Source organism: Agarivorans sp. D1326, from assembly GCF_056958115.1.
The window spans coordinates 1-57,671 of sequence record NZ_JBTWEN010000014.1 but is presented as its reverse complement, the minus strand read 5'-3'; the positions used below and the strand labels follow the sequence as shown (position 1 = coordinate 57,671).

Sequence of the window (57,671 nt, the reverse complement as noted above, 5' to 3'; positions counted from 1 at the left end):
AAATCGGCGTTTTTTGCCGCTTGGGGTTGCCATAGTGCTAAACATGGCTTTAGTTCGGGGAAGTACTTAGCCAACAACTCAACCGCTTGTTCAGGAGATTGTTCAAGTTGTTGAATTTGCGTTGTGTTTAAGTTTTTTACTTGGTCCACTAACGCTTGGTTTTGCCAAGGTAAACTGTGTTGCTGAAAAGGGCTGAACTGCCAATATTGGTGGTAGCCTTGGAGTAATTGGTCGTGCTGGAGAAAAACCGCTTCGAGTGATTGATTAAACATAGCGAAAGATTAAGACAACCCTTGGTAGCGACCACTTTTGTGATTAAGTGCAATTACTATGTTCAAGGCAAATGCACCAGTAATAGACCACAGTAACACACTAAGTGGCACTAAGAAGTAAGAGGCGGTTACTATCACCACATCTAAGCCCATTTGCACATGTCCAGCACGAATCGCAAAACGCTTTTGTAGATACAGAGCTAAGATGTTCACACCGCCCAAACTGCCTTTATGGCGAATTAGAATAAGCATGCCAGTGCCGATTAAAAATCCACCACTCAGTGCCGCATAAATCCTATTGAGTTGGGCGATGTCGATGACTAGATGCATGTAATCGGTAAACACCGACACTAAAAGTACACAAGCTACAGTTCTAAAAGTAAAGGCTGCCCCCATTTTGGCAAAGCCTAGTACAAAAAAGGGTAGGTTTATGAGCAGGAACATTTGCCCAAAAGACAAATTCATAAATTGGCTGGCAAGCAAGGCTAAACCGGCGGTGCCGCCAGTAAGAAGTTGGGTTTCTTTAAAAAAGAACACGCCTAAGGCCACCATGGTAGTGCCAATAAGCAAGGCTAATATATCTTCTAGCCAATTATGCTGTTCCATAAATATCTCTAGTTAATACCGACAAGTGAATAATAGCATCGCTCTTTGATAATTGAGATAAAGAACTGCCTGGGAGATATAAAACAAAAAAAGCCACTATAAATGTCATTTACAGTGGCTTGATATATCGCTTGTTGCCAGGCGGCTTGGTTTACTTAGCTTTTTTCGCGGGCGATTGCGCGGTAACCAATATCGTTACGGTGGAACATGCCATTCCAAGATACTTTTTTCACTAGCGCATAGGCATTTGCTTGGGCTTCGGTAACGTTGTTACCTAGAGCGGTAGCACACAATACGCGGCCGCCGTTAGTTACAATGGTGCCGTCTTTTTCGCTAGTACCTGCATGGAACACTTTAGCGCTATTGGTTTCTTCGCTAAGGCTTGGCAGTGTGATTACGTCACCTTTAGGGTAAGAGCCAGGGTAGCCAGCAGCAGCTAGCACTACGCCCATTGCTGCGCGAGGATCAAACTCAGCAGTTTTAGCATCCAATTTACGGTCAACAGCAGCTAAACACAGTTCAACAATGTCAGACTGCATACGCATCATAATTGGTTGAGTTTCTGGGTCGCCAAAGCGGCAGTTGTATTCGATGATTTTTGGCGAACCGTCAGCCATAATCATCAATCCAGCATATAGGAAGCCTGTGTACTCATTGTCTTCAGCGGCCATGCCTTTAACCGTAGGCATGATCACTTCATCCATTATGCGCTGGTGGATTTCTGGTGTAACCACTGGAGCTGGCGAGTAAGCACCCATGCCGCCAGTGTTTAAGCCGCTATCGCCATCGCCAACACGTTTGTGGTCTTGGCTGGTGGCCATTGCCAATACGTTGCTGCCATCTACCATTACGATAAAGCTAGCTTCCTCGCCGTCTAAGAACTCTTCGATTACCACGCGAGAACCGGCTTCGCCAAAGGCATTATCGGCAAGCATATCTTCAATAGCGGCAATTGCCTCGGCTTCAGTCATAGCTACAATTACGCCTTTACCTGCAGCTAAACCATCGGCTTTAACCACAATGGGGGCGCCTTGCTCTTTTACGTAGGCAATTGCAGGGGCAACCTCAGTAAAGGTTTGGTAGTAACCAGTTGGAATGTCGTGACGGGCTAAAAAGTCTTTAGTGAATGACTTAGAGCCTTCTAGTTGAGCTGCTTTTTCAGTAGGGCCAAAGATTTTAAGGCCTGCGGCTCTAAAGGCATCAACCACACCAATAACCAATGGCGCTTCTGGACCAACAATGGTGAGTTCAACCTGGTTTTGCTGAGCAAAGCTAAGTAAGGCAGCAATGTCTTCTACGCCAATTGCTACGTTTTCTAGCTTAGGCTCTAGTGCAGAACCGGCGTTACCTGGGGCAACAAATACTTTTTCAACTAAAGGAGATTGTGCAGCCTTCCATGCTAGAGCATGTTCGCGGCCACCGCCGCCAATCACAAGTACGTTCATGTTTGTCTATCCAATACTGAGTAAACGGGGCTTGGCTTACCAAGCCGAAATACAAAACAGCCAGCGCGAGGCTGGCTGTGGTTTTTTAGTGGTAGAAGTGGCGCATGCCAGTGAACACCATGGCCATGCCATGTTCATCGGCTGCTGCAATCACTTCGTCATCACGCATTGAGCCACCAGGCTGAATCACACAAGTGATGCCTGCTTCGGCTGCTGCGTCGATACCATCGCGGAATGGGAAGAATGCATCCGATGCCATTACGCTGCCTGCTACTTCTAACTTCTCGTCGGCGGCTTTAATGCCAGCAATTTTAGCGCTGTATACGCGGCTCATTTGGCCAGCGCCTACGCCAATAGTCATGTTGCCTTTTGCGTAAACAATGGCGTTAGACTTAACATACTTGGCTACCTTCCAACAGAATAGTGCATCACGCAACTCTTCTTCGCTAGGCTGGCGCTTGCTCACAACGCTTAGTTCGTCTTGAGTTACCATGCCTTGGTCACGATCTTGAACCAATAAGCCGCCGTTTACACGCTTAAGCTGCAAACCGGTGGTTTTAGTTGACCATTCGCCACACTCTAATAAACGTACGTTTTTCTTAGCAGCAACAATTTGTGCAGCGGCTTCAGAAATTTTAGGGGCAATGATTACTTCTACAAACTGGCGAGACACAATGGCTTCAGCAGTATCGGCATCTAACTCGCGGTTAAAGGCAATAATGCCGCCAAAGGCCGAAGTTGGGTCAGTTTTGTATGCGCGCTCGTAAGCCTCTTGAATATTGCCACCTAGAGCAACACCACAAGGGTTTGCGTGTTTTACAATTACACAGCAAGGCTCGTCGAATTCTTTCACACATTCTAGTGCTGCATCAGTATCGGCAATGTTGTTAAACGACAAGGCTTTACCTTGAAGTTGAGTGGCAGTAGATACTGAAGCTTCCTCAATGTTGTTTTCAACATAAAAAGCTGCCGCTTGGTGGCTGTTTTCGCCATAGCGCATGTCTTGCTTTTTAATGAATTGGCTGTTGAAGGTACGTGGGAACTTGCTGTCTTCGTCGCCTTCTTTGTTGTCGCCGTAGCTAGGTACCATAGTGCCAAAGTAGTTGGCGATCATGCCGTCGTAAGCTGCAGTATGTTCAAAGGCTGCAATGGCTAAATCAAAGCGAGTAGCGTGAGTTAGCGACTTATCGTTGGCTGCCATTTCGGCGAGTACGCGATCGTAGTCTGATGCATTAACCACAATGGTTACGTCTTTGTGGTTTTTAGCCGCACTGCGCACCATAGTTGGGCCGCCGATGTCGATGTTTTCTACTGCATCTTCAAGGCTACAATCTGGGTTGGCTACTGTTGCTGCAAAAGGATAAAGGTTAACAACAACCATATCGATAGCATTAATGCCATGGTTGTTCATAACTTCATCATCGGTACCGCGTCGACCTAAAATGCCACCGTGTACTTTTGGATGTAAAGTTTTAACACGTCCATCCATCATTTCTGGGAAGCCAGTGTAGTTAGATACTTCAATAACTTCGATGCCGTTTTCGGCCAGTAATTTTGCGGTGCCACCAGTAGATAAGATCTCTACACCTTGTTGGGCTAAAGATCGTGAGAATTCGATAATGCCTGTTTTATCTGAAACACTAATCAGTGCACGTCGAATCGGTCGAGCGTTTTCCATTGGGGTTTTATCCTCATTAGCAGTTACATGCGCTAGCGGTACAAGTTGCCCGAAAAATAAACAACTTAGGTTTGAGGCGCGCATTTTACAGCAAAAGTGTGAAGAATGCGCCGTTTTTAACTGAGAAATGTTGGTATGGAGGGCAAATAGAACGAAACAAAAGCTTAAATTGACCGTTACGCCAAGCGCTTAAATAGCGATAGTTGACCACTTGGTAAGCAAAAACTGCGGCTTTAGCTGGAGTATAAGCTTAAGTGACTGTTTTTCACTCTTACCCTTACCAACTAGAGCCATATCAATCTACCTTTGAGCTTGAATCGATGTGTAATGTGGATGAATCAGCTGGTGGCAGCTGAAAACGAAAGGTATTGCGGCCGTTTTGCTTGCTTAAGTAGAGTGCTTTATCGGCCAAATCTATAATCTCTGTTAAACCTATATCGGCACTTTCGGCAATGGATACGCCCACACTGATAGTGATGTGATTTTGCTTTTCTACCAAACTAAACTGGTGTGGAATTTCGGCCTTGTTAATGGCCTTTACTAGTCGCTTGGCCGAGAACTCAGCATAGTCGAAATCACTATTGCTCAAAATCGCAATAAACTCCTCACCACCGTAGCGAGCGATAAGATCGCCCGGGCGTTTACAAATTCCAGTAGCAATTAAGGTTTGAGCCACTTTCTCTAAACATACATCGCCAGCTGGGTGGCCATAATGGTCGTTGTATTGTTTAAAGTGGTCAATGTCGATAAGCATAATAGTAATGGGGTAGCCACCACGCTGGGCGCGTCGCCATTCTTGTTCAAGAAATTCATCGGCACAACGTCGGTTAGGAATGCCAGTAAGGCTGTCGGTAACTGCCAGTTTTTCTAGCTCGCGATAGGCGGTACGTAGTTCCTGTTGCGAGGCTTCTAAATCTGCAGTGCGCTCTTTTACTCGATCTTCCAATACCATTCTTGCTTGGCGCAAGTCTTGTTTGGCGTTGCGTTGGCTAAAGTAGAGTAATAAGAATAAGCTCACCGCTACTAGCAAAGAGCTGATGATACCCAGCAGCACGATGTTGCGGGTTCGATAGTAGATTTGAAAAGCTTCGGCTTTGTCGATTTCGGTGGTTAAACCAAAATCATAAGTGGGTTGCCATGTCCAAGCTCCCACTACTTGTATCCCCCGATAGTCGGGATAGCCCTTAAGGTCGTAACTGGTAATTCCTTGGGTGGCGCTTTGGGCCATCAAGGTGAGGGTTTTACTGTTTTGCTGGTTGGCTGAGTTGGGATCACTGATATGCAAATTGTTGATGGCATCTTGACCTGGTTCCAGCAAGCCTAAGCGGTGCAGCTGCTCATTAAAGCGACTTGCCGAAAGCATTAAGCCATTGCGATCAAAAGCGTAAGTTTCACCTGAATCCCAAATTCGACCCAATTGAGTAATTCGACTGAAGTGGTCACTTTGGTTAACACTCACAATAAGCACCGCTTGTAACTGCTTATCTGCATTAAATACCGGGGCACTAAAGTACATGTTGTTACTGTGTTTAGTTTGTTGCGGCAAGCCGGTAATAAATAAGGTTTCGCCGGTGAGTACTTGCTCCATTTTGTCGGTTTTAAATTCAAACAAGGGGTGAGTTTGGTAGATGTCTCTAGATCTATTGGAATAGAGCACCTGCCCGTTTAAGTCACTTAACCAATAAGCTTTATCTTGATAGGTCTCCATCATCAGCGCAAAGCTTCGCTTAATGCTGGCTTCTGCGTTGGCGCGCATGATTGAGGGGCTGTCTGGCTGACTAATTATGCTAGCAGAGCGCACTACCGACTCTGACTGAGCAGCATTGCTCAATTCCAAAAGCCGGTGCTGAATCCAGATATGGTGGGCTTCCTGGGTAGCTCGCAGTACCGTTTGCAGTGACTCTTTAACCTTTTGTTCTACTTCTTGTTCAATGTTTTCAAGCGCGGTAAAGACAATCGCCAAAATAGCCAAGCTGAATATAGACACCATTGCCACAACGGTTCCGAGCTTTATGTATTTTGTCTTGAACTGAGGTGTAACGGTCTTTCTGTCGGCCATTTGACTAGTTGTTTATGTTTGCTTGATTTTTAACCAGTATGGACGGCTTAGCGAAATGACTCAACTGTATAGAAGAAAATAACTTTTATATCAGCAACTTGCGAAGCTGTTGCTGTGGTTTTTGTTAATTATTTTTGCTGTGATTCAAGTTGCTCTATTTCTTTCCATAGTTCGTCAGCATCGGCGCTTAACATCGAGTAAGTCATAATGTCTCCACGCCGCTGAGCCAGCATTGCAGACTCCAACAATGCATCGTACTTTTGGCGCTTGCGCTTAAGTGGGTTAGGTTTTAGAAAACTAAACATAGACACTCCTTTGTTATTAACAGTAGAACGCTTTAAGGCAGTAAATAGTTCTCAAGTATGCGGGAAAAAGATGACTTTTTTATGAGGACTGGTTATTGCGGTTTAAAATAACCGGTCCTTGTCCTTCCCTGGCGAGTTGGTCATCGGGGTTATAGAGCGGGCAGCTTTTCATGGATAAACAACCACATCCGATGCAGCCAGTGAGGGAATCACGTAAATTCTCCAGCTGTTTGATACGTTGATTTAGTATCTCGCGCCATTGCTGCGAGAGCGCTTCCCAGTCGGTTTTATTAGGGGTACGTTGATTGGGGAGTTTGGCAAAAGCTGCTTTTATCTCTGCCAAACTTATCCCCATTTTTTGAGCAGCCTTAATGACCGATACCCGCCGCAGTACATCGGGATGATAGTGCCGCTGATTACCGTGATTACGCCAACTATTAATTAAACCTTTAGTTTCGTAAAAGTGCAGCGTAGACACCTTAATACCACAGCGTTTAGCCACAAAACCAACAGACAAGGCCTGTTTAGGTCGCTCTTGCATAGCTATTTCCTACAAATTTTAAAGATTAGGTAAAAAATCTCTTTACCTCAACTTAAGTTGAGGTTTTAGGCTGATAAGCACAGTAACAATAAATAGCTTTAATTAGCACTAAAAGCGCAAAGGAGAACACGATGCAATTTGAACATCTGAACTTAGTGGTAAAAGACATGCAGCAAACCTTGGCTTTTTATCAAGCGGCTTTCCCTCATTGGCAAGTGAGAGGAGAGGGTAAGCAAACTTGGTATGGGTTAGAGCGGCATTGGTTACATTTTGGCGATGATGACCAATACCTTACGTTTAACGATCAAGGTTATGGGGAGAATCGGCCGCTTGAAGGGAATCAAATAGGTATGGCGCATTTTGCTTATATTACGGCTGATTTAGACGGTTTAATTACTCGTATGTTAAATGCAGGCTTTCAGATTCACCATGAAGGGGCCCAAAGTAGCCATCGTCGTAATGTGTATTTTCGCGATCCGAATAACTTTGAAGTGGAGTTTGTTGAGTATTCATCAGACTTGCCCGAAGAGCGTAATCGTTACGAGTAGCGCAAGGTCAAAATCACTATCCCCAAAAGCCTGATTTTTATCAGGCTTTTTTGTTTCTTTAATAAAACTCTTGACCCTATACCTAGCTACAGGGTTTATCATAAAAGAAATGGAGGATGGTTATGTACAAGATTGGTGAGCTAGCAAAGCTAAGTGGTTTAACGGTGGAAACCTTGCGCTTTTACGAACGCAAAGGTTTGTTGGTGCCGTCTGCTCGCGGCGAGAACCTCTACCGTATGTACAGCAAGCAAGATTTAGCGCGTTTGAGGTTTATTCAGCGCGCTAAACAAGCCGGTTTATCAATTAAGGATATATTGGAGCTACTCACTCTGCGAGAGCATGCTGAAACCGCCAGCTGTAACGATGTGAGCAATGTTGTAGGGCAAAAACTGGCTAAGGTGCAGCAGCAACTAGCAGAGCTAAAAGCCTTCGAAACAACCCTTAAAACTCTTCACGATGCCTGCTGTGGCGGAGAAGAAAGTGCACGTTCCTGTTCAATACTAAAGGCCTTAGATGATGCTATTGAATAACTTTATAAACCTTTTCTTAAGCGCAGCCCCATGGTTGTTTTTGGGCTTTGTGATTGCAGCTAGCCTTAAGTTAGGCTTACCTAGCCGTTGGCTAGCTAAGCACTTGGGTAACAGTAAAGCCAGCACCACAGTTAAAGCCGCATTGATTGGTGCGCCGCTGCCTTTGTGTTCTTGTGGGGTAATTCCCGCGGCCATGGGATTGCGCCGCGCTGGCGCGTCTAAAAGTGCCACTACCTCATTTTTAATTGCCACCCCAGAAACTGGAGTGGATTCAGTAGCCGTATCTTATGCCCTGCTAGGGCCGGTAATGGCGGTTGTGAGGCCAATAGCGGCAATAGTAAGTGCTATTGTAGCCGGCTTATTGGTTGGCAAAGGCGAGGACGAGTCAGCCAGCACTACCGAGGTTAAAAGCTGTTGTAGTGGCAAAAATAGTTGTGCCAGTGAGGCCAAGCCTTCGCCAGCGCAGAGCAGGACAAAAGTTAATTCTAAACAATGGCTGCAAAGTTTTGTAGAGTTAGTGGAAGATAGCTACCTGTGGCTAGTGTTGGGCTTAGTCTTTGCGGCACTCATTCAAACTTACTTGCCCGAAAGCTTTATGACTCGATGGGGGCAAGGATGGATCACCATGGTGGTAATGGTGTTGGTGGGGATCCCCATGTACATTTGTGCCACTGCTTCAACGCCAATTGCCGCAGGCTTAATTATTGCGGGCATATCTCCAGGAGCTGCCTTGGTGTTTATGTTGGCTGGCCCAGCCACTAACATCGCAACACTAATGTTGGTTCGCCAAGAAATGGGCATGCGAGCATTGGTCGCTTATTTAGTTGGGGTGGTTGTTAGCGCTATGGCATTTGGTTGGGGATTAGACTGGGCAATTGCTCAATGGCAGTGGCAAGTAAATCCGGTAGAGTGGCAAGAGCATCAACTAGTTACTAGCTGGTGGGTCTTGGGTAGTAGTGCTGTGATTGCAGCATTGATGGCTGTTGCGGGGATTAAAGATGCACGGCAGCGCTGGTTTAGCGCTACCGTATAAAACTAAAGACTTAGCTTTTTGGTACGCGCTTAAACATTGCACCGTTGTTTAAGCGTAAGTTCTCACCATCACTCACTAAGGGTTTTTCTAGCGCTTGAACAAATTCCATTTCAATTTTGTTCGCCATGTCGTCACACAACATGCGGGTCATGCCTATTGGTTGGGTAACGTTGAGTTGCTTTCCATCCCACTCTGCCTGGCCAAAAAAGTTATTGCAGCCTGTGGTGCCAGAAATTTTAAAGCCGTTTTCATTTTCTTCTAAGGTAAATGCTGGCAGCTTAATATCTGCAATGTTGTAGAAATCACCCGTCATATACCAACGGCTATCTGCTAAATCCATGCTTGGCTCCGATTGTTTACTGGCACAGCCGGCTAAACCTAGGGTTAAAGTTAAGCCAATAAGTAGCTGTTTATTCATGGTTGTTACCTCAAGTAAGCACAAAAACTATTTCAGGCTATTGTAGAACACAGCGGCCAAGAAAAGTTCGATTATTGATAAATTTAATGTTTTTTTGAGCAGGCGTTTTGATCAACACAAGCAGTAACTATTAGGCTATTTGCTGCTAAGTTCGCTTCAAATGCGAGATGTTTCACACTTATTGCTCAGTTCTCGTCCTATGCTCTGCTCATCAATCATTGGACGACATTAAGTAGGTAAACATGAACCAGCAAGCGAGTGTATTTCATCTTGGCTTAAATCCAGAGATGCTAAAAGGCGCAACTTTAGCCATTATTCCTGGCGACCCGCAGCGTGTAGAACGTATTGCCTCGTTATTAGAAGAACCGGAACTTTTAGCCTCGCAGCGCGAATTTACCTCGTACCTAGGTAAATTGGACGGTACACCCGTTGTAGTATGTTCAACCGGCATTGGCGGGCCATCTACTTCAATTGCCGTTGAAGAGTTGGCTCAATTAGGTATTCGCACCTTCTTGCGGGTAGGTACTACCGGCGCTATCCAGCCACATATTAATGTGGGTGATGTAATTGTAACTACTGCTTCGGTTCGCTTAGATGGCGCCAGCAGCCACTTTGCTCCCATGCAGTTTCCTGCGGTAGCCGATTTTTCTTGTATGCAAGCTTTAAACAGTGCGGCATTAGACGCTAAGGCAACCTGTCATGTGGGTGTAACTGCTTCTAGCGATACCTTTTACCCAGGCCAAGAGCGCTATGACACGGTGTCTGGTCGCGTAGTTAAAGCCTTCCAAGGTTCAATGGAAGAATGGCAAGCCATGGGCGTACTTAACTTTGAAATGGAAAGCGCCACTTTATTTACCATGTGTGCCTCGCAAGGCTTAAAAGCAGGCTGTGTAGCAGGTGTGATTGTGAATAGAACCCAGCAAGAGATCCCAGACGAAAGCTTGATGAAAAACACCGAACATCAAGCAGTAAACATTGTGGTTGAAGCCGCACGTAAGATGCTCGGCTAAACACAAAGTGCCAATACATTTTGTCTGATGTATTGGCAGTCCTTTCCAAATTTGTGCCCAGTAAATCGCTAAGGTCTACTGGGCTTTTTTGTTCGCTTTAACGGAGTTATCGGCAATCGCTGTAAAAATAATAGCATTTAAATCAGCGTCTTAAGGTGTAGAGGTGTAACTCAAGCGCTTGCTTTGATGGGTTTTGATGTTTAGCGTATTGCTCTTCAGCATTTATCTGAAAAATGTAAAGTAAAGATCTTGAAGCGTTCTCAAGCTAGAATAAAAAAAACTTTGTCGGTGGCGTCAACAATTTAATGCTATTTAATTCTTACGCTTTTGTTTTCCTATTTTTACCCATTGTATGCTTAGTGTATTTTTGGATTGGAAACCGAGGGCATCATCGGGTTGCTGTTTCTTGGTTGGTGGGGGCATCTTTATTTTTTTACGGATGGCGGAACCCAGCGTATTTAGGACTCATTATGGGGTCTATGTTGTTCAATTACGCAATAGGGGTGCAGCTTAATCATCGTGCAAGTGGCCATTCGAATAGAAAGCTGATTCTGGTTTTTGGAATAACTTTGAACCTAGCTTTATTGGCTTATTATAAGTATGCCAATTTTTTTGTAGATAACTTCAACCTCGTTATTTCAGGCAATATTCATTTAGAATCGATTGTTCTTCCTTTGGCTATTTCTTTTTTCACTTTTCAGCAAGTCGCCTACCTTATAGATGCTTATCGTGAAGAGACAAGAGAGTATAATTTTCTTCAATACTGCTTATTCGTGACGTTTTTCCCTCAGCTTATAGCAGGCCCTATTGTTCACCACAAAGAAATGATGCCGCAGTTTTTGGATGATAGTTGCTACCAATATAACCCTAAAAAAGTTGCTACCGGATTGTGTTTGTTTATTTTGGGCTTAGCTAAGAAGGTGCTGATTGCAGATGAGTTGTCGGTTTATGTGTCTCAGGTATTTACTGCAGCAGAACAAGGAGTTGTATTAGCCCCTATTGAAGCTTGGTATGGAGCCTTAAGTTATACATTTCAGCTGTATTTTGATTTCTCTGGCTATGCAGATATAGCTATAGGTGTAGCTTTACTGTTTGGTATATCCCTTCCATTTAACTTTAATTCTCCATATAAATCGTTAAACATTATAGAGTTTTGGCGAAGATGGCATATTACTCTTTCTCGTTTCTTACGAGACTATGTTTATATACCTTTGGGAGGTAATCGCTTAGGAAGCTTCAGAAGATACCAAAATTTGCTAATAACTATGTTACTCGGAGGTTTGTGGCACGGGGCTGGTTGGACATTCATTATTTGGGGGGGGATGCACGGTGTGATGTTGGTTGTTAATCATCAGTGGCATCAATTAACTAGGTTTAAAGCAAATTATTATTTACCACGACAGGTGAGTATAGGTATCAGCTGGCTTATTACTTTTACATGTGTAGTGTTTGCATGGGTAGTATTTCGTGCAGAGTCTTTAGAGGTAGCAATGCAGATATGGAAATCTATGCTAGGGTTTAGCCCATTTTATGATAGTAGTGGGAGCTTATTTTACAATGACCTATTCAGAAAGCATTTTTCTGTAACTAAATGGATATTGGGGTTAACTTTTGCTGTATTGGTTTTACCAAATAGCTTGCAGATTGTCGGTTTACTTCCCGGTGCCGATAAAGTTAGATTCCGAGCTAACTTTGTTTGGGCTGTTTTGATTTCAATTCTTGCACTACATGTCATTCTTAATATGAATAACGTTAGTGAGTTCCTGTATTTTCGGTTTTGATTATGGCTAGCTTTCATCGTTTTAATTGTATTGTAATTTTGTCTATTGGTTTTTTCAGTATTGTATTGGTGGCGACTAGTGCATATTTGGAATCACCGACCATAGGCAACTTAACTCGAACTGCCGGATTTAGTGAGAATGATTTTGGATGGAACCAGCCCCAAAATTTTTATCGCGATGCACTTTTTCAAAAAAATAAGAAAAGCTACCAATTCTATAGTGACGTAGTCGTGCTAGGTGATTCATTTTCACAGGACGACCTTAATAACAACTGGGTGAACTACTTTGTTGAAGCTACTGGGCTTACCGCACAAGTGCTACACTTTAATCAGGGTGGAGCCAGTCGACTGCTATCTAGCCCATTGTTTCTGGAAAAACCACCAAAGCTATTTGTTTTTCAAAGTGTAGAAGCAAGCTTATATAAACGTTCCTCACAAAAAGACTGTCAGTTCCCACAGAAAACTTCTCACTCAGAGTTACCAACAATTCAACTAGACAATAATCGCCACTATTCAACTTATTCTGTAGCTAGAGAGGTTAATCACTTTAGCTTAGATTTAGATCAGGCTAGCCATTATCTATTAAAAGCTTTATCCCGAACGATTGGGCTAAACGTTAGTGACACTGTTGCTCTTGAGGTTACACGCCTGGGGCTGTTTTCTAGCCAGGTGCAACACCAGCTGTTGATACATGAAAACGACTTCGACAAGCAATATTTGGAGACTGAAGATCTTGAACTTATGGCCTGTAATTTATTAGCTATTCAGAAAGCTGTTGAGAAAAATGGTAAAACTCGATTTGTGTTAATGATCGCACCCGACAAATTATCAGCTTATTCGAAGGTTCTTGCTGATCAGCAATATGCAAACTTCAGCCTTATTCCCTCATTGGGTAAATACTCTGAGTTATCGATGCTTCGATTGGATAGTTTGATTCAGGACGAAGTTGAACGTGGAACTGTTGATATTTACTTGCCGAATGACACACACTGGGGATCTGAAGGATATAGATTTGCAGCAGAACAGTTAATCGATTATCTAAATTCGAGTGCTAATAGACCTTAACTTAAGGAAGTGAGCTGTCAGGAAAATGAATGATTTAAGCTCAAGCTAGTACATTGTAATAGCTAGAAAAAACAAAAAGCCAAAGTGAGAACACTCACTTTGGCTTTTTAATCAATACCTTATGAACAGGTGTTTAGTTCATGCCGTATTTTTTCAATTTCTTGCGTAAAGTACCGCGGTTGATACCTAACATGATTGAAGCGCGGGTTTGGTTGCCGCGAGTGTATTGCATAACTACGTCAAGCAACGGAGCTTCAACTTCAGATAGTACTAATTCGTACAATTCAGACACATCTTCGCCATTTAACTGTGCGAAGTAGTTGCGCAATGCTTGCTCAACTGAATCGCGTAATGGACGTTCTTTCACTTCAGTGCTAGTTGCACTGCTAGTCATAGTAGAAAGTGTGTTTGTGGTGGTATTTGAATCAAACATACTTGACGCTCTTTTTAATTAATTAATGATCACAACTATTCGAAAAACTGTTCAATCGCGGACGTTTGTACCAGGGCTGATTCAAGCTGGTTAAACTGGCTACGAAACTCATCCGTGTCCGCTAATTGCTTCAAGTACCACCCCACATGTTTGCGAGCGATACGAACCCCTTGGTACTCCCCATAATGTGAATATAGGTTGTCTAAGTGGTGAAGCATTACTTCCTTCACTTCTTCGGCTTTGGGTGCATCTAAATGCTGCCCGGTGCTTAAAAAGTGATTAATTTCTCTGAAAAGCCAAGGGTTACCTTGCGCTCCTCGACCTATCATGATGGCGTCCGCGCCGGTGTAATCCAAAACATGCTTGGCTTGCTCCGGTGTGGTGATATCACCATTTGCCACAATAGGTATCGAAACCTCTTGTTTTACTGCTTTGATGGTGTCGTACTCGGCTAAACCTTTATACATACACGCTCGCGTCCGACCATGTATGGCTAAAGATTGAATACCGGCAGCTTCTGCAAGCTTGGCAATTTGCAAAGCATTGCGATGTTCTGGTGACCACCCAGTGCGAATCTTAAGTGTCACAGGTACATCAACTGCTTGTACAACAGCATCAAGAATTTGTTTAACTAACTCGGGTTGCTGTAATAGCGCCGAACCAGCTAACTTTTTGTTTACCTTTTTAGCGGGGCAACCCATATTGATATCGATGATTTGCGCGCCATTTGCCACATTATGTTGGGCGGCGAGAGCCATCAATTCTGGATCTGAACCTGCTATTTGAACGCTGCGTATGCCACATTCATCTAGGTGAACCATACGGTTTAGTGATTTTTGGCTGTTCCAAACCCGTGGGTTACTGGACACCATCTCCGAAACCGTAAGCCCCGCACCTAAACGCCAACATAAGCGACGAAAGGGTTGATCGGTAATTCCAGCCATAGGCGCTAGTATCACCGGATTGTCCAGCTTGTAACTGCCTATTTGCATGACTGTCGTTCTTCTCAATCTCAGGGCGGCGTAGTTTACGACTTTTTAGGCACGCTGAAAAGGCTATATTTTGAACATTTTTCAAAAAAAAAGCTGGATTTTTAGCTACAGAATATGGCAGCAAACCCTTTAGTAGAGGGTTTGTGCCACATTATTGGTGAACTTAGCGCTTTGTTCCGCTTAATCGACACCATTCTTGATCAAGAACAACCGGATCCATATTGCACTGTGTTTGATAGGCGGCAACTACTTCGTCGCTTTGTTCTTCTAAAATGCCTGATAGGGCAATAGAACCTTGCGGCTTTAAATAGGCTAGGATGATTTCGCTGAGCTCTTTAAGTGGGCCAGCCAATATATTGGCCACCACAATGTCTGCTTGGAAATCTTTAGGCTGGTCTTTAGGTAGGTAGAGTTCGAGCTTGTCGGCCACGCCATTGCGTTCGGCATTGTCGCGGCTAGCTAAAATTGCTTGTGGGTCTATGTCTATCCCAACCACCCGTTTAGCGCCTAACTTAATCGCGGCAATGGCTAAAATGCCGCTGCCACAGCCAAAGTCCACGACGGTTTTGTTGCTAAGGTCGAGTTGATCTAGCCATTTTAAGCAAAGTGCTGTGGTTGGGTGAGTGCCTGTGCCAAAGGCTAGGCCTGGGTCTAGCATTACGTTTACCGCGCTAGGGTCTGGTACGTCTGTCCAGCTAGGGCAAATCCACAAGCGTTCGCCAAACTGCATCGGATGAAAGTCTTTCATCCATTCGCGTTCCCAGTCTTTGTCTTCTAGTTGGTCTAGTTTGTAGTTGCCGTCCTCTAGAATAAGCGCTTCGGTTAAGAAGTTAAGGATAGGCGACATATCGGTAGCTGCATCGTATAGGCCCTGCACATCGGTATCTCCCCATAACGGCGTTTCACCTAACAAGGGCTCAAATACTGGCGTGTCGTGGCGGTCTAAGAATGTCACGGCTTGGCAGCCGGTTTCCATTAAAATGTCTCCAATGGCGTCGGCAGTATCTTTAGTGGCGTTTATTTTTAGCTGGATCCAAGGCATTGTCCGCTCCTCTTCTAGATTAGGCGGCAAGTGTACTGCGTTAGATAAGGCTTATCATCTAAAAATTGAAATCCCTTAAAGCGAAGGGAGCGAAACTAGCATTTGTTGTCTCTACTGGGAGAGCTTGTTTATAAGCCGAGGCCGCTATTTATTGGCTTGAGTAAACAAAAAAGGCTAGGGATAAGCTAGCCTTTTTTAAACAGATTTTTGCTGGTTAATTGGCAGGGCTTAAGCCGCGATTGCGATACTGAGCGCGCTTGTACAATAAAACTAAACCACGACATCCAGCTAAAGCTGCAACAATTAGCGCAGGTGTGTTAAACATAAGGCTTAATACCAGTACGCTGCAGGCAAGGTATAGAAAGGGAATAAATTCGTAAACTGGCTCGGGAATCGCCTTGGTTTTGCGGGCAAATGATTTTTTGTACTTATCGTAACGGCGGTAGTTTGAGCGAAGCACCCAAATAAGCGCGCCCATACAAAATAGCAATGCACCACCAACATGAGCGAGCCAAGGTTCAAGCAATAGCATTGACCCAGTACCAGCAGATAAATATCCGCTTGGCAAAATCTCGTATATGGCACGTGGCAACATAAGCCCTCCCTGTTACATGTAGCAACCTTCCATTAACATAATTAAGCATAGACTCAATTACGAGAGTTAGCCAAATTGTCTGTTTGTATGTTTATTGGTAACTAAGGCTAGTTGCTGGTTTTTACGGCGCTGGGCACTTTTTGCCAAGTATGTCGACGGTAACGATGACGCATGTAAAGTAAGGAGCAGCCTCGGTACAAACACAGTGCTGCAATGGCGTAGGCGGCAATAGATTGCTGTGTAGATGCTAAGGAGAGAGCCAATCCAATAAACAAAAAGGGCATAAACTCGTATAAAGATTCAGGAATGTTGAAGCGTTTACCAGCATGATCCGCTTGGTCTAAACGTCGAAAGTTAGAGCGCATTACCCAAATAAGCGAGCCAAGGCAAAATAGCAGCACACCACCTGCTACTCCTAGGGTAGAGTCTATCCATATTACCGAGCTTGAGCCGGCAGCCAAGTAAAGGCTCGGCAATATTTCATAGATTGGTTTAATAATCATGGCATTGCACTCATTTCTGTTCTAGGTGTTGGCTAAATTATCACTTCCCAAAGCATAACTTTGCTCTAACTAAGATGGTTTAAGTGTAAGACAAATTTTGGAAACTGCAGGCTCAAGCCATCGCCCAGTTAGATATTGCTGTAACAACTTGCTTACATTTGACGTCTCAAAATAAAGTAAACCAATGGGTTTACTTTGGTGTTTGTTGAAAGTAAACTCCTCGGTGTAATTTAAGAGGGCGCCACGTTGAGCACACGAAACAAGGTAATTAGTTTTTGTTTGGGAGGATTAATGAGTACACCATTCGCTTCAGCCTTAGCGGCTGACAACACGGTTTTTACCACCCAAGTTAATAATGGTAAGTACCAAAACGCACAAGCAATGCCAGCTAATGCCTCGGCTTGGGGTATTTTGTGGCGATATGTGAGTGAGCAGCGTGTAGATGCCACGCCAAGTAATGGCATTCCTGTGATGCCTTTGAGCGCTTCTCAGCTTGACGCTTTACCTGCCGATCAAAGCAGTGTTATTCGCTTTGGTCATTCGAGTGTTTACATGCAAGTGGCTGGGCAACGCTGGTTGATTGACCCGGTATTTTCGCAGCGAACATCTCCTTTTAGCTTTATTGGCCCCAAGCGTTTTCATCAACCCCCGCTCGAGCTCAGTGAGTTGGACAGTATTGATGGGGTAATTATTTCCCATGATCACTACGACCATTTAGACAAGCACAGCATCAAGCTGTTAAAAGATAAGGTTGAGCATTTTGTGGTGCCTGAAGGGGTTGATCAACACCTGCTAGATTGGGGAGTGGATAGCCAAAAGATTCAACGCTTACGCTGGTGGCAGTCGGCCAATTTTGGTGATTTAACAGTGACAGCCACGCCAACACAGCATTTCTCTGGTCGTGGCTTATTTGACGCCAACCAAACGCTTTGGGCATCTTATGTGATTGATGCGCCGGAGCAGCGAATATTTTTTAGCGGTGACTCTGGTTACTTCGATGGTTTTAAGCAAATTGGTGAGCGCTATGGCCCCTTTGATTTAACCATGATGGAAACCGGCGCTTATGACAAAGATTGGTCAGCAGTGCATATGACGCCAGAGCAAACCTTGCAAGCCCACTTAGATTTAAAAGGGAAGGCCTTGATGCCGGTGCATAACTCCACCTTTGATTTAGCTTTTCACTCTTGGTATGAACCGCTTGAGCGAATTAGCCAGCTAACTGCGCAAGCTAATATACAACTGGTGACACCTAAAATAGGTGAGGTATTTACTGTTGGGCAAAGCCAAGGTACGGAAGCATGGTGGCGTGTTTTCAAATAACCTGAGCTCGGGATAAGGAAGTGACGATAGCTTTGCAAGTCAGTACCTAATCTAGCTTCATGTTTCTGGCGAGATAGTTTTGCTTAGTTCAATGCGAAGTTGCGCGCCAATAGCTAGCCTATTGCAAGTAGCTTGTTAAATAGTTTCGCCATACAAAAAAGGCCTTAAGTATTCTTAAGGCCTTTTTTAGTTTTAACAGCTCGCGAATTACATACCGAGTTTTTTCTCTAGGTAGTGGATATTTGCACCACCAAACTGGAAGTTCTCGTCTTGCATGATTTTCTCTTGCAGCGGAACGTTGGTTTTGATGCCGTCGATCACCAGCTCAGAAAGGGCGTTCTTCATACGCGCTATGGCAATGTCACGGTTCTCGCCGTAGGTAATTAGTTTACCAATCATCGAGTCATAGTATGGCGGAACTGAGTAACCCGCATATACATGCGAATCCCAACGAATACCCATGCCACCTGGTGGGTGGAAACGGTTAATGCGACCTGGAGATGGGATAAAGGTTTCCGCATCTTCAGCATTAATACGACACTCAATCGCGTGGCCGGTTAACTTCACTTGCTCTTGGCTAAATGACAAAGGTTGTCCAGCAGCAATGCGTAACTGCTCTTTAATTAAGTCGATGCCGGTAACCATTTCAGTTACTGGGTGTTCAACCTGAATACGGGTGTTCATCTCAATGAAGTAGAACTCGCCATTTTCATACAAGAACTCAAAGGTACCTGCGCCGCGGTAGTTAATCTCGATACATGCACGAGTACAGCGTTCACCAATGTTGCGACGCATGTCTTCGGTAATGCCTGGTGCTGGAGCTTCTTCAACCACTTTTTGGTGGCGACGTTGCATTGAGCAGTCACGTTCACCTAGGTGAATAGCGCCACCTTGGCCGTCTGATAATACCTGAACCTCTACGTGGCGAGGATTCTCTAGGTATTTCTCCATATATACGATGTCGTTACCAAAGAATGAGCCAGCCTCGGTACGGGTTAAATCGATAGAGGTATGTAGCTCGTCTTCACTGTAAACAACACGCATACCACGACCACCACCGCCGCCAGCAGCTTTAATGATAATCGGGTAACCAATGCGTTTGGCAATGGCCGCATTTTGTTTTTCATCGCTGCCTAGTGGGCCATCAGAACCCGGTACACAAGGTACACCGGCTTTTTTCATGGCTTTAATCGCTTCAACTTTATCACCCATCATGCGGATGGTTTCAGCTTTAGGACCGATAAAGATAAACCCGCTTTTCTCTACTATTTCAGAGAACTCAGCGTTTTCAGATAAGAAACCATAACCCGGGTGAATGGCCACGGCATCGGTAACTTCGGCAGCAGCAATAATGCGCGGAATGTCTAGGTAACTTTCAGTTGCCGCAGGCTTACCAATACAAATTGATTCGTCGGCTAACAATACGTGTTTAAGGTCACGATCGGCTGTTGAGTGCACAGCTACCGTTTTAATGCCTAGCTCTTTACATGCACGTAAAATACGCAGGGCAATTTCACCACGGTTAGCAATAACTACTTTATCTAGCATACAAATGCCTCTTTATTCGATGATGAATAGCGGTTCATCAAACTCAACGGCGTCACCGTCTTCAACCAAAATGGCTTTAATCACGCCAGATTTGTCGGCGTCGATTTGGTTCATCATCTTCATGGCTTCAATGATACATAGGGTGTCACCTACGTTAACTTGTTGGCCTTCTTGCACAAATGGTTGTGCTTCTGGAGATGAAGAGCGGTAGAAAGTACCTACCATTGGCGATAATAATTGGTGGCCAGAAGCTACTTCGCTAGCAGCTGGAGCAGCAGGTGCGGCGGCTGGAGCTGCTGCAACTGGGGCCGGTGCTGCAACAGGCGCTGGAGCGTATACGGCTTGAGCTGCACCGCTGAAGTTACGGCTGATACGCACTGCCTCTTCACCTTCGGTGATTTCTAGTTCAGCAACACCAGATTCTTCAACTAATTCGATTAATTTTTTAATCTTGCGAATATCCATAAGGGCTCTCTTTATCGTATTAGGTTAATTAAATAGCTATTTCTGCAGCTTGTTTAGCGCTGCAGTTAAAGCAAATTGATATCCTTGACTACCTAAACCACATATCACTCCCTCTGCTTTGTCGGCAAGGTAAGAGTGATGGCGGAAAGATTCACGTGCATGCACGTTAGATAGGTGAATTTCTATAAACGGAATGTTCACACCCAATAGCGCGTCGCGCAGCGCTACGCTGGTATGAGTAAAAGCCGCAGGGTTGATGATGATGAAATCGATCTCGCCCATGGCTTGATGAATGCGATTAATAAGTTCGCCTTCGACATTGGATTGGAAATCTTGCAGATTTACGCCCATGTCATTGGCTTGCTGGCGTAGCTGTTCAACAATGTCGTCTAAACTCTGGTGACCGTAAACTTCAGGTTCACGTTTACCCAGTAAGTTTAGATTTGGACCATTGAGTAACAAAATAGAGAATTTATCAGTCATTTTCGTTGAAAAACCAGCTTAAATTATAGAACTTGTCGATTTCTTAAGATTAGCACATTTATCAAAGATAAATGTGCTATGTCATCGACATTTTCGACAATTATAGGGTTTTCGCAGAAAATGGCAGCATTTTTCTGGTCTAATCAGTTGGTTTCGGCGAGAGGCTCGGTAGTTAGGTTACGTAGCCATTTTTTCTGGTTCATGCGCCAAAAACACAACATAGCTTTAAATACTTCTTCACTTAACGCGATACAGAAGGCGGTGATTAAGCTTACATCGAACACAAAAATGGCAATAGAAGTAAGCATTAAACCCACACCCCATTGGCAGAATGTATCCGACATTAAGCAAAAGCTATTGTCGCCGCCGCTGCGCAAAATACCGTTAATTAGCACCATGTTAAAAATGCGTAGCCAAGTAGAGGCTGCCAGCACTAACACTAATTGTTGGGCAAGTTGCAAAGTTTCTGACTCTAAAGCGCCAAACAAGTTCAATAAAGGATAGCTCAATAACCAAATAGCAACACCAATACCAATGGCGGCAATAGGGCTAACTAACAAGGCTAAACGTGCATCTACCCAAGCTTGATTAAATTGGTTAGCCCCCAATTTATTGCCCACCATTATTGAGCAAGCTGCTGAGAATCCCATGAAACACGAGATGGCGATACCTTCTATAGGACTAATTAAGCTCATTGCGGCTAGTGCATTGGTGCCCAGCTGCCCGTATAAGGTGGCAAATACAAATACACCGCTCGACCAAATACTAAAGTTAATCACTAGTGGCACAGCAAGCTTGGCGTATTTGATTAGCTCAGCTTGTTTAAACTGCCAAAAACCAATTAAACATACTTTTAGTAATGGGTGTTTTTGCCACCAAAGGCTGGCCCACAATACAACGAGTTGCAGTAAACGTGCGATAACTGTCGCAACACCTGCGCCAGCAATACCCATTGCTGGGATCGAGCCAAAACCAAAAATCAATACTTGGTTAAGCGCGATATTGGCAATAACAGCAAAAACGCTAATGTACAGCGGCAGCTTGGTATTGCCACTTGCTCGCAGAGCTGACTCAAACACAATCACCGGCAAGGTGAACAGAATCATCAAGGCGGTTGCGCGAATATAATCGCTGCCAATAGCAACTAAATGCGCATCGCTGCTGCCCCATTGCATAATGGTGCTAGGGCTGAAAAGCATGAAGGCTAAGGTTGCCAGGGTAAAAATAAGTCCAGCATAAAAAGATAAAGCCACAGTGCGGCCAATCGCTGTCCAGTTTTTAGTGCCCCAGTGCTGCGCACTTAAAATGGCGCACGCTGTCGAGAAGCCATTTAAGATTACGATCGCCACAAAGAATGCGCGACCGGCATAACCTACTGCGGCGACTTCGGCATCACCTAAAGTGGCAACCATTAGTACGTCTACTAAGCCTAATAAGCTTAGTAATACTGCTTGTAAAGATATTGGCCAAGCTAGGCGCCAGAACTGCTCTAGCCATGAGCGATTCAAAGTAATAGGAGATGCGTACATAACAACCTCAAAATGTGACTTGCATCAGATAAAAGCTATCTAGTTATAAGTGGTGATAAATAATTATGGGCGCGATACTATCTTATATATTGGGCTTTCCACATAATTGAAGCTATCAAAAATATGTTCAAAACTATCATTTATGGCTGAGGAACATTGGCAAGATAAGTTCGAGATAGGCCCCGCCTGTGTTGAGCGCTTTTTAACCACCGAACGATTTTCAGAGTTAACTAAATTGCAGATTAACTTATCTGGGGTGTCGTATTTGCGAGGTGAGTACTTTGTTAGCCGCAAAGCTCCACAGGAACACACTTTGTTGTTTTCTATGGCGGGAGCGGGCAGTTTACATACTTCTGAGTTTAGTCAGCGCTTGGGACCAAACGATTTAGTTATTTTGCCTGCTGGGGTTAATTACTCGCTCAGCTTGGCTAGCCACTTTTGGCGGCATAATTGGTTTCAGTTTTCTTCAGACATTAGTTGGTATCGCTTCCCCAAAAACGCCAAAGTATTGAAAATCAACTCTAGTCAAAATATTGATAAGTGCATGAAGTTGTTATTGGATGAGGAAACTAAAGCCAAGGCAGATCCTCTAGTAGAATCGGCCTTAACCCAACTTATCAAACGCTATTTATTGCAGTTGCTTAAGCCGCTAAAAAATGCCGAGCCAAGCCCATTGCACAAGCTAGAGCAGCAATTGCGCTCCTCTTTACACTATCCATGGACAGTGGCCGAGATGGCGCAACGTTTGTCGGTATCGGAAGCGCACTGTTATCGCTTATTTCAGCAAGAATTCAAATGCAGCCCCAAGCAGTATCTAAGCCGTTTACGTTTGGAGCATGGCAGTTATTTGCTGCGCGAAAGTCGCTGGTCGATAGACGTGATCGCCAGTCAATTAGGTTACCAAGATGGTTTTGCCTTTGCGCATCGCTTTAAGAAAAGCTTCGGGGTTTCTCCTGGACGTTATCGGCGCAGCTTCAACCAATAACAATCAATAGGATTGGTGATAAGCTTTATTTACTCATGCTTTGCAAGCTGGCGGCTATTTTTGCACTGCTTACTCGCTTAAAGGTGTCTAAAGTGAGTGAAGCGACTTGCTGCAATTGTTTTTCTGTTGCGCCATTGGTGGAGTGAACATTTAAACCTTGTAACACCGTTGCCAAGTAGTGGGCGAGCGCTTCTGGATCGGCATCAGCGGTGAGATCTTTTTCTTCTTTGGCGCGCTCGAAACGTTGCTGTAAGGCAATGCTGCCTTGGGCACGACGTTCCTGCAACGCTTGTTTAATGGTGCTTGCGGACTCACTACACGACAGAGCACCTTGCACTATCACACAGCCTTGCGGTTGCGAGGGATCGCTTAAATTAGCCACTGCACCTTTCAACATGTAATCCACTACGTCGTAAATGGTATCTTGCTCAAGGGCGGGATAGAAATAGGCTTGAGGACGAGATTCGTAAAGCTCTATAGCCTGCAAAAACAACTGTTCTTTATTGCCAAAAGCCGCATACATACTGGGTTTATTAATGCCCATGGCTTGGGTTAAATCATTTAACGATGCCCCTTCGTAGCCTTTTTGCCAAAACACTTCTAAGGCTTTTTCCAGCGCTTGGTTTGCGTCAAAGCTGCGCGGACGACCAATGTGAGAACAGCACTTGGGGGACATTTTTCTACCTCAATTTATCATTAAACTGATCATAGCTAAGCCACTCAGACCTGTCTAGATATTTAAATACCACTTGGTACAAAAAGATCTTGATCTCGATCATACTTCGTGATTAATATACCAGACAGTACAAAACAAAATATCATTCACATATCAATTTATCATCACTTGAGGGAACGAAGATGGCATCAGTTTTTGATCTAACAAAACTCATCGCAGTAAGTGCTTTAAGCATTTTCCTAGTGGCTTGCGGAAAACCGGAAGCTGCGACCAATCAAGCTCCTCCACCACCAAGTGTAGATGTAGCCGAAGTATTGCTTGAACGCATTACCGAAACAGATGTGTATACCGGTCGCCTGCAAGCACCACAAACCGTGATGGTGGTGCCGCGAGTATCGGGCTACATCGAACAAGTGCTATTTAACGAAGGTAGCTTGGTAGAAAAAGGTGAAGTGCTGTTTAAAATCGACAGCCGCATTTTTGCTGCCGAAGTGGCTCGCCTAGAAGCAGAACTACAAAGTGCTAAAAGTAGCTTAGAACTGGCGCGAAAAGGGTACAAGCGGGCCCAAGCCTTGAACAAGCAAAACGCCATTTCTGATGAAATTTTGGATAATCGCTTTTCGGCGCGAGAGCAGGGCGCAGCGGCAGTGGCATCAATTACTGCTGCCTTATCGCGAGCTCGCTTGGATTTAGACTTTACCGAGGTGCGCGCTCCTATTAGCGGCCGAGTGTCTAACGCGCTTATCACCGAAGGTAACTATGTAAACCTTGGCGCTAGCCAGCTTACTCGTATTGTGTCTACCCAGCATATGCATGCCTACTTTGACGTAGATGAGCAAAGCTTTTTGAAATATCAAGAGTTAAGCAACGTATTGCCGCTGCAAGGCGAGCAAGAAACTGTAGCGGTGGTGCAAATGGCTTTGGCTGATGAGCAAATATTTAAGCACTTGGGCCAGATAGACTTTATCGATAATGCTGTAGCCAGCGGCACCGGTACTATCCGTTTACGTGCCAGCTTTGGTAATCCTAGTGGGGAATTACTGCCAGGTATGTTTGCTCGTTTACAAATTGCAGGAAGTAGCTCTTATCAAGCGGTATTAATTGATGACAAAGCAGTCGGTACCGACCTAAACAACAAGTTTGTATTGGTATTAGACGAAAACAACCAAGTGCAATATCGCCCGGTGGTGTTGGGTGAGCGGATCAATGGCTTGCGGATTGTTTCCCAAGGTTTATCGGGTTCTGAACGCATTGTAGTTAACGGTATTCAGCGGGTACGGCCGCAAATGCAGGTAACACCAATTGCCACCGCGATGGCTAGTGAAGAAGTTGTTTCTGCCTTGCGTGAGTCTCAACAGTTACTTGACCAACAACATCAGCAATTAAGCCTTAACGCTAAGTTGTAAGTTCAACAAGGATAGATTCGCCCATGTTTTCTCAGTTTTTTATTAAACGGCCGATTTTTGCGGCCGTTATATCGCTGCTGATGTTTATTGGCGGTGCCATTGCCGTATGGCAATTACCCATAACCGAATACCCAGAAGTGGTGCCACCAACAGTAGTGGTTACCGCCAATTACCCTGGGGCAAATCCTAAAGTGATTGCTGAAACCGTGGCTTCACCGCTTGAGCAAGAAATTAACGGTGTTGAAGATATGTTGTATATGTCTTCTCAGGCCACCTCTGATGGCCGCATGACGCTGACCGTTACTTTTGCCATTGGCACCGATATCGACCAAGCTCAAACACAGGTGCAAAGCCGGGTTGATCGCGCCACACCGCGTTTGCCCTTAGAAGTGCAGCGCTTAGGTATTGTGACCGAAAAGTCATCACCAGACCTTACTATGGTGGTTCACCTTAGTTCACCAGAAGATCGCTACGACTTATTGTACCTGTCCAACTATGCGGCGCTTAACGTTAAAGACGAGCTAGCCCGAATTGAAGGTGTGGGTGCTGTGCGTTTGTTTGGTGCGGGTGATTACAGCTTAAGAATTTGGCTAGACCCTAACAAAGTGGCAGCTCTAGGTTTAAACCCCAATCAAATTATCGCTTCGATTAGAGAGCAAAACCAGCAAGCCGCTGCCGGTAGTTTGGGCGCACAGCCTAGCGGTGAGTCTGATTTTCAGATTTTGATCAATGTGAAGGGGCGTTTAAGTACCACCGAAGAGTTTGAGAACATCATCATTAAAGTAGGCGAGCAAGGCGAAGTTAGCCGCTTGCGAGATGTTGCTCGGGTTGAGTTGGGTGCTAGCAGTTATGCCTTGCGCTCGTTACTCGACAACAAGGATGCAATTGCCATTGGTGTGTTTCAAGCATCTGGCTCGAACGCTATCCAGATCTCTGAAGATGTACGTGCGCGTATGGCCGAGTTAGCGCAAAGCTTTCCGGAAGGCCTAAACTACGACACCGTTTACGACCCAACCGTGTTTGTGCGTGGCTCTATTGAAGCGGTAGTTAAAACCTTGTTTGAAGCGATACTACTGGTGGTATTAGTGGTGGTGCTGTTCCTACAAACCTGGCGCGCTTCTATTATTCCATTAGTGGCAGTACCGGTTTCTTTAGTAGGTACCTTTGCCTTTATGCATCTTATGGGCTTCTCGCTCAATGCCTTGTCGTTATTTGGTTTGGTATTAGCCATTGGTATTGTGGTGGATGATGCCATTGTGGTGGTGGAGAACGTAGAGCGAAATATTGCTGAAGGTTTAAGCCCGGTAGCGGCTACCCAGCGCGCCATGAAAGAGGTGACGGGGCCAATTGTGGCAACTACCTTAGTATTGGCGGCAGTGTTTATTCCTACTGCTTTTATGTCTGGCTTAACCGGACAGTTTTACAAGCAGTTTGCCTTAACCATTACTATCTCTACCTTTATTTCAGCGATTAACTCATTAACCTTGAGTCCTGCTTTGTCTGCCTTGCTGCTAAAAGGTCACGACGAACCGAAAGACCGTTTAACTCGCATTATGGACAGCTTGTTTGGCAGGTTTATATTTGCGCCGTTTAACCGCTTATTTAACAAAGGTGCCAACGTATATGGCGGCATCATCAAAAAGACTATTCGCTTGTCGGCCTTGGTTGGCATTATTTATGTGGGTTTATTAGGACTTACCGCTTATCAATTTGACTCCACTCCTACTGGTTATGTGCCAGGGCAAGATAAACAGTACTTAGTGGCGTTTGCTCAGTTGCCTGATGCTGCCTCTTTAGAGCGCACCGAAGCGGTAGTGAAAAAAATGTCTGAGATTGCCTTGGCACAACCTGGGGTTGAACACGCGGTGGCGTTTCCTGGCTTAAGCATTAACGGCTTCACCAACAGCCCAAACAGCGCGATTTTGTTTACACCTTTGGCCGATTTTGACCAACGCCAAGACCCAAGTCTTTCGGCCAATGCCATCGCTGGGGCGCTTAACCAACAGTTTGCTGGTATTCAAGAAGCCTTTATTGCGATTTTCCCACCACCACCGGTGCAGGGTTTAGGCACTATTGGTGGCTTTAGATTGCAGATCCAAGACCGCGCAAACCTTGGTTATGAAGAGTTGGCCAATGTCACCATGCAAGTGATGCAAAAAGCTTGGGCAACACCGGCACTTACTGGCATTTTCTCTAGTTACCAAGTAAATGTGCCGCAGCTTGATTTGGATTTGGATAGAACCAAAGCCATGCAACAAGGGGTGGCCATAGATGAAGTCTTTTCTACCTTGCAAGCTTACATGGGTTCAACCTATGTGAATGACTTTAATAAGTTTGGCAGAACTTATCAGGTGAACATTCAAGCTGATGAGTCCTTTAGGCAATCGCCAGAACAAATTAGCCAGCTAAAGGTGAGAAATGCCGATGGTGCAATGATCCCCTTAGGCTCCTTTGTTGATGTCTCTTATGTGGCGGGCCCAGACCGAGTGATGCACTACAACGGCTATACTACTGCCGAGATCAATGGTGGGCCAGCGCCGGGTTATAGCTCGGGTGAAGCGCAGGCTGCCATCGAGCAGATTTTGGCGGAAACTTTGCCCATCGGCATGACCTTTGAATGGACCGAGCTTACCTATCAACAAAAGCTGTCGGGTAATACTGCAATGCTGATTTATCCCTTGGTGATTATTTTGGTATTCATGGTGTTAGCTGCTCAGTACGAGAGCTTGCGTTTGCCAATGGCGATTATTTTAATCATTCCTATGACCTTGTTATCGGCCATTAGTGGGGTATTGCTTTGGGGTGGAGACAACAACATCTTCACTCAAATTGGTTTGATTGTTTTGGTAGGCTTGGCTACCAAGAACGCCATTTTAATTGTCGAGTTTGCTAAGGAGTTACAAGACCAAGGTCGCACGGTGATGGAAGCAGTACTAGAGGCATCACGCTTACGTTTACGGCCAATTCTAATGACCTCTATCGCCTTTATTATGGGGGTTGTGCCAATGGTGTTTTCTACTGGTGAAGGGGCAGAGATGCGTCAAGCTATGGGAGTGGCGGTATTCTCTGGCATGATTGGGGTTACCATTTTTGGATTGCTACTTACCCCACTATTTTACTACTTGCTTGCAAAACGTAATCCTAAAACCAGTGAGCAAGCCGAGCCGCTGGCGCTAGACGCTGATATATTGGCTGCTAAGTAACACAGACAGTGGCAATTACTCTAAAGCGCCGTTACAGATTATGTAGCGGCGTTTTTGTATGGGGTGTTCAATGACTCTTTGAGGCGAGCATTTCTTTTAAGCCACCACCGTTTACCACCTGCTGGTAACCCATAGCTTGTAATACTTGTAAGGCGTAACCAGAACGATTACCCGAACGACAATAAACCACGATAGGCTGGCTTTTATCTTTGGTGATGGCGGTGATCTGCTGGGCAATCACGGTGTGCGGGATGTTATGTGCGTTACTCAAGTGCCCTTGGCTAAACTCTCCTTCGCTGCGAACATCAATGAGTATTGCGTGTTGCTGCTCTACACTTTGCCAAGCAAGGTCGGAGCGCTCTGAAGCGTGAGCTTGTGACAATAGACCTATAAAACCGCAAAGCACTAGGCTTTTAAATACATTAATCATCTTCTTCTCATCCTTGTTCAGAAGCCAGCGTGGTGATGTGAAATTGCTTAATAGTGTATCGGTAAACGATGACGAAATTCTTGATCTGGTTAAACGATTTTTTATGCTTGCTGTTAACTTTTGGATACAGATTGGTACCAAGTTGCATTATTTTTGGACAGAAAAAAGCCGCTAACTAAAGCGGCTTTTTGGTTTTAGCAGTTAAGCTGCATTCGATTTTTCTTCTATCAGCTTATCAACCACAGATGGATCCGCTAGGGTCGAGGTATCACCTAAAGAGTCGGTCTCGTTGGTGGCAATCTTACGTAAAATACGGCGCATAATTTTGCCTGAACGGGTTTTAGGTAAAGCCTCTGCCCAGTGTAAAATGTCCGGCGTGGCAATTGGGCCAATCTCTTTACGTACCCAGGCTTTCACTTCCTTATGTAGCTCGGCGCTAGCCTCTTCACCGGCATTAAGGGTGATGTAAGCGTATATGCCTTGGCCTTTAATTTCATGAGGAACACCTACCACGGCAGCCTCTGAAATTTTAGGGTGGGCAACCAGTGCGCTTTCAATTTCGGCGGTACCCATGCGGTGGCCACTTACATTGAGTACGTCATCTACGCGACCAGTAATCCAGAAGTAGCCGTCTTCATCGCGGCGAGCACCGTCTCCGGTGGTGTAGGTGCCAGGGAAGGTTGAAAAGTAGGTTTGCTCAAAACGCTCATGGTCACCATAAACGGTGCGCATTTGTCCTGGCCAGCTGTCTTTAATAATCAGGTTACCTTCGGCAGCGCCTTCTAGCTCATTACCTTCGTTATCTACTAAGGCTGGTTGCACGCCAAAGAATGGGCGAGTTGCCGAACCAGGTTTAAGTGCGGTTGCTCCTGGTAGTGGAGTAATTAAAATACCTCCGGTTTCGGTTTGCCACCAAGTGTCTACAATTGGACAACGCTCGTCACCAATGGTGCGGTAATACCATTCCCACGCTTCCGGGTTAATCGGTTCACCTACCGAGCCCATAATCCGCAGGCTACTGCGGCTGGTACCTTGCACGGCGGCATCACCTTGCGCCATTAGGGCGCGAATAGCGGTTGGAGCAGTGTATAAAATGGTCACTTGGTGTTTGTCACATACTTCGCTCATACGTGCTGAGGTCGGGTAGTTAGGCACACCTTCAAACAAGATGGTGGTCGCACCATTGGCTAATGGCCCGTATACCAAGTAACTGTGGCCAGTAATCCAACCGACATCGGCGGTACACCAGTATATGTCGCCTGGGTGATAATCGAATACATACTTAAAGGTCATTGTGGCGTAAAGCAGGTAACCGCCCGTGGTATGTAATACGCCTTTAGGTTTGCCGGTAGAGCCAGAGGTATAAAGGATGAACAGCGGGTCTTCGGCATTCATTGGTTCTGGTGGGCAATCGGTGGCTTGGTTTTCGGTAATGTCGTGCCACCATACATCGCGGTTGGCATTCCAGTTTACTTCACCGCCAGTACGTTTTAGTACCACAACACTTTTAACAAATTCACAGTCTGGATTTTCTAAGGCTTGGTCTACGTTGGCTTTAAGTGGTACGCCACGCCCGCCGCGAACACCTTCGTCGGCAGTAATCACGTATTTAGAATTTGAATCAATAATGCGGCCCGCTAGTGCTTCCGGAGAGAAGCCGCCAAATACAATCGAGTGCACGGCGCCAATACGGGTACAAGCCAACATGGCCACAGCCGCTTCTGGCACCATTGGCATGTACAAACACACCACTTCACCTTTTTTAACGCCTTGCTGTTTAAGCGCGTTAGATAACTTACAAACTTGTTGGTACAGTTCGTTGTAAGTGAGTTTGCTGTCTTCTTCTGGGTTGTCGCCTTCCCAAATAATTGCTACCTCGTCACCGCGCTCTTGCAGATGACGGTCAATACAGTTGGCACTTACGTTTAGCAGGCCATCTTCAAACCATTTGATGCTCACATGACCAGGGTCGTATGAGGTGTTTTTTACTTTAGTAAAAGGCTGGATCCAATCGAGTAACTCGCTACCGTGCTTCCCCCAAAACTGATCAGGCTGGGTGATAGATTCTTGATACATATCTAGATATTGCTGATCGTTTAGTAAGCAGTTGTCTGCAATGTTAGCTTTAACGGGGTACAGCTTTTGTTCACTCATCTTCCTCTCCTTGCTTCCTCGATGTGAGGCGGGATATCGTCATTGACGTCTCGGATTTTAATCTAGACTCGCACTGACACAGGTTGTCGACAATTAGACTTTTGGTTAATTATTTGTGAAGAATAGTAAAATGCTTTATTAATCAAAGTGATTTTTTATGTTGCGCGATGAAACTGAGAGGCGGCTCACGGCCTGTGTTGGATTAATTTGCGAGCTAAAGCAACACTTCCCAATTAACGTTATTTTGCTTTGGTGGTTTTTTCAGCTAAGGGAGATAACTTTAGCTGTTAGTTTCGCTTAAAGGCCTTCGTTTAATAGCTTGTTCAAGTGCGGGTACATTTGGGTTTTTTAACAAGCTCAAATGGGAAACACTATGAAAAAACTTCTCGTCATTGCCATGGTTATTGTTACTAGCGCGTGTTCAAGTATGGCCGATCGTTATGATCCAGATGTACATAACTCTGATGAAAGTGCGGTTCAGGTGACACGAGCAGTGGTTCTTAGCGTTAAGCAGGTAAGAGTAAAACCCTCTGATGTAGATAAACAAGGCCTACAAACTGGACTCGCTGTAGCGACTGCTGGCGGTCTTATGGCTGGTGCAGGGCGTAGTGAAAACGCACGTGATGCGGGAGCGGCATTAGCGGTAATTGGTTTAGTGGGCGCGGCAATTGAAGCCAATAATAATAAAGAGATAGAGGCTTTTCAGTACTTGGTGGAGTCTAACTCAGGTGAGGTGATGGAAATAACTCAAGCCGATGAAGTGGCTTTGAAGACCAACTCAAAGGTTATGATTACCCGCTACAATACCGGCAGAATTAAACTCACTGTTGATAACACTCAAGGTGAGGTGTTCGATAGAACCAATGAAACTCAATATAACTAAGCTGAGCTCAGGTTAACTAGTTTTTAAAGAATCCCAGCTAGTTGGCTGGGATTCTTGATTGAGTTACTCGCTGTAGTCTAAATCCATGCCTTCGGCGCTTAGGCTAAGAACTAGCTTACCGTTAACAATGTTGGCATTGTTCGGTGAGAAGGTGACTAAGTTTGATTCAAAGCCCCAATCGCCTTTGCCCCAGCGCTTTTGGTCAAAGTTGTCAAAATCGTCACGCCAAGTTAAGGCAAACTCTCCGTTATCTTGGTATTCGTGATACTCAATCCAATCTACAACTTGGTGAAGTGGCAAGCTACTGGCTTTAAAGCGACCTACCCAGCCAATGGCTTCCGAAATCCAAATATTCATGCGGTAGCTTTGTGGAATGTCGCGCATGGCGATTACTTGCTTTGAATTTTCGGCGGTGTCGTGGCGGATTGTTTCGCCATCTACATCCCAAATAATCTCGTTTGGTGTCCAGGTAATGGCGTATTCAACAAACTCTTCTAGCTGTGGAACTTTGTGTTTCTTTTCGCTGTGTTTGCGTTTATTGGCTTGGCCAGTGATGAGGTTGGTTTGCAGCTGATGAGGCGTTTTACCAATGGCTTCGAAGTCTATTTCGCTCCACGGAATGCCATTGCCTTGCCAAGATTCGTTGTCGTAAGTGAAAAAAGACGAAACCACTCCGGGCTCTGACACCAACTTCATGCGAACCACAAATTTGCCATAAAGCACTTTGTCGTTGCTGTAAACTTCGGCGCCAAATAGCGGCGTTTTACTGCTGTTTAGCGCACCGGTTTGAGCCAAGGTATCTTGGTTTGGCTGCTCTGCAAAAGCGGAGTAAGAGACTGAACTAGCAAGTAAAACTAATAGGGCGAGTTTTTTCATTTAACCTTCCAAACTGGAGAACATTAGGGCTAATGTAGCCTTAAAATATGCTTGGAACTAGCGGCTTTTCTCGGCAAGTCACAGAGCTGTGATTAAGCGCTTATAGCTTAATTGAACGATGAAATCTCATTCATACTAGCGTTTATTTTATCAACAGGGTGGTTAAGCTGATATGGCTTGCGGCAGCGCACTGGTTGGCCTTGGGCCCAGCTGTAAACGCAAATAGATCATCGCTGCAGTTATCGCGTCGTCAATCGCTTGATGGCGACCAGATAGCGGAATACCTAAACTTTGACAAATATGCACTAAGTCTTGGTTGGGGCTTATACCCACGTGGTCTACATGTACTTTGTCGGCAAACATTCGACCTACGTCGATGAGTGGATTCACCAATTTAAAACCATAACGTTGTTTGCAATGGCGATTTAAAATTCGTTGGTCGTAGCCAATGTTGTAACCCACGATTGGCCGAGCGCCAATAAACTGCAGCAGTTTCGGCAAAGCCTCTTCGATGCTGCAGGCTTGGGCTAAATCACTGTGGCGCAGGCGGTGCACTTTAATCGAGTCGCCAGCAAGTTTATCGGTAGCGCGAATTTTTATATCAAAACACTGGCTGGCCAAGATACGATTTTCACTGATGATGACCGCACCCATCGAAACGATGTCGGCCAGTTTGGTGTCTAAACTGGTGGTTTCTAAATCTAATGCTACGTATTCTTTACCACGATAAGGGGCAAACAACGTGGCGAATTCGCTGTCTTTATATTTTCGTTGGTAAAGCAAACGCTGCAACATTTAACCGCCTAGTAATCGCGAATATTAAAGTGTAGCGCTAATAGCTGCTTAAACTTTTTCACTACGTGTAAGCCATGGCGTAATAAATCTCGCTGACTGTGATTGAGCTTGTCTAGCTTAAGTACGTGATAGTCTTGGCCCTCTTCAGCGGGGAACAGCTGTTGAATACGCAGTTTAAAAAACAGTAATAGTGCTTCTTTAAGGTTAGCTGCACTGTCTTCGTCTATCACTTTTAATGAGGCGAGCTGTTCTATGCGCTCTAAGGTATTGGTCGCGCTAATTGCATGTTCTAAGGCTAGGGCGCGCACCCCATGCACAATAGGAAAAATCCCGCCTTTCTTGATATCTAAGCCTGCTTGTTTGGATTTAATATTGCCAAACATGGTGAGTGGGGTATGAAACTTTAAGGCTGGCTGGGCAAAAAACGCCAAGGTAACGCTGCGATTAGCCATTTGCGCCATTAGATCTTTGCGTAATCTACGTAGTAGGCTTTTATTGCCCGCAATGGCGTGGGCATCTAATACTATGGCTAGGTTCATCATGGCATCGCCATGGCCGGTTTCTATCCAATTGGCAATGGTTTTACTCCATTGGCTTTGTTGCTGCACCCATTCTGGGTTGTTCACCATTATGTTGCCGGGGCAAGGTGGGTAACCCAGCTCTAGTAGGTATTCGCTAAACTGATTTAGTTGCTGTTGTCGCTCTGGCCAATCGTAACCATCTTCGATGACTAAGCCGTTATCTTGGTCGGTTTTAACGATTTGCTCGCCACGACCTTCACTGCCCATCACCATTAAACATATGTGGTTGTGATGTTGGTGAGGGATGCTCAGTTCAAACACTCGGCTAATAATTTGCTCATTCATGGTGGCTAGCAACTTCATAATAAATAAGGTGCGAATGCCGTTATTGCAGAGGTTTTCTACCAGTTTATTGAGGGTGTGAGCCGCTTCGCTGAGTTCTTCAATACTTGAGGCGCGAGCAATGCGTAAAGCTAATACGTGAGAGTGGGTCGAGAACAAGCTAAGCAGATGCGCCATCTCCAGTATGCCAATGATCTTTTGCTGGTCTTTTACCACCACCCGCTCGATGCTGTTGCGCGTCATTAACAGCATGGCGTTAAACAAAAAATCGCCTTTATTCACACTGATTAAGTTGAAGTTGGCTAGCTGGCAAACCGGAGTATCGAGAGATTGCTGCACCAGTACTGCGGCATGGAGTAAATCGGTACCAGTTAGCATGCCAAAGCAGCCGTCGTGATTGACCAGTAATGATTCCAGCTTTTGCTCGCGCATAATTAGGGTGGCTTGCTGCAGCGAGGTCTCTCCTTCAATGACCACTGCGGGTTGTACGTTGCGTTCATCAATGGTGGTGAGGATGAATTCCGCCAAGTTCTTATTGCCTTCGCGAGACTCTACCAGTTGGTGACGGGTGGCTAAGTCACGCTGAAAATAGTCACCAAAATCGCTGTTTTCACTCACTAAGCGGCGGAAGATTTGGCTAGGCAGGGCGTAACAAAGGGTTTCTTCTAGGGCGATGTAGTCATGTTTTGCATAGCCGCCAAATTGCGAGCGCACATCAAACCAGTCTTCTAGCGTGTAGTGGGCAAATACCTCATCATTATTGTCGGCGCGCTCTTCAACTTGGCCTTTAATAATAATGAACAAACTGGAGGCTTGTGCGCCCGCTGTAACTATTTTTTGCTGGCTTTGAAAGTAGTGAATGTCTAGATTGCTAGACACCAGTTCACGCTGCTTGGGCTCAAGCTGATCAAAGGGCGGGTGCTGAAAATTAAAGTCGGTACTCATTGCCTCACCTAGTCGTGTTTAACTCAGGTATTTATCGGCATTTAGCATGATATTTTTTGCTTAGCGAACCTAGACGACTTTAGTCTAAACGGGGCCTTAAGCGGATTTTGGCAGCCAGACATTACTGTTTTTGTTAAGTCTAAATTCCCTGCTTTCCTAGGGGCTGTTGATCTTTGGTGTTGAAATTTTGTTCGAANCAAAGAGTAAAGTTCGCTTACCCGAACCCTTCGGGCAGCATTTCTTAGCCATTTACTCAGCGTTAGCGAGTGATTATTAAGCCCACTTAACTGCTCACTCACTGCCTTGCCTAAATGGCTAATAAACTGCTGCAAAAACCATCAGCAAAGATCTACAGACCCTAGTAATAGTTTGATAACTCTTTGTATTAATCACAGTTATCGACAATCTTTTTTGCTAGCGTAAGCTAAGTGAACGAGCTGCAGATAAAATGAGCAGTAAATCAATGTTTGTAGGCAGATAGAAAATGGATGTTGTTCTAGTTGCTGATAGTGAAGGCTGGCTTAAGCCTTGTATTGAGTGAGTTAGTGATCACAAGGATAGAAAGAATAGATGCAAATAGTAAGTGAGGGCTGGTTAGTTATCCCGCTGTCGTTGGCGTACTTGGGTTTGCTATTTGTGATCGCCTATTTTACCGATCAAAATGCCAGTGCCCGTTTGCGCTGGCAACCGGCTTTTTATAGCTTTTCTATCGCTGTTTATTGTACTTCGTGGACCTTTTACGGCACTGTGGGCCAAGCCAGCGAGAACTTCTTATCTTTTATTTCCATTTACCTTGGTCCGGTACTGCTATTTCTGTTTGGTTGGAAACTACTCGCCAGAGTGGTGTTAATCGCTAAACGCGAACACATCACAACAATTGCCGACTTTATCGCAGCACGTTATGGCAAGTCACAAACCTTAGCAGTAGTTATTTCGCTTATTTGTATTATTGGTGTTTTGCCGTATATCGCATTGCAATTACGCGCCATTGTGATGGGTTTAGACTTGTTTGGCGGCGATGCAATGCGTGAAGCCGTGGGCAAAGGCAGTAGCTCGCAAATCGCCTTGTTTGTGAGTATCGCCTTGGCAATATTCACCATGTTATTTGGCACTCGCCATATTGATGCCACAGAGCATCACCGTGGGGTGATTGTAGCGATTGCTTTTGAGTCGCTGGTTAAGCTGGTGGCCTTTGTTTGTGTGGGATTGCTGGCGGTATCGATACTTTGGGATTTGCCGCTTAGCGCTCAGCAAGCGGTAAGTGAGTCCTTTAGTTTTAAGTGGCAAGAGATTAGCGTTGCCGATGTGACAGATTTGGTAATTGCCACGCTGTTAGCGATGTCGGCAGTTATTTGTTTACCCCGCCAATTTCATGTAACTGTGGTAGAAAACAACCAAGTTAATGATTTAAAAACCGCGCGTTGGCTATTTCCTGCCTATTTGGTGTTGCTGGCTATTTTTGTATTGCCCATCGCCTTTGCGGGTGATGTTTTGCTACCGGCAAATACGCCTGCCGATAACTATGTGATTAGTTTACCGCTTGCGGCAGGGCACGATTGGTTAGGCATGGTGGCATTTTTAGGTGGAACCTCCGCCGCCAGTGGCATGGTGGTGGTGTCGACCATTGCTTTGGCGATTATGGTGAGCAACGATCTAGTGTTACCGCTGCTGCTAAAACAAGGTGGTTTGAGCCGTCGTAATTTTGCTCAGTTTAGCGAACTACTGCTTAATGTTCGCCGCACCACCATTTTGGTGATTTTGTTGCTGGCTTGGGGCACCTTCTTGATGTTGGGGGAGCTAACAAACCTTGCTGACATTGGCTTCTTATCTTTTGCTGCAATCGCTCAATTAGCGATTCCACTTATCTTTGGTTTGTACTGGCGAGAAGGCAATCGAACCGGTGTTTATGCGGGTTTGTTAGTGGGCATGAGCTTATGGCTACTCAATTTACTCAATATGACCGATGGCCTAAATCCCTTGATTTTTAACCAATGGATTGCCGATTGGCTGACTGCACCGCAACTTGCTGGTCACGCGCTGATCTCCAATGAAAACTGGGGCATCGTGCTTAGTTTGTTGGGTAACCTGTTGGCGTATTTATTGGTGTCTAAGTTATCTAGCCCAGCCGTTTCCGAATGGCTGCAAGCCAGTAACTTTGTTGGTCAAACCGGTAAAAGTGATGATGCAGGCGCGCTATACCAATCAAAGGTGAGTGTAGAAGAGCTTCACATGCTGGCATCGCGCTTTTTGGGGACTCAACGCATAAGCGAGGCATTTGGTAAATATGCGAGCTCTCGAGATCTGGACCTTAGCCCTAATCAACAAGCACCGGTGGAGCTGATTGCCGAAACGGAACGCATGTTAGGTGGGGTATTTGGATCATCGTCGGCGCGTTTAGTGCTGGGTTCTGCCCTGCAAGGTAAGCAAGTTCAACTTGAAGAGTTTGCCTCGATTGCTGAAGAAGCCTCGGAGTTGCTGCAGTTTAATAAACACCTGTTACAAGGGGCTATTGAGCACATTGATCAAGGCATTGCCATTGTAGATAAAGAGTTAAAATTGGTGTCGTGGAACCGCCGTTATACCGAGCTATTTGATTTTCCTAATGGCATGATTGCGGTAGGTCGGCCGATTGAAGATCTGATTCGCCACAATGCTATTAATGGTTTGTGTGGTCCGGGTGATATTGAAGAACATGTTGAACGTAGGGTAGAGCATTTACGCCGTGGCAATAGCCACACCTCTTCACGGATCAGGCGTGATGGCCGGGTGATTCAAGTGCAAGGTAACCCGATGCCAAATGGTGGCTATGTAATGACCTTTAGTGACATTACCACCTTTCGCCAAGCAGAAGACATGCTCAAACAAGCTAACGAAATTCTTGAGGCGCGCGTTGCCCAGCGTACTCAACAGTTATCGTCTATTAACCAGCAATTAGTGCATGCTACCCATGCAGCAGAGCAAGCTAACCAATCTAAAACGCGCTTTTTAGCGGCGGTAAGCCACGACCTTATGCAGCCGTTAAATGCCGCCAAGCTGTTTGCTGGCTCTTTGCTTGAGGCCGACTTAGAAAACGACACCAAGTTTTTGGCTGCGAGCATCGATAAGTCGCTGTATTCTGCCGAGGAAATCATTAGTGATTTGCTAGATATTTCGCGTCTTGAGTCAGGCCGCGTGGTGGTGAGTAAAGAGCAGTTTGAAATAGGCCATTTGCTTGACCATATTCATGCCGAATTTATCCCCTTAGCCCAGCAACAAGCGGTGGAGCTTAAGTTACATACCAGCAAGCTTACTGTAAGCAGCGACAGCAAATTGTTACGCCGCATTTTGCAGAACTTTCTTACCAATGCATTACGTTACAACCCTAAAGGTAAGGTTTTATTGGGGGCGCGTCGCAAAGGCAATAGCTTACGATTGGAAGTATGGGACAACGGCCCTGGTATTGAGCAAAGCAAACAGCAGCAAATTTTTGAAGAGTTTCAACAGTTACAAAAGTCTGGCCGGGCTCGAGAAGAAGGCTTAGGTTTAGGTTTGGCAATTGCCCAAGGCTTTGCCGAGTTATTGGAAATTCCCATTGGCGTTGAGTCGGTACTTGGCAAAGGCTCGGTATTTTACGTTACCGTTCCTGTGGTTGAAGCAGCCAATATTTATAAAACTAAGCAATTAGAAGGTGCTCCCATTAGCACGACTCAAGGTGCAAAAGTACTCTGTATTGATAATGAGCCCGACATTCTGGCAGGCATGGAAAGCCTGCTAAGCCGCTGGGGCTACGAAGTGATTTGCTGCGAAGATGCTGATACTGCCGCAGAAGTAATAGAGGGCGGTTGGGTGCCAGAACTTATTCTTAGTGATTATCATCTCGACTATGATAAAACCGGATTAGAAGCGCTGCAGCGCCTAATTCATCAAGGCCAACTCTCTTGTCATGGCATTGTTATTAGCGCCGATAGGCAAACCGATCTAATCGACCGCGTACGCGCTCAAGGTTTTGCCTACTTAAGTAAACCACTGCGTCCATTGCGTTTGAAAAAACTCTGCCAGCAGCTGCTAAATAGCCAAAAAGGTGCTAATGATTGGCTAAAGCCGAGCTCTTAAATAAAAAGAATGGTTGATGTTTTTACTCTTACTTGAACAACAACAGTTTTACGATGTCGCTAATTTTTCATTCTTATAAACGGGAGGGGTAGCTTGATTAGGTGGGGAGTAAATAGTTTTCTTAGCACTAATATGCGGCTGATGGCCAATTGGAATGGCAGTGCTTGGCAGGTGTTTGATTGTTTTATTGTGGCTAAACCAAAAACCTTACCCGCTCCAACTTGTAAGTTATCTCCAACCGGCAGTTGGCAAATTTTTGAAACAGCTGAAAGAACCTTGTATTTGTCTTTGGTTAATCGTGAGTTGCTAGTTAGTTGGGCAGAACTAATTCCATTGATGGCTGAATATAGTAAAGGTTTTGTGCAAACGATGCTCCGCCAAGAAGTCCAGAAGCTAGTATTAGAGGCAGAGAGTCACCCTCAAGAAGTAAAACGAGCGCGCCAATTGGGAATTAGTGTTCATCAACTCTGGTGGTTGCAAGCGCTGGATCAGTATCCAGAAGAGCTGACTTATCACAGTACAACAAGCTCACATATAGCTGAATGGCGATGTGAGCAGCTCGAACCAGCATTTGCTAAGCCACTAGTGAGCCGTGATCTACGTACTCTTACTAAGCTCGGGTGGTTGTCGTTTGAAGGAGAGCGTTATTATCGTACCAGCAAATTTATTCCTCCGGCCGCAGAGCATTTGACTAAGATGTTTTGAGTATGTGTAGTTTTCTTGGTTTGTTATACCTATCTCGACGCAGCAAAGAAGATCAAAGCCTCAGAAATATTAGTGGATCTATAAGAGGAAAACGGCATGAGAAACATAAAAACTCCCGGTGTGTATATTGTTGAAAAAAATGCGTTTCCAAATTCAGTCGTGGAGGTAGCAACTGCAGTACCGGCATTTATCGGCTATACCCAAACCGCTAGTAAAAATAACAAGTCAGTACTAAACAAACCTATTCGGATAAGCTCGATGGCTGAGTTTCAAAGTGTTTTTGGCTTTGGAGCTAGATTGCAGTTTAATTTTGCGGAAGCCGCTGACGCTGCAAGCGCAGATATGTCTTTAGATGACAAGCACTATACAGTTGCAGCGAGCGGCAATAAGTATCGTTTGTACCAAAGTATGCAGATGTTTTTCTTAAATGGCGGTGGTCCTTGCTACATCGTATCGGTTGGTGATTACGCGACAGACATGGCTAAAGACGCAATGTTAGCTGGCATTACTTCCTTAGTTGAAGAGCAAGAGCCTACCCTGGTGGTGATTCCTGATGCAGTCAGTCTTGCAGCTGCCGATTGTTACACGGTGCAGCAGCAAATGCTGATGCATTGTGGCAGTAAAATGCGCAGCCGTATTGCACTGTTAGATGTTCATAACGGTTTTCAAGACGAAGAAGACAGTGTGGCAGCGTTTAGAGCTGGAATATCAAATAAAGAGATTGGTGGTTTTGGCGCAGTGTATTTCCCATGGCTAAACAGCACTTTGTTTAGTCATTCAGATGTTCACTACGGCTTTTTAAGTGACGAAGGTAAAGCGGTATTGCAAGCGGCTATAAATGCAGAGCTTGGTGCACCTGATGCCACGTCAGATATAGGTAGAATGTTGGCAGGACTTACTGCTACCGAAACAGGTGATGACGATCCTACTCCCGAAGTTATTGATAAAGCCTTACGTGCATCCTGTATTACTTACCCAGCACTTGTTAAAGAAATTTGCAGTCAACTCAATTTGCTGCCTCCATCTGGCGCGATGGCCGGTTTGTATGCCATGACCGACAATATGCAAGGTGTATGGAAAGCGCCTGCGAATATTGAAGTAGTTGGCGTCACTTCACCTGCTTTGATTGTTTCCGTCGAAGAGCAAGAAAGCTTAAACGCAGATGGCAATGGTAAATCGATAAATGCGATTCGCTCATTTACCGGTCAAGGAACCTTAGTTTGGGGGGCTCGAACTCTGGATGGCAATAGCTTGGATTATCGTTACGTTAATGTGCGCCGCACCATGATTATGCTCGAACAATCACTAAAACTAGCGGCTAAAGCATATGTATTTGAGCCAAACGATGCACAAACTTGGGTCGCGATTAAAAGCATGATTTCTAACTTCCTTACAGGAATCTGGAAACAAGGAGGCTTAGCAGGAGCGGCGCCAAAAGAAGCCTTTAGCGTGCATGTTGGTTTGGGTGAAACCATGACCAGTGAAGATATTCTTGAAGGGATTTTAAAGATTACGGTACTTGTTGCGATCACTCGCCCAGCCGAATTTATTGAAATTACTTTCCAGCAGCAAATGCAAAAATCTTAAGCTTAATTTATTGCATAAAACACTAAGCCCGACCAGCGGGCTTTCTAATTTTCAGAAGCTTTTTAAATCTCGTTATCTTCTGGGCTTGGCTCTAGCTCTAATTGTTGCAAAGCGATTACTGCTTGGGTGCGGTTTTTCACGTTAAGTTTGCGGAAAATCGCAGTAACGTGGGCCTTAATGGTGGCCTCCGATACATTTAGCTCGTAGGCAATTTGCTTGTTTAGCAGGCCTTCGTTAAGCATTACCAATACTTTGTATTGCTGTGGGGTAAGGCTGGCTAAGCGTTCGGCTAGAGGGTCTTCCTCAGCTTGAGCGCTAAAGCTTATGCCTTCTGGGAACCAGTCGTCGCCTTCAATAATGTGTTGAATGGCGGCAACCAATTGTTGTAGCGGGGTCGATTTAGGAATAAAGCCGGTTGCGCCAAGCTGCTTGGCTTTTTGCACTACGCTTACTTCCTCGCTGGCCGAGATCACCACAATCGGTAGCTCTGGGTATTGACCGTGCAAATGGGTAAATGCCGAGAAGCCATTAGCGCCGGGCATCTTCAAATCTAATAGTAGTAGGTCGGGTTCACGCTCTAGTTCGAGCAGTTTAAGTAGGTCGTTAACATTCTCAGCTTCTAGTAACTGAGCATCGGGAACGGCAGTTTGTACTGCCTGCTGAAGAGCACTACGAAACAAGGGGTGGTCGTCAGCGATAATGATCTTGTAGGTATCTTCCATAACCATGATTCATCTGCCTTTTTTTTGACCATAGCACCAAGCCCTGCGGGTTTCAATTTGCAGAGGGCTTAACTGTGAAGGCCGAGCAAAGTTCCCATTCCAAGTAGGGTTGTGCCACTAAATCTATTCACCCACTGTTGGTAGCGTTGTAGCTGAATTTGCACTTTATGGTGCGATAAAATGCGCACCAATAGGTACCACAGTAATGCGGTTTCTAGTAACAAAGCTGCTCCGAGTATCAGCTTTTCGCTGAGTAGTGTTTCACTACCAATAAACTGACTAAATACACTTACTACAAAAACTAAAATCTTTGGGTTGAGTAGGTTACAAGCAATACCGCTTAGCACCACTTTTTTAGCGCGCTTAGGTTTGCCTTGGCTGGCGAGTTCCATCAGCTCGGAGCGACTAAATAAGGTTCTTAAGCCTAGGAATACCAAAAAGCCTGCGCCGCCCCAACGCAATACTTCAAACAATAAAGGCGATTGTTTAATGATGATAGATAAGCCGCCAATGGCTAGCGCGATATGGATACTAAAGCCTAGCAATACGCCCACTACACACAATGCAGCTTGGCGCTTTCCGCTGCTGGCATGGCGCAATACCATAACCATGTCTGGGCCAGGGCTTAACATGCCTAATAAATTGATTAATAAAAGTGCGCTTAATGCTTCTAACACGCGTTCATCCCTGAAAGTATTGAGATTTAAAAACTGCGGCTAGTGTAGAAGTTGCTACTGCTTATAAAAATGGAATTGTAGATATTTTGAATATTCCAATTTGGAATCATGTGTGAATAAACAATTTAAAACTGTGAGCTGGAATTTTTCAGCGCAGATTAAATTGATATTGCGTAAGTAGAAGTGTTTGGGCTAATGCTAAATTTTGTCGTCTTAGTGTTAATATGCGCGGGTAGTTTAGGCAGTAAGGTTAAAGGAAGAGCATGCAAACGGCTGAAGTATCACTTAACAAGTACCTGATGTGGTTCGCACTGGTTTATTTAGCCAGTTCGTTAGTTTTTGGCACAGTAGTGTCGTGGTTGGATTTAGAGTCGAATAGTTTTTTGGGCATTATTGTCCTTATGCTGTCGGCCTCCATTGCGGTGCAGTTGTTTGTGAAAGACCATCAACGGGCACTTATGCGTGCAGAGCTACGCTACTTGAGCTTTTGGTCGTGGCTTGCCTCGGTGTTTATCTCTGTAGCAGAGCTATTAGCGGTATTTGCCTATTCGTTTTACGAGATTTATGGCGTTATCGCATGGCTAGATGTGCAAGCCGAGCTAGCTGCTTTATTGTTTGAACTGTCGATTGACCTGCACGCACTTTATGCAATTATTGCCGTTGTATTGCTCATCTTCTGGGGGCTAACTCGTTTAGCCTATGGCTTTGCTAATAAAGCTTTCACTAAGCAAGTTAACACTTTGGCTTAACTGTTGTTTGCTGCTGGGTTTGTTTGATTGCTTGTTGGGTAAGGACAATGTCGGCAACCATTACCGCAGCAGGTGCCTCGCTTTAAGTGATACCAAGCACTAAAAACCATCAAGCCATCTTCCATGCCGAAGTCTAGATGTTCTTGCAAGGCAGCTTGTTGGTTAGCTGGTGTTCGGTAGCGTGCCGCTAATTCGAGTAGTTCATGATGAGGCGTATTGGCTATCAACAGCGTTAATTTCTCGGCCAACTTTTTGGATAAGCATGTTTGACAAAGACATGCCCGCTCATTGAGATCTGCGCTTACCGGCAAAATAGCTGGCATATTCATACACCAGCATTGTTCATTAGCTGTGCAGCCGACTGAGGCTCCACAGCTAGGACAATCTGAAGGGACTTGTTGTGCCACGAGCATGTTTCTTAGTTAATGTCTTTTATTCGAGCATAAAGTATTTAGCCTTTGCTTCCTATGTGAGTTTGCATTTAGTGGCTTTGATTTCCAACAAAACTGACAGTCTCAGCAATAACATGAGGGTCTTTTAGCAGGCGAAAGTGGCCTAGTCCTTCTGTTTGCTGGTGTTTTGCGTTTGGCCAGCACTGTTGAATTAGCTTAAATTGTTGTTGGCTAACTTCTTGGTCTTGGCTATCACTAATCAACAAACCTGGCGTAGCTTGCGGGGTTAAGCGCTCTACACTAAACAATTGCCAAGGATCGTCACCCGCCAACAACTTCTGCATTTTTTGTCCCACTTGTTCTTTAAAGGTAGCTTTAAGCTTCTGGCGTAGGCTTAGCAGATTGGCATAGGTAGAAAACATCTCTTCTACATCTAAATGAGGGGCCAACATAACTAGCTTGGTTGGAGCAAAACCACGTAACTGGGCTGTGGTAGTGGCCATAGCACCAAAGGAATGAGCAAGTACACAATGCACCTTGGCAACTTGCTGTTGAATGGCTAACAAGCTGTCACTAAATTCGAGTAAGTGGCTATGCGAATCTTGGTGACTGCCGTGTCCGGGGGCATCAAATGTCGCAACTTGGTAGCCAGCATCAACCAAAGGTTGAACAAAATGGCGAAACTGCACGCCGCTGCCACTCCAGCCATGCAAGCAAACCACTAAAGGTCCTTCCCCCCATAAGTGCAAGGGTAGCTTATGTTGGTTTACCTTGAGTGTGATGGTTTGCTCGGCACTTTGCCAAAAGGCTTGAGTATTAGGGCTAACCTTCCGCTTGAAAACACGAAACCACAACTTAGCCAATGTGTTTGCTGCCCAGGCATGGTTTACCATGCCAGCCAGGTTAAATGCAAACCCTGCTGCTTGATAACGTAAGGGCACCACTCGCTGGTGTCGTTTTTGTTTGTTACTCGGTTGAGGGGTATCACAGTTTAGTGAGTTGGCTTGATTTGGCTGAGTCATATAGTCTCTCCCTGAGATTTAGTCACTAGTATCCTATTTGCTGATAAGCTTAAAAAGTGTCATATTTGCCATTGTGATGGTGAAAATGGACAGGGTTATGAAAGCGGCAATTTTGTTAATGGATAACTGCTTTGGCACGGGCATTAATGGCATATTAGATGCGCTTATTGCGGCTAATTACAGCTTGATTAAATCTGGTGCCATGCCGCTGTTTGAGTGGGAACTGGTGTCGCTAGATGGTAATAGGGTTACTCCCACCAATGGATTGCGCATTGAGGCCGATTGCGATTTAGCTAGTTTTATAGCGCGTTCTGAACAACCCGACATATGGATCATTCCTGGCATTTATCAATCGGCTAGCAACTTTGAAAAAGTGCAAACGGCGATGCGCCAAAGCGAAGTAATGATACCTGTGCTTCAGCAGCATGTAGCAGATAACAAAATGATTGTGTGTATGTGCACTGGCGCTTTTTTGCTAGCGCAAGCCGATTTGCTGGGCAAGAATCCGGCATTAATGCATTGGCGTAATGAGCACCACTTCCGCCGTGCCTTTCCGCACTTAAGCATTGATAGCCAGAATACCATTGCTGAGTATGGCAATTTACTGTGTTCGATTGGTGGCAGTATGGCTTATGAGTATTTAGTGCTGCGTCTTGTAGAGCGCTTTGCCGGGCATCAAACAGCCATCAATACCGCCAAGTTGCTGATGATGGATCTTAATGCCCCGCCAGCTGCGCCTTATCGTGCTCACCAGTACCAACCAGAACATCAAGATGCCTTAGTGCAACAGGCCCAGCTTTACTTGCAGCGAAATAGCAGCCAAGACATTAGCATGGTGGAAGTGGCTCAAGAATTAAACATTAGTGATCGCCAACTAAAGCGCCGCTTTGCTGCGGCCCTAGATTGCTCCCCCTTGCAGTACCTTCAGCGGCTTAGGGTAAATCAAGCTTGCAGCCTACTCGAGGCGACCCAATTACCTAGCAATAAAATTGTGTTGGAAGTTGGCTATCAAGACGAAAGCAGTTTTCGTCGTTTATTTAAAAAACAAATGGCAATGACCATGGAAAGCTACCGGCAGCAATTTGGTATTCAACATCAGCAACATATGGCTGTTGGTTAGCAAAGCCATTTAATTTATGAGTAAGAGGGTAAGTAAGTGCTTACATGGCTAAGTCATTGCTTGATGGATTTGCTGTCTAAACCAAGTGTGAGCGGGATCGTGATGGTTGCGATGATGCCAAATCAACGAGTAGTCAAAAGGGCTAACCTCAAAGGGCAAAGCAACCATTGCTAAGGGGCGCTGTTTTAGCAGTTGTTTGGCGATTTTGGCGGGCAAGGTAAGAATGAATCTTGTCTCACTGAGAATTTGTACTGTGGCTGGATAGGAAGAGGCACGAAATTGAATTTGGCGCTGTAAACCTTGCTGGCTAAGGTGGCGGTCAATATGGCTGTTTTTGTCTGCACCAGTAGTAATGATGGCGTGTGGGTAGCGGCAGTAGTCGCTCATGCTGGGTTGCGCTATCGATAAATAGGGGTGTTGTTGGTGCATTAAACACACTAAGTGATCGGTGCCTAAGGTGGTAGCGTGTAACTCAGTGCTATCCCGGGGAGGCAGTGTCATGCCTAGGTCTACTTCGCCACTGTGTAATAGCCTATTAGTGGTATGGTCCCAGTTACATAGCTCAATATTTAGCTGAGGCGCTTGCTGGTAGATACCACCGAGAACTTTTGGCAGTAAGTGTTCACTTACATAGTCTGAGGTAGCAATGGTGAAAGTACGCTGGCATAAGCTAGGCTCAAAGGCTTGTTGGTGTAGCAAGTTTTCCACAGAGTCTAATAACGGTGCTACTTGGGCTTTTAGCTCAATGCCTTTAGGCGTTGCCTGTAGTTGTCCTTGCACTCGCACCAGTAAAGGATCGCCAAATACTTCGCGTAATTTTGCTAAGTGTTTACTCATGGCGGACTGGCTTAGGTGCATTTTTTCTGCAGCGCGAGTAACACTTTGTTCTTGCAGTAAATAATATAATGCACTGAGTAAATTTAAGTTAATTTTTCCAAGTTGCATATTGAGCTCATCGTTAGTCTACGTGCCTAGCTTACTCGGCTATAGCGATTCTGTATAGCAAGCCAAAACTAATTTTATTTCATAACTAGAATGTGCTTTGTGCCACGGCTTAAGCCTTGCCCATTCTGGTTTTATGAGCCAAATCACCCTTTTAATCAGTAACATATTATTAACCTCAGCATAAAGATCGAGCAGCTCTCGAAAACGTGTTTTCATAAATTTATATTATGAAAACATAATCTTTAGCAGCTGGTCGCACGGTTATTATGTAAGCGCTTACATACGGAAGTGAACTAATTAAAGAAGTGAGATTAAAGATGCTAGTACATAAAAAATTGTCCATTACCCAGTTGATTCTGGCGACATTTTCAATGCTATGTATCGTATTGCTGGTGCTCGGTTTAGTTGCATGGAAACAAATGCAACAAGCAGAAAACACAATGGGTGAAGTGATCACTCAAGCTTTCCCTTTAATGGGACATACGAACCAGCTTGATCGTAGTTTAACCGCGGTTGAACGTGTGCTGAATAACACCATTCAAGAACGCGATGAACAAAAAGTTAATCAACTTATTGCGCAATACCATCAACGCGTGGCCGATTACCAAGCGGCAGAGCAAGTATTGGTAAATTGGTTGTCGGAAAATGGCGTAGAAAGTGAAAACTTTAGCCTTGTTCAACAGCAAAATGAATTGTTATTCGAAGATGCAGAATACCTTATTGAGTTGCATCAAGATGTTATCTCTAGTGGCACATCCCTGTCTGAGCGTACCGCAACTTTCCAAGGCATTTCCTTACGTATTAACTTGTTGTTAGGCCAACTGTTTGATGAAGCAGATCCTAATATGCTTAAAGTATTGCTAGACGCAGTAAGTGCCGATCTCTCGGCAATGCAACTGGCAACCATTAATGTGCTCAACTCAACCGATCCTCGTGAAGTTGGTAAGGTGATTACTAGCAATAATGAAACTAAAAGCTACGTAGAAGAAGACTTTGGTGACTTGATCGTTGAGAAAGAGCTGAAAGGCGTTCAGGGCGAGCATGAACTAGTAACGCAAATTCCTTGGTTACTTAACGAAGTGACTGCGTTTGGTGGCCTGTTAGGCCAATACCAACAATACCTAATTAAGCAAAACAAACTGATGAAGCTTAAAGCATCAATTACTGATCAGCTACAAGATGTGAATAGTAATTTAAGTGCACTTACTGCAGAGAGCCAAAGCGCCACCGAGCAGCAAATCGAAGAAGCTTCTGGCAGCATTTCTACCTTGATAAACAGTGGTGCGGTGGTTATTCCACTTACTATTTTGTTCTGTATCGCCATGGGTTTAATTATTCAGCAGTTGATTAGAACTCCGCTGAAGCAATTGATTAATACCCTTAAGCACTTAGCAGATGGTGATTTGAGCCAGCGCTGTCAGTATCAAAGTGGCAACGAGTTTGGAATGTTGAGCAACCAGCTAAACCAGGTTATTGAACAGCAGCGAGACACCGTAACGGGCTTGCGTGAAAAGAGTGAAGCACTAGGGCAAGCTTCTACCGTAAACCGTCAGCACGGTAGCGACATAATGAAGCAGCTGGACGAGCAGCGTAGCCAATGTATCACAGTGTCGGCCGCCATGACCGAAATGGAACAGGCGATTCAAGATGTAGCACGCCGAGCAGACTCTGCTGCACAAGGTATGCGAGAGATCAGCGATAGCACGCAAGATGGCGTTCGCCTAACCGAAGAAGCCTTAGAAAACAACCAAGCTTTGGCCTCCAACATTGCTAGCTCAACCGACAGAGTGAAACATGTGAGCGAAAGCAGCAACGCTATCTTTGGCATACTAGAAGTGATTGAAGGCATAACCCAGCAAACCAACTTGTTAGCGCTTAATGCCGCCATTGAGGCCGCACGTGCTGGCGAGCAAGGCCGAGGGTTTGCGGTAGTAGCCGACGAAGTTCGCCAGTTAGCACAGCGTACCGCCTCTTCTACCACAGAGATTCAAACTATGATTGGTGGTTTACAGCAAGATACCGAGCTAGCCGTGAAGGAAATTGAGCAGTGTAATAAGAGCATGGAGCTAAATGCGAGTAACGTGAATGCGATTAACCAAAAAATTGGTGATATTGCCAGCCACATTGAGCATTTATCACTGCTTAACGAAGAGATTAGTGTGGCGACTAACCAACAGCAAACCACCAGTGTGGATGTGTCTTGCAGTATGGAAACCATCTCTAGCGCTGCTCAGCAAAACCTTACGGTTGTAACAGAGTTAAACCGCTTGAGTGATGATTTGGAATCTGTAGCTAAAGAGCAGGTAGACTTAGTACAAGGTTTTAAATTTGCCTAAGCTTCACTCGCACTAATGAATAACAAAAAGCCACCCTAGGGTGGCTTTTTTATGGCTTATAAACCGTTAAGGATTAAATGGGCGGTAAAGGCTTCGGCGTTCATAAAGCCGGTGACTCTGGCTTGTTTTAACTCTTCACCGTTTTGGTCAAACAGCAATATGGTGGGCAAACCTAGCACTTCATAATGATTGAGCAGCTTAATCGCAGTGGCATTAGTTTGAGTAACGTCAGCTTGGATTAACACCATCTTATCCAACTTGGCAGCAACTTGTGGCGCGTGAAAAGTCTTATTCTCAAAATCCTTACAGGCGGTGCACCAGTCAGCATAAAAATCCACTAAAGCTGGTTTGCCTTGCTGTGCCGCTAGTTGCAGCTGTTGCTGCATTTCTTCTAGGTTGGCCACTTGAATAAACTCTCCCTGCTGCTGGGCTGGCGCAGGTGCAAACCATGGTTGAGCGGCCCACAACAAGCTGATCGCCATTATTGCTAGCAGCAATAGTTGCCTAAAGGTTTGCCAGCCACTTAATAGGGCTAAGCGGTTTTGATGATAGTAATAACCACTGGCGCCAATGACTAATGCAGCCCACAGGATGCGAATAGCTTCGGCAGATAAAAAACGCTCTAGCATTAAAATGGCAACTGCAAGCAGCATTACCCCAAAGAAGGTTTTTACGTGGTTCATCCACGCCCCCGCTTTTGGCAGTAAACGACCGCTACTCGCGCCTAACAGCAACAAGGGTAATCCCATTCCTAAACTCAAGCTGTATAGGGTAATCGCGCCTAAGGCGAGATCGCCACTTTGCGCTACGTAAATCAGTACCCCAGAGAGTGGGGCGGCGGTGCAAGGAGAAGCAACTAGGCCAGATATCATGCCCATTATGGCAGCACCAGATAACGAACCAGCCTGCTGCTGGTTACTTAAGCTATTTAGCTTTTGCTGCAGGCTGCTGGGCAGTTGTAGGTTAAACAAGCCAAACATAGACAGCGCTAGTACCACAAATAGCACGGCTAAGCCGCCTAATATAACCGGGTGTTGCAGCGCCGCTTGAAACTGTAAACCCGCGCTGGCCACCACTAAACCTAAGGCGGTAAAGGTAGCCGCCATACCTTGCACATAGGCCATCGATAAACTAAAAGCGCGCTTAGTGCTTAGCTGTTTACCTGCACCGGCAATAATGCCGGTAAGAATGGGATACATGGGAAATACACAAGGCGTAAAAGCGAGTCCGATGCCTAATACAAAAAACAGCAATACATTTAGCCAAATATTGTTGTTGGTGAGGCGATCGGCCAGCACCCATTGTTGGCTAATGGGCACCGAGCCCTCGTTGTTTGCAATTGGTGCTGCTGGTGTTGTGCTGGGCGCTTGTGTTCCAGCATTAACAGCGGAAGATTGTGAAAGAAAAGCTTGCTTGGTTTCTGGCGGATAGCATAAACCGGCTTCGGCACAGCCTTGATAAGTGACCTGAATATTGTTGGCTTGATTTAACTCACTAAGCGGCACAGAGAAAGAGACATCTTGCGGGTAAATAAACACTTCACCAAAGTAAGCATCGTTATATAACTTGCCTTGTGGCAGTAGCTTGCTTAGATCAATCGACTGGCCGTCTGCCACAACTTTAAACTGAGCTTGGTAAAGATAGTATTGCTCGGCAACTTGCCAACTAAGGTGCAGCGCTCCGTCTTGCTCAATAAAGTTGAAGGCAAAAGCGCTATCTACAGGTAAGAATTCATTTGCATTAGAACTAGGAGAGGCTTTTAGGCCGGGCAGTTGGTCGAGTAGGTTGTCGGCAATACTCGGTAAGCTCAAGCAGAGCAAAAATACTATTGTAAAGAATCGTTTAGCCATTTCAGGTAGTCACTCGCTCCTTGTTCAATGGGTAGCGCAATAAATTCTGGGCAATCATAGGGATGATGCTGTTTAAAATAACACTGTAAGGAATGTAAGCAGCGCAAATTGGTTTTAATTTGCAGCTGTACCTCACTACTGGATTCAATATTGTCTTGCCAGCGATAAATAGACCTGACTTGCGGCAAAATATTAACACAAGCCGCCAATTTTTTTTCTACAAGCTGCTGCGCAAAGCGCTGAGCAGCATCTACATTATCAAAAGTGGTGAGAACTAAATAGCAAGCGGTTTCCATATTGAGCCTCTGGTAAGCAGATGTCACTTTGAGTGTAGAAAGTAGCTATTGAAGCGCCATTAAATAAGCGAAATGTCTTGTTGTTTGCTGGTTTATTGAGCATAAGCCTTTAAATTTGCTCCAACTGCCCTCATATTTTACCCTTAAGGTGAAGCAGATTTTCAGCTTCTCCATGACTTTGAGGAACTACGCCTTGTTTTTATATGTATTTTTATTGTTTGCTGGCCTGTCTTACGCAGAGATTTATGTGTTAATTCAGGTGGGCAGCCAAATGGGCGCGTTAAGCGCTATTGCCTTAACCATTCTTACTGCATTGGTTGGTGCATCTCTAGTTCGTAGCCAAGGATTACAAACCGCTTTTCAGGCGCGTTCGGCAATGGAGCGAGGAGAAACCCCTGCTCAACAAATGATTGAAGGCCTAATGCTAATCATTGCAGGTGCAATGTTAGTGATGCCAGGCTTTATTACCGATTTCTTCGGTTTGCTTATTTTACTACCGCCACTACGAGCGCTATTGGCAGCTCGAGTGTTAAAGTCTCAGGCCTTGAAAATGCAATCTATGCGTTTTCAAACACCTGGAGAGGGCAATGTGAAAGACGCCAATCCACCTAGCGGCAAGGTTGATAATAAGCCAGGCAGCACCATTGAGGGTGAGTTCGAAAGAAAAGACGATTAATAACAAAATTTGGATATAAAAAAAGAAGGGCAATAGCCCTTCTTTTTTTATCGATAATTGTTGCTCAGGCAATTAGTGCCTTTGTGTTACCACTCGAGGATTCAAGCCTTTGCTGGTAGACAAAAACGAATCAAACTCGTCGGAACGTAGATGCTCTTCGGCTTCTTTAACGCTACCTTGAAAAGGTAAGTAAACAGTTTTCTCTTTGCTTAGAAAACCACTTAAACGCTCAAATGCAATATAGATTTGCTGCATAATCAAGTGCTCCCGCTGTTACGCCAAATAAAACCAACATTTGTTATTAGTTTGTTATCTAATTGTTGGTATAACTGTCTAGTACGACCAGTCGCTGTGATCCTGCTCAAATTTTTGTCTGGGTTCAAGTGTTTTTTGTAAAATTTGTAACTGAAAATGTTTTCATTTTGATATTGGCCAAGTTTTTAAGACAAAAAACCAAAAAAAAATTACTAGCAACCCTTGTATGCAGCGTTTACGCCCCCATCTTAAATTCAACATTAAAGCTTTGTGGCCCTTGGCTGCATTTTCATAGACAAAACACGATTGTTTTATTTAAGGAGAGATAGCAATGAACATCCGTCCGTTGCATGACCGCGTTATCATCAAACGTAAAGACCAAGAGAGTAAATCAGCTGGTGGCATCGTGCTTACTGGCTCTGCGGCTGAAAAGTCGACTCGTGGTGAAGTACTTGCTGTAGGCAAAGGTCGTATGCTTGACAATGGTGAAATCCAAGCCTTAGACGTAAAAGTTGGTGACACTGTTGTATTCAACGAAGGCTACGGCGTTAAAACTGAAAAAGTTGACGGCGAAGAAGTGCTGATCATGTCTGAGTCAGACATTCTAGCAATTGTAGAATAATCTCCCTTTTTTCTGGTTAAGAAAAAGCTGAACGAATATTAGGAAAGGTATCATGGCAGCTAAAGACGTAATTTTTGGAAATGATTCTCGCAGCAAAATGCTAGCGGGTGTAAACGTACTAGCAGACGCAGTTAAAGTTACACTAGGTCCTAAAGGCCGTAACGTAGTGCTAGACAAATCTTTTGGCGCACCAACCATCACTAAAGATGGTGTTTCGGTAGCTAAAGAGATCGAACTAGAAGACAAGTTCGAAAACATGGGCGCACAAATGGTGAAAGAAGTTGCTTCTCAAGCCAACGATGCTGCCGGTGACGGTACCACTACTGCTACAGTATTGGCTCAAGCTATTGTAAACGAAGGCCTAAAAGCCGTTGCAGCTGGCATGAACCCAATGGATCTTAAGCGCGGCATCGACAAAGCAGTTGTAGCTGCTGTAGAAGAACTTAAAGGCCTTTCTGCTCCTTGTGCAGATACTAAAGCGATTGCCCAAGTAGGTACTATCTCTGCTAACTCTGATACTACTGTTGGTAACATCATTGCTGAAGCAATGGAAAAAGTAGGTAAAGAAGGCGTAATTACTGTTGAAGAAGGCCAAGCGCTAACTGATGAGTTAGACGTAGTTGAAGGTATGCAGTTTGACCGCGGTTACCTATCTCCTTACTTCATCACCAACCAAGAAAACGGCACTGTTGAACTAGACAACCCGTTCATTCTATTGGCTGATAAAAAAATCTCTAACATTCGCGAATTGCTTCCTCTGTTAGAAGCACTAGCTAAAGCGGGTAAGCCATTGCTTATCATTGCTGAAGATCTAGAAGGCGAAGCGCTAGCTACTCTAGTAGTTAACAACATGCGCGGTATTGTTAAAGTATCTGCTGTTAAAGCTCCTGGCTTTGGTGACCGTCGTAAAGCGATGCTTCAAGACATTGCTATTCTAACTAACGGTACTGTTATCTCTGAAGAAGTTGGCCTAGAGCTAGAAAAAGCTACTTTAGAAGACCTAGGTAGCGCGAAGCGTGTAGTTATCTCTAAAGACAACACAACTATCATTGATGGTGTTGGTGAAGAAGCTGCTATTCAAGGCCGTGTTTCTCAAATTCGTCAGCAAATCGAAGATACTTCTTCAGACTACGACAAAGAAAAACTTCAAGAGCGTGTAGCTAAACTAGCTGGCGGTGTAGCAGTAATTAAAGTTGGTGCTGCTACTGAAGTTGAAATGAAAGAGAAGAAAGACCGTGTAGAAGACGCGCTTCACGCTACTCGCGCAGCAGTAGAAGAAGGTGTTGTAGCGGGCGGTGGTGTTGCACTAGTTCGCGCTGCAGCTAAAGTTGCTGGCCTAGAAGGTGACAACGAAGACCAAAACGTAGGTATTCGCTTAGCACTTCGCGCTATGGAAGCTCCACTTCGTCAAATCGTAACCAACGCAGGTGACGAAGCGTCTGTAGTAGCTAACAAAGTGAAAGAAGGCGAAGCTAGCTTTGGTTACAACGCTGGCACTAGCGTATACGGTGACATGCTTGAGATGGGTATTCTTGACCCAACTAAAGTAACCCGTTCTGCACTACAGTTTGCTGGCTCTGTTGCTGGTTTGATGATCACTACCGAATGTATGATCACCGACAAGCCAGAAGACAAAGCTGCTGGTGGCGCTCCAGATATGGGCGGCATGGGCGGCATGGGTGGTATGGGTGGCATGGGCGGCATGATGTAATCATCGCTTCAGCTATTCATAGAAACTCATAAAGTTTCTTAAAGCCCGTAAGGCATTGCTTTACGGGCTTTTTGTTTACCAGCATGGAAGCTTCCAAATATGTGTATAGGGGGTTCGCAACCAAGAGCAGTTATTTGTTTCTACCTCTACTTATGTAACACCACCCACAGGCACATAGTAAACTGAATGGACATAATGTAACGTTATTACAAGTGCTTATAGTTTTTACTGACACACAACTTTATTATTGACAGTTTAATACTTATATACTACTTTACGCGCTTGTTGAGTGATCCCTCAAGGAATGAGGGTAAATTAAGGCGTAAGTAGTGTTTACTTTTAACTCATGGAAGAGTTGTGTAATTGCTTTAAGCTTTTCTGTGTTTAATACACAGTCAGACGTATTAAGTAGTGGTTTAAATGGACTCCAATGTGAACTTGGCTACCAAGTATCGCAGAATTTTGATAGCTGTTTGATCCAGCCCTATGAGTTGGCCAACTCTATAGAAAAATATAGAGTGGTTGATGTTCGCCAACGCCCGGCACAAGATAGTCAGTTTTATGGTGCAATAAATACTTCCTTTCTCGAATTTATTAATATTCCGTTCTTAAAAGATAAGAACGTCTTGCTAATCGACTCAGAATTTAACTCAGAACAGCGAGGTATTTGGTGCGAAAAACTCAGTAAAGCTGGTTTTGCATCAACTCGTGTTTTAGATGGTGGAGCGCTAGCATACGCGCATTTAATTAATCAAAAAAGTATTGATAAAACAGCAATTAGTGCCATAGAGGCAAAGCAGTTTTGGAATGAACTAAAACGCTCTAATGTTAAGGTGATTGCGCTTGATAATGTTAGTAAATCAAGCTTATCTCGCTTGCAGGTAAGTATTGTTGACTCAGTTACTAACAGTAAGTCAAAGCTCATTAATCAATTCGCTCTAAATGTGCAAAGTCTATCATCGAATAAATTGATTTTAGTGGGGTCTACAGGCAAAGAAGCAAAAAATCTTGTAGAACAACTGTCTCTTCCCAATCTTTACTATTTGTCAGGTGGAGTCAGCTCATTAGAGAAGTATCTTAAGGCTCGTAAACAGTTAGTCGACCAGCAGAGCAGAAAGGTTAACAAAGCGATGATGTGTAATGTTTAGCATGTTTCGCACTCGCTTACTCATCGTCTTATTTACAGTTTGCATACTGGCACTGTTATTTTTTGTCTATTTTGAAAATGTTAAAGCCCCCGTTTTGCCAAAAGAAAATATATATCCAGTGAGCAAAACAATTCGTTATGGTTTTAGTATTAAAAACACCACTGGTAAGCCATTAAATAACGCAAAGTTTGTTACATTTTCTCCTATTCCTTATTCATCAAATCAAAAGCTAGTAAGCTTAAAAACTAACTTGGAATACCTTGAGCAGGATGACATATTAGGAAATAGACGGCTTTTATTTACTATTCCCAAACTCGCTCCATATGCCAGTATTGATATCGTTATTACCGCCGAATTAGCATTGGCATTAATACCAAATAACCAAGCGCTTCCACCAAAGCAAACCCAAGGCTACCGTAAGCCAGAAAAGTATATAGAGTCAGAATCTCAGGTAGTTGCTCATATAGCCAAACAGTTCAATAGTGCTAGTGATGTTCCTAGCTCTATTTATCAGTGGTTAGTTCAAAATGTCACCGATATTGGCTTTACGGCTAAAGATCGTGGAGCTAAATACGCGTTATCAACACGTCAAGGGGACTGTACAGAGTATATGTACAGTTTTGTTGCACTCGCACGACATTTAGATATACCCAGTCGAGGAGTTGCCGGCTTTAGAGTGACCAATACTAGCCGTTTGTTAAAAGCTAGCAATTACCACAACTGGGCAGAATACCACAATGGAGACCGTTGGGTATTAGCCGATCCACAACAGCAAGTATTTAACGAACAGTACCCCACTTATGTTGCCTTCAGGCTCTTGAGTGATAAAGAAATAAACCCCATGGGTAATGCCGAGCGCTTTATTGCGCACGATTCTCGCCTACAAATTAAGATGAATTAAGCAGGATGCGACCTTTCACCATGCAATGGAAATGTATTGTAGCAACGCTACTTGGATTAGTATTTTCTACTCTTTCTTTAGTGGCTAATGCCCAAGCGATTGAAATTAGCGAGGCGACTGAAATTACCGCCGATGAGACTCAATTTAGTGGCGCAGAGCTAACCATTAATGGTGTAGAGGTTACAATATCTGGTGAGCATTCGTTTAAGTCTTTAACTCTCATTAACAATGCCAAGCTTAGCCAACCAGTATTGCCGGATAACATCGCACCGATGCTTCCATCAGCATTTGTTCCAACAATCACTGCCGACACCATTACGGTTGAGGCGGGCAGTAGCATTGATGTGAGCTTCCGAGGCCAAAAAGCGGGTGCGGGTGCTAAGTTTGGTGCTGGCGGCAGCCATGGCGGCAAGGGCGGTAAATATAACAGCAATGACTCGTTTGATGCC

54 protein-coding genes (1 of these 54 running past the window's edge) are annotated in these 57,671 nt (G+C 44.8%); 23 read left to right on the top strand and 31 right to left on the bottom strand.

Going from position 1 to position 57,671, the window contains the following annotated elements; genetic code table 11:
• The 7 genes from ACYFDN_RS20115 to soxR form a co-directional block, all read right to left on the bottom strand.
• On the bottom strand, positions 1-272 hold the 5' portion of the coding sequence (locus ACYFDN_RS20115; RefSeq protein ID WP_483512470.1) for a methyltransferase. The gene continues 925 nt to the left of window position 1, outside the view; the window shows 272 of its 1,197 coding nt (coding positions 1-272); the start codon lies at positions 270-272; its stop codon lies beyond the left edge, outside the window.
• Between the two features lie 9 nt (positions 273-281).
• Positions 282-878 carry a YitT family protein gene (locus tag ACYFDN_RS20110; protein ID WP_483512468.1) on the bottom strand — a complete coding sequence of 199 codons (597 nt, stop codon included), beginning with the start codon at positions 876-878 and terminating at the stop codon, positions 282-284.
• A gap of 155 nt (positions 879-1,033) precedes the next feature.
• The gene (purD, locus tag ACYFDN_RS20105; RefSeq protein ID WP_483512466.1) at positions 1,034-2,323 is read right to left on the bottom strand and encodes a phosphoribosylamine--glycine ligase; all 1,290 of its coding nucleotides are present in this window, start codon (positions 2,321-2,323) and stop codon (positions 1,034-1,036) included.
• 85 nt (positions 2,324-2,408) lie between these two features.
• Positions 2,409-4,001, bottom strand: a complete 1,593-nt coding sequence (gene purH / locus ACYFDN_RS20100; RefSeq protein WP_220719188.1) for a bifunctional phosphoribosylaminoimidazolecarboxamide formyltransferase/IMP cyclohydrolase — start codon at positions 3,999-4,001, stop codon at positions 2,409-2,411.
• 295 nt (positions 4,002-4,296) lie between these two features.
• A complete protein-coding gene (locus tag ACYFDN_RS20095) occupies positions 4,297-6,060 on the bottom strand; it encodes a sensor domain-containing diguanylate cyclase (protein WP_483512464.1) in 1,764 nt (587 codons plus the stop codon).
• Positions 6,061-6,188: 128 nt separating this feature from the next.
• Positions 6,189-6,365: a DUF6435 family protein gene (locus tag ACYFDN_RS20090; RefSeq protein ID WP_016402081.1), complete on the bottom strand. Its 177-nt coding sequence runs from the start codon at positions 6,363-6,365 to the stop codon at positions 6,189-6,191.
• Between the two features lie 79 nt (positions 6,366-6,444).
• Positions 6,445-6,906 (bottom strand): redox-sensitive transcriptional activator SoxR, encoded by a 462-nt coding sequence (gene soxR / locus ACYFDN_RS20085; protein ID WP_483512462.1) that lies wholly within the window; start codon positions 6,904-6,906, stop codon positions 6,445-6,447.
• A 131-nt stretch (positions 6,907-7,037) separates the two neighbouring features.
• Between soxR and ACYFDN_RS20080 the strand changes: the two genes are divergently transcribed.
• From ACYFDN_RS20080 to ACYFDN_RS20070, 3 genes are all read left to right on the top strand, one after another.
• On the top strand, positions 7,038-7,454 hold the full coding sequence (locus ACYFDN_RS20080; RefSeq protein WP_483512461.1) for a VOC family protein: 417 nt from the start codon (positions 7,038-7,040) through the stop codon (positions 7,452-7,454).
• Between the two features lie 122 nt (positions 7,455-7,576).
• Positions 7,577-7,984 (top strand): Zn(2+)-responsive transcriptional regulator, encoded by a 408-nt coding sequence (gene zntR, locus ACYFDN_RS20075; RefSeq protein ID WP_483512460.1) that lies wholly within the window; start codon positions 7,577-7,579, stop codon positions 7,982-7,984.
• The gene (locus ACYFDN_RS20070; protein ID WP_483512459.1) at positions 7,968-9,017 is read left to right on the top strand and encodes an SO_0444 family Cu/Zn efflux transporter; all 1,050 of its coding nucleotides are present in this window, start codon (positions 7,968-7,970) and stop codon (positions 9,015-9,017) included. Before zntR ends, ACYFDN_RS20070 begins: the two co-directional genes overlap by 17 nt.
• Before the next feature lie 10 nt (positions 9,018-9,027).
• Here ACYFDN_RS20070 and ACYFDN_RS20065 read toward each other — a convergent pair whose 3' ends face one another.
• Entirely contained in the window at positions 9,028-9,435 is a 408-nt protein-coding gene (locus ACYFDN_RS20065) for an META domain-containing protein (RefSeq protein WP_016402076.1), read from the bottom strand.
• Positions 9,436-9,677: 242 nt separating this feature from the next.
• Between ACYFDN_RS20065 and udp the strand changes: the two genes are divergently transcribed.
• From udp to ACYFDN_RS20050, 3 genes are all read left to right on the top strand, one after another.
• The gene (gene udp / locus ACYFDN_RS20060; RefSeq protein ID WP_483512458.1) at positions 9,678-10,445 is read left to right on the top strand and encodes a uridine phosphorylase; all 768 of its coding nucleotides are present in this window, start codon (positions 9,678-9,680) and stop codon (positions 10,443-10,445) included.
• 470 nt (positions 10,446-10,915) lie between these two features.
• Positions 10,916-12,226: an MBOAT family O-acyltransferase gene (locus ACYFDN_RS20055; RefSeq protein WP_483512457.1), complete on the top strand. Its 1,311-nt coding sequence runs from the start codon at positions 10,916-10,918 to the stop codon at positions 12,224-12,226.
• Between the two features lie 2 nt (positions 12,227-12,228).
• Positions 12,229-13,290, top strand: a complete 1,062-nt coding sequence (locus ACYFDN_RS20050; RefSeq protein WP_483512455.1) for a hypothetical protein — start codon at positions 12,229-12,231, stop codon at positions 13,288-13,290.
• A gap of 133 nt (positions 13,291-13,423) precedes the next feature.
• Here the strand turns inward: ACYFDN_RS20050 and fis are convergent, their stop codons facing one another.
• The 5 genes from fis to ACYFDN_RS20025 all read right to left on the bottom strand — a co-directional run bounded on the left by fis (position 13,424) and on the right by ACYFDN_RS20025 (position 16,855).
• A complete protein-coding gene (gene fis / locus ACYFDN_RS20045) occupies positions 13,424-13,723 on the bottom strand; it encodes a DNA-binding transcriptional regulator Fis (RefSeq protein ID WP_016402072.1) in 300 nt (99 codons plus the stop codon).
• 35 nt (positions 13,724-13,758) lie between these two features.
• Positions 13,759-14,715: a tRNA dihydrouridine synthase DusB gene (dusB, locus tag ACYFDN_RS20040; RefSeq protein WP_016402071.1), complete on the bottom strand. Its 957-nt coding sequence runs from the start codon at positions 14,713-14,715 to the stop codon at positions 13,759-13,761.
• A gap of 163 nt (positions 14,716-14,878) precedes the next feature.
• Entirely contained in the window at positions 14,879-15,757 is an 879-nt protein-coding gene (gene prmA, locus ACYFDN_RS20035) for a 50S ribosomal protein L11 methyltransferase (protein WP_472589933.1), read from the bottom strand.
• 214 nt (positions 15,758-15,971) lie between these two features.
• Positions 15,972-16,352, bottom strand: a complete 381-nt coding sequence (locus ACYFDN_RS20030) for a hypothetical protein (protein WP_338623629.1) — start codon at positions 16,350-16,352, stop codon at positions 15,972-15,974.
• Positions 16,353-16,459: 107 nt separating this feature from the next.
• Complete coding sequence (locus ACYFDN_RS20025) at positions 16,460-16,855, bottom strand: hypothetical protein (RefSeq protein WP_016402068.1); 396 nt, start codon at positions 16,853-16,855, stop codon at positions 16,460-16,462.
• Between the two features lie 291 nt (positions 16,856-17,146).
• Between ACYFDN_RS20025 and ACYFDN_RS20020 the strand changes: the two genes are divergently transcribed.
• Positions 17,147-18,175, top strand: coding sequence for an MBL fold metallo-hydrolase (locus ACYFDN_RS20020; protein ID WP_483512454.1), 1,029 nt, complete (start codon positions 17,147-17,149; stop codon positions 18,173-18,175).
• A 207-nt stretch (positions 18,176-18,382) separates the two neighbouring features.
• Here ACYFDN_RS20020 and accC read toward each other — a convergent pair whose 3' ends face one another.
• From accC to ACYFDN_RS20000, 4 genes are all read right to left on the bottom strand, one after another.
• Entirely contained in the window at positions 18,383-19,723 is a 1,341-nt protein-coding gene (accC, locus tag ACYFDN_RS20015; RefSeq protein ID WP_016402066.1) for an acetyl-CoA carboxylase biotin carboxylase subunit, read from the bottom strand.
• A 12-nt stretch (positions 19,724-19,735) separates the two neighbouring features.
• The gene (accB, locus tag ACYFDN_RS20010; RefSeq protein WP_016402065.1) at positions 19,736-20,188 is read right to left on the bottom strand and encodes an acetyl-CoA carboxylase biotin carboxyl carrier protein; all 453 of its coding nucleotides are present in this window, start codon (positions 20,186-20,188) and stop codon (positions 19,736-19,738) included.
• Positions 20,189-20,224: 36 nt separating this feature from the next.
• Positions 20,225-20,671, bottom strand: coding sequence for a type II 3-dehydroquinate dehydratase (gene aroQ, locus ACYFDN_RS20005; protein WP_483512453.1), 447 nt, complete (start codon positions 20,669-20,671; stop codon positions 20,225-20,227).
• 143 nt (positions 20,672-20,814) lie between these two features.
• Positions 20,815-22,200 (bottom strand): MATE family efflux transporter, encoded by a 1,386-nt coding sequence (locus ACYFDN_RS20000; protein ID WP_483512452.1) that lies wholly within the window; start codon positions 22,198-22,200, stop codon positions 20,815-20,817.
• 142 nt (positions 22,201-22,342) lie between these two features.
• Here ACYFDN_RS20000 and ACYFDN_RS19995 point away from each other — a divergent pair, with 142 nt between their 5' ends.
• On the top strand, positions 22,343-23,185 hold the full coding sequence (locus ACYFDN_RS19995) for a helix-turn-helix domain-containing protein (protein WP_483512451.1): 843 nt from the start codon (positions 22,343-22,345) through the stop codon (positions 23,183-23,185).
• 25 nt (positions 23,186-23,210) lie between these two features.
• Here the strand turns inward: ACYFDN_RS19995 and ACYFDN_RS19990 are convergent, their stop codons facing one another.
• Positions 23,211-23,861, bottom strand: a complete 651-nt coding sequence (locus ACYFDN_RS19990) for a TetR/AcrR family transcriptional regulator (protein WP_152785693.1) — start codon at positions 23,859-23,861, stop codon at positions 23,211-23,213.
• 182 nt (positions 23,862-24,043) lie between these two features.
• Between ACYFDN_RS19990 and ACYFDN_RS19985 the strand changes: the two genes are divergently transcribed.
• On the top strand, positions 24,044-25,267 hold the full coding sequence (locus tag ACYFDN_RS19985) for an efflux RND transporter periplasmic adaptor subunit (protein ID WP_483512450.1): 1,224 nt from the start codon (positions 24,044-24,046) through the stop codon (positions 25,265-25,267).
• Between the two features lie 23 nt (positions 25,268-25,290).
• A complete protein-coding gene (locus ACYFDN_RS19980; RefSeq protein ID WP_483512449.1) occupies positions 25,291-28,470 on the top strand; it encodes an efflux RND transporter permease subunit in 3,180 nt (1,059 codons plus the stop codon).
• A 67-nt stretch (positions 28,471-28,537) separates the two neighbouring features.
• Here the strand turns inward: ACYFDN_RS19980 and ACYFDN_RS19975 are convergent, their stop codons facing one another.
• Together ACYFDN_RS19975 and acs are read right to left on the bottom strand one after the other, a co-directional pair.
• Positions 28,538-28,900: a rhodanese-like domain-containing protein gene (locus ACYFDN_RS19975; RefSeq protein ID WP_472589938.1), complete on the bottom strand. Its 363-nt coding sequence runs from the start codon at positions 28,898-28,900 to the stop codon at positions 28,538-28,540.
• A gap of 201 nt (positions 28,901-29,101) precedes the next feature.
• Positions 29,102-31,054, bottom strand: a complete 1,953-nt coding sequence (gene acs / locus ACYFDN_RS19970; protein ID WP_483512448.1) for an acetate--CoA ligase — start codon at positions 31,052-31,054, stop codon at positions 29,102-29,104.
• Between the two features lie 373 nt (positions 31,055-31,427).
• Here acs and ACYFDN_RS19965 point away from each other — a divergent pair, with 373 nt between their 5' ends.
• Positions 31,428-31,937 (top strand): hypothetical protein, encoded by a 510-nt coding sequence (locus ACYFDN_RS19965; RefSeq protein WP_483512447.1) that lies wholly within the window; start codon positions 31,428-31,430, stop codon positions 31,935-31,937.
• Between the two features lie 63 nt (positions 31,938-32,000).
• Here ACYFDN_RS19965 and ACYFDN_RS19960 read toward each other — a convergent pair whose 3' ends face one another.
• The 3 genes from ACYFDN_RS19960 to ACYFDN_RS19950 form a co-directional block, all read right to left on the bottom strand.
• A complete protein-coding gene (locus ACYFDN_RS19960; RefSeq protein WP_016402054.1) occupies positions 32,001-32,813 on the bottom strand; it encodes a family 16 glycosylhydrolase in 813 nt (270 codons plus the stop codon).
• A 162-nt stretch (positions 32,814-32,975) separates the two neighbouring features.
• Entirely contained in the window at positions 32,976-33,608 is a 633-nt protein-coding gene (locus ACYFDN_RS19955) for a 3'-5' exonuclease (protein WP_016402053.1), read from the bottom strand.
• An 8-nt stretch (positions 33,609-33,616) separates the two neighbouring features.
• Complete coding sequence (locus ACYFDN_RS19950) at positions 33,617-35,416, bottom strand: DUF294 nucleotidyltransferase-like domain-containing protein (RefSeq protein ID WP_152785681.1); 1,800 nt, start codon at positions 35,414-35,416, stop codon at positions 33,617-33,619.
• A 570-nt stretch (positions 35,417-35,986) separates the two neighbouring features.
• Between ACYFDN_RS19950 and ACYFDN_RS19945 the strand changes: the two genes are divergently transcribed.
• From ACYFDN_RS19945 to ACYFDN_RS19935, 3 genes are all read left to right on the top strand, one after another.
• Positions 35,987-39,508: a hybrid sensor histidine kinase/response regulator gene (locus ACYFDN_RS19945; RefSeq protein WP_483512446.1), complete on the top strand. Its 3,522-nt coding sequence runs from the start codon at positions 35,987-35,989 to the stop codon at positions 39,506-39,508.
• 93 nt (positions 39,509-39,601) lie between these two features.
• Positions 39,602-40,213, top strand: coding sequence for a hypothetical protein (locus ACYFDN_RS19940; protein ID WP_483512445.1), 612 nt, complete (start codon positions 39,602-39,604; stop codon positions 40,211-40,213).
• A 96-nt stretch (positions 40,214-40,309) separates the two neighbouring features.
• A complete protein-coding gene (locus ACYFDN_RS19935; RefSeq protein ID WP_483512444.1) occupies positions 40,310-41,800 on the top strand; it encodes a phage tail sheath family protein in 1,491 nt (496 codons plus the stop codon).
• 62 nt (positions 41,801-41,862) lie between these two features.
• On the opposite strand, the gene ACYFDN_RS19930 is transcribed toward ACYFDN_RS19935, so the two are convergent.
• Together ACYFDN_RS19930 and ACYFDN_RS19925 are read right to left on the bottom strand one after the other, a co-directional pair.
• Positions 41,863-42,528 carry a response regulator gene (locus tag ACYFDN_RS19930; RefSeq protein WP_016402048.1) on the bottom strand — a complete coding sequence of 222 codons (666 nt, stop codon included), beginning with the start codon at positions 42,526-42,528 and terminating at the stop codon, positions 41,863-41,865.
• 62 nt (positions 42,529-42,590) lie between these two features.
• Positions 42,591-43,199, bottom strand: a complete 609-nt coding sequence (locus ACYFDN_RS19925) for a LysE family translocator (RefSeq protein ID WP_152785673.1) — start codon at positions 43,197-43,199, stop codon at positions 42,591-42,593.
• 263 nt (positions 43,200-43,462) lie between these two features.
• Between ACYFDN_RS19925 and ACYFDN_RS19920 the strand changes: the two genes are divergently transcribed.
• Entirely contained in the window at positions 43,463-43,948 is a 486-nt protein-coding gene (locus ACYFDN_RS19920) for an ABZJ_00895 family protein (protein WP_016402046.1), read from the top strand.
• Here ACYFDN_RS19920 and ACYFDN_RS19915 read toward each other — a convergent pair.
• Positions 43,945-44,361: a cysteine-rich CWC family protein gene (locus tag ACYFDN_RS19915; protein ID WP_483512443.1), complete on the bottom strand. Its 417-nt coding sequence runs from the start codon at positions 44,359-44,361 to the stop codon at positions 43,945-43,947. The two genes, ACYFDN_RS19920 and ACYFDN_RS19915, sit on opposite strands and share 4 nt — an antisense overlap.
• Before the next feature lie 68 nt (positions 44,362-44,429).
• Entirely contained in the window at positions 44,430-45,362 is a 933-nt protein-coding gene (locus ACYFDN_RS19910) for an alpha/beta fold hydrolase (RefSeq protein WP_483512442.1), read from the bottom strand.
• Positions 45,363-45,459: 97 nt separating this feature from the next.
• Between ACYFDN_RS19910 and ACYFDN_RS19905 the strand changes: the two genes are divergently transcribed.
• The gene (locus ACYFDN_RS19905) at positions 45,460-46,482 is read left to right on the top strand and encodes a GlxA family transcriptional regulator (RefSeq protein ID WP_221075830.1); all 1,023 of its coding nucleotides are present in this window, start codon (positions 45,460-45,462) and stop codon (positions 46,480-46,482) included.
• Positions 46,483-46,530: 48 nt separating this feature from the next.
• Here the strand turns inward: ACYFDN_RS19905 and ACYFDN_RS19900 are convergent, their stop codons facing one another.
• Entirely contained in the window at positions 46,531-47,427 is an 897-nt protein-coding gene (locus ACYFDN_RS19900) for a LysR family transcriptional regulator (RefSeq protein ID WP_016402042.1), read from the bottom strand.
• A gap of 317 nt (positions 47,428-47,744) precedes the next feature.
• On the opposite strand from ACYFDN_RS19900, the gene ACYFDN_RS19895 reads away from it, so the two are divergent.
• Entirely contained in the window at positions 47,745-49,763 is a 2,019-nt protein-coding gene (locus tag ACYFDN_RS19895) for a methyl-accepting chemotaxis protein (protein ID WP_084681860.1), read from the top strand.
• A 56-nt stretch (positions 49,764-49,819) separates the two neighbouring features.
• Here ACYFDN_RS19895 and ACYFDN_RS19890 read toward each other — a convergent pair whose 3' ends face one another.
• Together ACYFDN_RS19890 and cutA are read right to left on the bottom strand one after the other, a co-directional pair.
• Positions 49,820-51,613, bottom strand: coding sequence for a protein-disulfide reductase DsbD (locus ACYFDN_RS19890; protein ID WP_483512441.1), 1,794 nt, complete (start codon positions 51,611-51,613; stop codon positions 49,820-49,822).
• Entirely contained in the window at positions 51,589-51,909 is a 321-nt protein-coding gene (gene cutA, locus ACYFDN_RS19885) for a divalent-cation tolerance protein CutA (protein ID WP_016402039.1), read from the bottom strand. The genes ACYFDN_RS19890 and cutA overlap by 25 nt, the downstream gene beginning before the upstream one ends.
• A gap of 193 nt (positions 51,910-52,102) precedes the next feature.
• Here cutA and ACYFDN_RS19880 point away from each other — a divergent pair, with 193 nt between their 5' ends.
• Complete coding sequence (locus ACYFDN_RS19880) at positions 52,103-52,585, top strand: FxsA family protein (RefSeq protein WP_016402037.1); 483 nt, start codon at positions 52,103-52,105, stop codon at positions 52,583-52,585.
• Positions 52,586-52,657: 72 nt separating this feature from the next.
• On the opposite strand, the gene ACYFDN_RS19875 is transcribed toward ACYFDN_RS19880, so the two are convergent.
• On the bottom strand, positions 52,658-52,840 hold the full coding sequence (locus tag ACYFDN_RS19875) for a hypothetical protein (protein ID WP_016402036.1): 183 nt from the start codon (positions 52,838-52,840) through the stop codon (positions 52,658-52,660).
• A 331-nt stretch (positions 52,841-53,171) separates the two neighbouring features.
• On the opposite strand from ACYFDN_RS19875, the gene ACYFDN_RS19870 reads away from it, so the two are divergent.
• The 5 genes from ACYFDN_RS19870 to ACYFDN_RS19850 all read left to right on the top strand — a co-directional run.
• A complete protein-coding gene (locus ACYFDN_RS19870; protein ID WP_016402035.1) occupies positions 53,172-53,462 on the top strand; it encodes a co-chaperone GroES in 291 nt (96 codons plus the stop codon).
• A gap of 52 nt (positions 53,463-53,514) precedes the next feature.
• Entirely contained in the window at positions 53,515-55,173 is a 1,659-nt protein-coding gene (gene groL / locus ACYFDN_RS19865) for a chaperonin GroEL (RefSeq protein ID WP_016402034.1), read from the top strand.
• Between the two features lie 329 nt (positions 55,174-55,502).
• Complete coding sequence (locus tag ACYFDN_RS19860; RefSeq protein WP_483512440.1) at positions 55,503-56,321, top strand: hypothetical protein; 819 nt, start codon at positions 55,503-55,505, stop codon at positions 56,319-56,321.
• A gap of 118 nt (positions 56,322-56,439) precedes the next feature.
• Positions 56,440-57,222: a transglutaminase-like domain-containing protein gene (locus tag ACYFDN_RS19855; protein ID WP_483512439.1), complete on the top strand. Its 783-nt coding sequence runs from the start codon at positions 56,440-56,442 to the stop codon at positions 57,220-57,222.
• Between the two features lie 20 nt (positions 57,223-57,242).
• A partial coding sequence (locus tag ACYFDN_RS19850; RefSeq protein WP_483512438.1) for a hypothetical protein occupies positions 57,243-57,671 on the top strand: 429 nt, incomplete at its 3' end.

Excerpts from the sequence above, each read along its gene's own strand:
- dusB (WP_016402071.1), bottom strand. The coding sequence starts at position 14,715 with ATGCAAATAGGCAGTTACAAGCTGGACAATCCGGTGATACTAGCGCCT.
- ACYFDN_RS19930 (WP_016402048.1), bottom strand. The coding sequence starts at position 42,528 with ATGGTTATGGAAGATACCTACAAGATCATTATCGCTGACGACCACCCC.
- prmA (WP_472589933.1), bottom strand. The coding sequence starts at position 15,757 with ATGCCTTGGATCCAGCTAAAAATAAACGCCACTAAAGATACTGCCGAC.
- soxR (WP_483512462.1), bottom strand. The coding sequence starts at position 6,906 with ATGCAAGAGCGACCTAAACAGGCCTTGTCTGTTGGTTTTGTGGCTAAA.
- ACYFDN_RS20000 (WP_483512452.1), bottom strand. The coding sequence starts at position 22,200 with ATGTACGCATCTCCTATTACTTTGAATCGCTCATGGCTAGAGCAGTTC.
- ACYFDN_RS19995 (WP_483512451.1), top strand. The coding sequence starts at position 22,343 with ATGGCTGAGGAACATTGGCAAGATAAGTTCGAGATAGGCCCCGCCTGT.
- accB (WP_016402065.1), bottom strand. The coding sequence starts at position 20,188 with ATGGATATTCGCAAGATTAAAAAATTAATCGAATTAGTTGAAGAATCT.
- groL (WP_016402034.1), top strand. The coding sequence starts at position 53,515 with ATGGCAGCTAAAGACGTAATTTTTGGAAATGATTCTCGCAGCAAAATG.
- ACYFDN_RS20055 (WP_483512457.1), top strand. The coding sequence starts at position 10,916 with ATGGGGTCTATGTTGTTCAATTACGCAATAGGGGTGCAGCTTAATCAT.
- zntR (WP_483512460.1), top strand. The coding sequence starts at position 7,577 with ATGTACAAGATTGGTGAGCTAGCAAAGCTAAGTGGTTTAACGGTGGAA.
- ACYFDN_RS19960 (WP_016402054.1), bottom strand. The coding sequence starts at position 32,813 with ATGAAAAAACTCGCCCTATTAGTTTTACTTGCTAGTTCAGTCTCTTAC.
- ACYFDN_RS20065 (WP_016402076.1), bottom strand. The coding sequence starts at position 9,435 with ATGAATAAACAGCTACTTATTGGCTTAACTTTAACCCTAGGTTTAGCC.
- ACYFDN_RS20095 (WP_483512464.1), bottom strand. The coding sequence starts at position 6,060 with ATGGCCGACAGAAAGACCGTTACACCTCAGTTCAAGACAAAATACATA.
- ACYFDN_RS19955 (WP_016402053.1), bottom strand. The coding sequence starts at position 33,608 with ATGTTGCAGCGTTTGCTTTACCAACGAAAATATAAAGACAGCGAATTC.
- ACYFDN_RS20070 (WP_483512459.1), top strand. The coding sequence starts at position 7,968 with ATGATGCTATTGAATAACTTTATAAACCTTTTCTTAAGCGCAGCCCCA.
- ACYFDN_RS20080 (WP_483512461.1), top strand. The coding sequence starts at position 7,038 with ATGCAATTTGAACATCTGAACTTAGTGGTAAAAGACATGCAGCAAACC.
- ACYFDN_RS19890 (WP_483512441.1), bottom strand. The coding sequence starts at position 51,613 with ATGGCTAAACGATTCTTTACAATAGTATTTTTGCTCTGCTTGAGCTTA.
- udp (WP_483512458.1), top strand. The coding sequence starts at position 9,678 with ATGAACCAGCAAGCGAGTGTATTTCATCTTGGCTTAAATCCAGAGATG.
- ACYFDN_RS19980 (WP_483512449.1), top strand. The coding sequence starts at position 25,291 with ATGTTTTCTCAGTTTTTTATTAAACGGCCGATTTTTGCGGCCGTTATA.
- ACYFDN_RS20110 (WP_483512468.1), bottom strand. The coding sequence starts at position 878 with ATGGAACAGCATAATTGGCTAGAAGATATATTAGCCTTGCTTATTGGC.
- ACYFDN_RS19935 (WP_483512444.1), top strand. The coding sequence starts at position 40,310 with ATGAGAAACATAAAAACTCCCGGTGTGTATATTGTTGAAAAAAATGCG.
- ACYFDN_RS19950 (WP_152785681.1), bottom strand. The coding sequence starts at position 35,416 with ATGAGTACCGACTTTAATTTTCAGCACCCGCCCTTTGATCAGCTTGAG.
- ACYFDN_RS20030 (WP_338623629.1), bottom strand. The coding sequence starts at position 16,352 with ATGTTGCCACGTGCCATATACGAGATTTTGCCAAGCGGATATTTATCT.
- cutA (WP_016402039.1), bottom strand. The coding sequence starts at position 51,909 with ATGGAAACCGCTTGCTATTTAGTTCTCACCACTTTTGATAATGTAGAT.
- purH (WP_220719188.1), bottom strand. The coding sequence starts at position 4,001 with ATGGAAAACGCTCGACCGATTCGACGTGCACTGATTAGTGTTTCAGAT.
- ACYFDN_RS19965 (WP_483512447.1), top strand. The coding sequence starts at position 31,428 with ATGAAAAAACTTCTCGTCATTGCCATGGTTATTGTTACTAGCGCGTGT.
- fis (WP_016402072.1), bottom strand. The coding sequence starts at position 13,723 with ATGTTTGATTCAAATACCACCACAAACACACTTTCTACTATGACTAGC.
- ACYFDN_RS20025 (WP_016402068.1), bottom strand. The coding sequence starts at position 16,855 with ATGATTATTAAACCAATCTATGAAATATTGCCGAGCCTTTACTTGGCT.
- aroQ (WP_483512453.1), bottom strand. The coding sequence starts at position 20,671 with ATGACTGATAAATTCTCTATTTTGTTACTCAATGGTCCAAATCTAAAC.
- ACYFDN_RS19920 (WP_016402046.1), top strand. The coding sequence starts at position 43,463 with ATGCAAACGGCTGAAGTATCACTTAACAAGTACCTGATGTGGTTCGCA.
- ACYFDN_RS19915 (WP_483512443.1), bottom strand. The coding sequence starts at position 44,361 with ATGCTCGTGGCACAACAAGTCCCTTCAGATTGTCCTAGCTGTGGAGCC.
- acs (WP_483512448.1), bottom strand. The coding sequence starts at position 31,054 with ATGAGTGAACAAAAGCTGTACCCCGTTAAAGCTAACATTGCAGACAAC.
- ACYFDN_RS19895 (WP_084681860.1), top strand. The coding sequence starts at position 47,745 with ATGCTAGTACATAAAAAATTGTCCATTACCCAGTTGATTCTGGCGACA.
- ACYFDN_RS19900 (WP_016402042.1), bottom strand. The coding sequence starts at position 47,427 with ATGCAACTTGGAAAAATTAACTTAAATTTACTCAGTGCATTATATTAT.
- ACYFDN_RS20020 (WP_483512454.1), top strand. The coding sequence starts at position 17,147 with ATGAGTACACCATTCGCTTCAGCCTTAGCGGCTGACAACACGGTTTTT.
- ACYFDN_RS19945 (WP_483512446.1), top strand. The coding sequence starts at position 35,987 with ATGCAAATAGTAAGTGAGGGCTGGTTAGTTATCCCGCTGTCGTTGGCG.
- purD (WP_483512466.1), bottom strand. The coding sequence starts at position 2,323 with ATGAACGTACTTGTGATTGGCGGCGGTGGCCGCGAACATGCTCTAGCA.
- ACYFDN_RS20090 (WP_016402081.1), bottom strand. The coding sequence starts at position 6,365 with ATGTTTAGTTTTCTAAAACCTAACCCACTTAAGCGCAAGCGCCAAAAG.
- ACYFDN_RS20050 (WP_483512455.1), top strand. The coding sequence starts at position 12,229 with ATGGCTAGCTTTCATCGTTTTAATTGTATTGTAATTTTGTCTATTGGT.
- ACYFDN_RS19910 (WP_483512442.1), bottom strand. The coding sequence starts at position 45,362 with ATGACTCAGCCAAATCAAGCCAACTCACTAAACTGTGATACCCCTCAA.
- ACYFDN_RS19905 (WP_221075830.1), top strand. The coding sequence starts at position 45,460 with ATGAAAGCGGCAATTTTGTTAATGGATAACTGCTTTGGCACGGGCATT.
- ACYFDN_RS19975 (WP_472589938.1), bottom strand. The coding sequence starts at position 28,900 with ATGATTAATGTATTTAAAAGCCTAGTGCTTTGCGGTTTTATAGGTCTA.
- accC (WP_016402066.1), bottom strand. The coding sequence starts at position 19,723 with ATGCTAGATAAAGTAGTTATTGCTAACCGTGGTGAAATTGCCCTGCGT.
- ACYFDN_RS19870 (WP_016402035.1), top strand. The coding sequence starts at position 53,172 with ATGAACATCCGTCCGTTGCATGACCGCGTTATCATCAAACGTAAAGAC.
- ACYFDN_RS19990 (WP_152785693.1), bottom strand. The coding sequence starts at position 23,861 with ATGTCCCCCAAGTGCTGTTCTCACATTGGTCGTCCGCGCAGCTTTGAC.
- ACYFDN_RS19985 (WP_483512450.1), top strand. The coding sequence starts at position 24,044 with ATGGCATCAGTTTTTGATCTAACAAAACTCATCGCAGTAAGTGCTTTA.
- ACYFDN_RS19875 (WP_016402036.1), bottom strand. The coding sequence starts at position 52,840 with ATGCAGCAAATCTATATTGCATTTGAGCGTTTAAGTGGTTTTCTAAGC.